Annotated in this window: 56 protein-coding genes and 4 tRNA genes (1 of these 60 running past the window's edge); 31 read left to right on the forward strand and 29 right to left on the reverse strand. The window is 67.0% G+C overall.

The window, feature by feature from the left end:
* Positions 1-484 precede the first annotated feature (484 nt).
* Positions 485-1,351, reverse strand: a complete 867-nt coding sequence (gene htpX / locus AC5P6S_RS00005; RefSeq protein WP_005410387.1) for a protease HtpX — start codon at positions 1,349-1,351, stop codon at positions 485-487.
* A 93-nt stretch (positions 1,352-1,444) separates the two neighbouring features.
* On the opposite strand from htpX, the gene gluQRS reads away from it, so the two are divergent.
* From gluQRS to phaR, 3 genes are all read left to right on the forward strand, one after another.
* Positions 1,445-2,386: a tRNA glutamyl-Q(34) synthetase GluQRS gene (gene gluQRS / locus AC5P6S_RS00010; RefSeq protein WP_065183458.1), complete on the forward strand. Its 942-nt coding sequence runs from the start codon at positions 1,445-1,447 to the stop codon at positions 2,384-2,386.
* Positions 2,383-3,123, forward strand: coding sequence for an acetoacetyl-CoA reductase (gene phbB / locus AC5P6S_RS00015; RefSeq protein ID WP_005410389.1), 741 nt, complete (start codon positions 2,383-2,385; stop codon positions 3,121-3,123). The genes gluQRS and phbB overlap by 4 nt, the downstream gene beginning before the upstream one ends.
* A 182-nt stretch (positions 3,124-3,305) precedes the next feature.
* Entirely contained in the window at positions 3,306-3,833 is a 528-nt protein-coding gene (gene phaR, locus AC5P6S_RS00020) for a polyhydroxyalkanoate synthesis repressor PhaR (protein WP_005410391.1), read from the forward strand.
* Between the two features lie 72 nt (positions 3,834-3,905).
* On the opposite strand, the gene AC5P6S_RS00025 is transcribed toward phaR, so the two are convergent.
* The 6 genes from AC5P6S_RS00025 to AC5P6S_RS00050 form a co-directional block, all read right to left on the reverse strand.
* A complete protein-coding gene (locus tag AC5P6S_RS00025) occupies positions 3,906-4,862 on the reverse strand; it encodes a TraB/GumN family protein (RefSeq protein ID WP_024958298.1) in 957 nt (318 codons plus the stop codon).
* 1 nt (position 4,863) lies between these two features.
* Positions 4,864-5,793 carry a DUF1684 domain-containing protein gene (locus AC5P6S_RS00030; protein WP_012480845.1) on the reverse strand — a complete coding sequence of 310 codons (930 nt, stop codon included), beginning with the start codon at positions 5,791-5,793 and terminating at the stop codon, positions 4,864-4,866.
* A gap of 11 nt (positions 5,794-5,804) precedes the next feature.
* On the reverse strand, positions 5,805-7,709 hold the full coding sequence (gene mutL, locus AC5P6S_RS00035; protein WP_062606511.1) for a DNA mismatch repair endonuclease MutL: 1,905 nt from the start codon (positions 7,707-7,709) through the stop codon (positions 5,805-5,807).
* A gap of 165 nt (positions 7,710-7,874) precedes the next feature.
* Positions 7,875-9,437: an N-acetylmuramoyl-L-alanine amidase gene (locus tag AC5P6S_RS00040; protein WP_495204421.1), complete on the reverse strand. Its 1,563-nt coding sequence runs from the start codon at positions 9,435-9,437 to the stop codon at positions 7,875-7,877.
* An 82-nt stretch (positions 9,438-9,519) separates the two neighbouring features.
* The gene (tsaE, locus tag AC5P6S_RS00045) at positions 9,520-10,002 is read right to left on the reverse strand and encodes a tRNA (adenosine(37)-N6)-threonylcarbamoyltransferase complex ATPase subunit type 1 TsaE (protein ID WP_495204422.1); all 483 of its coding nucleotides are present in this window, start codon (positions 10,000-10,002) and stop codon (positions 9,520-9,522) included.
* The gene (locus tag AC5P6S_RS00050; RefSeq protein ID WP_049397335.1) at positions 9,999-11,483 is read right to left on the reverse strand and encodes an NAD(P)H-hydrate dehydratase; all 1,485 of its coding nucleotides are present in this window, start codon (positions 11,481-11,483) and stop codon (positions 9,999-10,001) included. The genes tsaE and AC5P6S_RS00050 overlap by 4 nt, the downstream gene beginning before the upstream one ends.
* 23 nt (positions 11,484-11,506) lie before the next feature.
* Here AC5P6S_RS00050 and queG point away from each other — a divergent pair, with 23 nt between their 5' ends.
* Both queG and xseA read left to right on the forward strand, forming a co-directional pair.
* Positions 11,507-12,577, forward strand: coding sequence for a tRNA epoxyqueuosine(34) reductase QueG (gene queG, locus AC5P6S_RS00055; RefSeq protein WP_049417534.1), 1,071 nt, complete (start codon positions 11,507-11,509; stop codon positions 12,575-12,577).
* Between the two features lie 44 nt (positions 12,578-12,621).
* The gene (gene xseA, locus AC5P6S_RS00060) at positions 12,622-13,953 is read left to right on the forward strand and encodes an exodeoxyribonuclease VII large subunit (protein WP_005410399.1); all 1,332 of its coding nucleotides are present in this window, start codon (positions 12,622-12,624) and stop codon (positions 13,951-13,953) included.
* Positions 13,954-14,493: 540 nt separating this feature from the next.
* Here the strand turns inward: xseA and AC5P6S_RS00065 are convergent.
* Complete coding sequence (locus tag AC5P6S_RS00065; RefSeq protein ID WP_049448381.1) at positions 14,494-15,390, reverse strand: M48 family metallopeptidase; 897 nt, start codon at positions 15,388-15,390, stop codon at positions 14,494-14,496.
* 88 nt (positions 15,391-15,478) lie between these two features.
* Positions 15,479-17,371 (reverse strand): formylglycine-generating enzyme family protein, encoded by a 1,893-nt coding sequence (locus AC5P6S_RS00070; protein WP_099527712.1) that lies wholly within the window; start codon positions 17,369-17,371, stop codon positions 15,479-15,481.
* A gap of 84 nt (positions 17,372-17,455) precedes the next feature.
* Between AC5P6S_RS00070 and rnd the strand changes: the two genes are divergently transcribed.
* From rnd to AC5P6S_RS00085, 3 genes are all read left to right on the forward strand, one after another.
* Complete coding sequence (rnd, locus tag AC5P6S_RS00075) at positions 17,456-18,535, forward strand: ribonuclease D (protein WP_059034936.1); 1,080 nt, start codon at positions 17,456-17,458, stop codon at positions 18,533-18,535.
* 68 nt (positions 18,536-18,603) lie between these two features.
* Positions 18,604-18,831: a hypothetical protein gene (locus tag AC5P6S_RS00080; RefSeq protein WP_232092418.1), complete on the forward strand. Its 228-nt coding sequence runs from the start codon at positions 18,604-18,606 to the stop codon at positions 18,829-18,831.
* Between the two features lie 245 nt (positions 18,832-19,076).
* Entirely contained in the window at positions 19,077-21,149 is a 2,073-nt protein-coding gene (locus AC5P6S_RS00085; RefSeq protein WP_099527711.1) for a DUF4034 domain-containing protein, read from the forward strand.
* An 88-nt stretch (positions 21,150-21,237) separates the two neighbouring features.
* Here the strand turns inward: AC5P6S_RS00085 and AC5P6S_RS00090 are convergent, their stop codons facing one another.
* Complete coding sequence (locus AC5P6S_RS00090) at positions 21,238-23,568, reverse strand: TonB-dependent receptor (RefSeq protein ID WP_049395557.1); 2,331 nt, start codon at positions 23,566-23,568, stop codon at positions 21,238-21,240.
* Positions 23,569-23,748: 180 nt separating this feature from the next.
* Entirely contained in the window at positions 23,749-24,330 is a 582-nt protein-coding gene (locus tag AC5P6S_RS00095; RefSeq protein WP_099527710.1) for a TetR/AcrR family transcriptional regulator, read from the reverse strand.
* Between the two features lie 101 nt (positions 24,331-24,431).
* Between AC5P6S_RS00095 and AC5P6S_RS00100 the strand changes: the two genes are divergently transcribed.
* The 4 genes from AC5P6S_RS00100 (at position 24,432) to AC5P6S_RS00115 (ending at position 27,488) form a co-directional block, all read left to right on the forward strand.
* Positions 24,432-25,487 carry a sugar phosphate isomerase/epimerase family protein gene (locus tag AC5P6S_RS00100; protein ID WP_049429325.1) on the forward strand — a complete coding sequence of 352 codons (1,056 nt, stop codon included), beginning with the start codon at positions 24,432-24,434 and terminating at the stop codon, positions 25,485-25,487.
* 21 nt (positions 25,488-25,508) lie between these two features.
* Complete coding sequence (locus tag AC5P6S_RS00105; protein WP_329755486.1) at positions 25,509-26,402, forward strand: alpha/beta fold hydrolase; 894 nt, start codon at positions 25,509-25,511, stop codon at positions 26,400-26,402.
* On the forward strand, positions 26,392-27,318 hold the full coding sequence (locus tag AC5P6S_RS00110) for an alpha/beta hydrolase (protein ID WP_329754463.1): 927 nt from the start codon (positions 26,392-26,394) through the stop codon (positions 27,316-27,318). The genes AC5P6S_RS00105 and AC5P6S_RS00110 overlap by 11 nt, the downstream gene beginning before the upstream one ends.
* Before the next feature lie 94 nt (positions 27,319-27,412).
* Positions 27,413-27,488 (forward strand) — tRNA-Ala (locus AC5P6S_RS00115).
* A gap of 61 nt (positions 27,489-27,549) precedes the next feature.
* Here the strand turns inward: AC5P6S_RS00115 and AC5P6S_RS00120 are convergent.
* Both AC5P6S_RS00120 and AC5P6S_RS00125 read right to left on the reverse strand, forming a co-directional pair.
* Positions 27,550-27,723, reverse strand: coding sequence for a hypothetical protein (locus tag AC5P6S_RS00120; protein ID WP_005414043.1), 174 nt, complete (start codon positions 27,721-27,723; stop codon positions 27,550-27,552).
* A 104-nt stretch (positions 27,724-27,827) separates the two neighbouring features.
* Entirely contained in the window at positions 27,828-28,589 is a 762-nt protein-coding gene (locus tag AC5P6S_RS00125) for an SDR family oxidoreductase (RefSeq protein ID WP_049395563.1), read from the reverse strand.
* A 132-nt stretch (positions 28,590-28,721) separates the two neighbouring features.
* On the opposite strand from AC5P6S_RS00125, the gene AC5P6S_RS00130 reads away from it, so the two are divergent.
* Positions 28,722-29,564 (forward strand): bifunctional transcriptional activator/DNA repair enzyme AdaA, encoded by an 843-nt coding sequence (locus AC5P6S_RS00130; protein ID WP_065183450.1) that lies wholly within the window; start codon positions 28,722-28,724, stop codon positions 29,562-29,564.
* A 73-nt stretch (positions 29,565-29,637) separates the two neighbouring features.
* Here AC5P6S_RS00130 and curA read toward each other — a convergent pair whose 3' ends face one another.
* Positions 29,638-30,663: an NADPH-dependent curcumin/dihydrocurcumin reductase gene (gene curA / locus AC5P6S_RS00135; protein WP_495204423.1), complete on the reverse strand. Its 1,026-nt coding sequence runs from the start codon at positions 30,661-30,663 to the stop codon at positions 29,638-29,640.
* A 335-nt stretch (positions 30,664-30,998) separates the two neighbouring features.
* On the opposite strand from curA, the gene AC5P6S_RS00140 reads away from it, so the two are divergent.
* The 7 genes from AC5P6S_RS00140 (at position 30,999) to dxs (ending at position 37,692) form a co-directional block, all read left to right on the forward strand.
* Positions 30,999-31,074: transfer RNA gene (locus AC5P6S_RS00140), tRNA-Phe, on the forward strand.
* Positions 31,075-31,147: 73 nt separating this feature from the next.
* A tRNA-Phe gene (locus tag AC5P6S_RS00145) sits at positions 31,148-31,223 on the forward strand.
* A 193-nt stretch (positions 31,224-31,416) separates the two neighbouring features.
* On the forward strand, positions 31,417-31,968 hold the full coding sequence (locus tag AC5P6S_RS00150) for a lipocalin family protein (RefSeq protein ID WP_024958015.1): 552 nt from the start codon (positions 31,417-31,419) through the stop codon (positions 31,966-31,968).
* A gap of 169 nt (positions 31,969-32,137) precedes the next feature.
* On the forward strand, positions 32,138-32,614 hold the full coding sequence (locus AC5P6S_RS00155; RefSeq protein WP_049395301.1) for an LEA/WHy family protein: 477 nt from the start codon (positions 32,138-32,140) through the stop codon (positions 32,612-32,614).
* Positions 32,615-32,678: 64 nt separating this feature from the next.
* Positions 32,679-34,469, forward strand: coding sequence for an acyl-CoA dehydrogenase C-terminal domain-containing protein (locus tag AC5P6S_RS00160; RefSeq protein WP_099527709.1), 1,791 nt, complete (start codon positions 32,679-32,681; stop codon positions 34,467-34,469).
* Positions 34,470-35,013: 544 nt separating this feature from the next.
* Positions 35,014-35,679 (forward strand): HNH endonuclease, encoded by a 666-nt coding sequence (locus AC5P6S_RS00165; RefSeq protein ID WP_005410414.1) that lies wholly within the window; start codon positions 35,014-35,016, stop codon positions 35,677-35,679.
* Positions 35,680-35,784: 105 nt separating this feature from the next.
* Positions 35,785-37,692: a 1-deoxy-D-xylulose-5-phosphate synthase gene (gene dxs, locus AC5P6S_RS00170; protein WP_032964317.1), complete on the forward strand. Its 1,908-nt coding sequence runs from the start codon at positions 35,785-35,787 to the stop codon at positions 37,690-37,692.
* 80 nt (positions 37,693-37,772) lie between these two features.
* Here the strand turns inward: dxs and AC5P6S_RS00175 are convergent, their stop codons facing one another.
* The 3 genes from AC5P6S_RS00175 to AC5P6S_RS00185 form a co-directional block, all read right to left on the reverse strand.
* Entirely contained in the window at positions 37,773-37,976 is a 204-nt protein-coding gene (locus AC5P6S_RS00175) for a hypothetical protein (RefSeq protein WP_005410416.1), read from the reverse strand.
* Positions 37,977-38,144: 168 nt separating this feature from the next.
* Positions 38,145-38,705, reverse strand: coding sequence for a DUF3011 domain-containing protein (locus AC5P6S_RS00180; RefSeq protein ID WP_005410417.1), 561 nt, complete (start codon positions 38,703-38,705; stop codon positions 38,145-38,147).
* A 132-nt stretch (positions 38,706-38,837) separates the two neighbouring features.
* A complete protein-coding gene (locus AC5P6S_RS00185; RefSeq protein ID WP_005410418.1) occupies positions 38,838-39,044 on the reverse strand; it encodes a hypothetical protein in 207 nt (68 codons plus the stop codon).
* Positions 39,045-39,448: 404 nt separating this feature from the next.
* Here AC5P6S_RS00185 and AC5P6S_RS00190 point away from each other — a divergent pair, with 404 nt between their 5' ends.
* The 4 genes from AC5P6S_RS00190 to AC5P6S_RS00205 all read left to right on the forward strand — a co-directional run bounded on the left by AC5P6S_RS00190 (position 39,449) and on the right by AC5P6S_RS00205 (position 40,986).
* Positions 39,449-39,733, forward strand: coding sequence for a hypothetical protein (locus tag AC5P6S_RS00190; protein WP_005410420.1), 285 nt, complete (start codon positions 39,449-39,451; stop codon positions 39,731-39,733).
* Positions 39,734-39,745: 12 nt separating this feature from the next.
* Positions 39,746-39,979, forward strand: a complete 234-nt coding sequence (locus tag AC5P6S_RS00195; protein WP_059034964.1) for a DUF1653 domain-containing protein — start codon at positions 39,746-39,748, stop codon at positions 39,977-39,979.
* 88 nt (positions 39,980-40,067) lie between these two features.
* Positions 40,068-40,640, forward strand: coding sequence for a TetR/AcrR family transcriptional regulator (locus tag AC5P6S_RS00200; protein ID WP_012480869.1), 573 nt, complete (start codon positions 40,068-40,070; stop codon positions 40,638-40,640).
* 13 nt (positions 40,641-40,653) lie between these two features.
* Positions 40,654-40,986, forward strand: coding sequence for an SMR family transporter (locus AC5P6S_RS00205; RefSeq protein WP_005410423.1), 333 nt, complete (start codon positions 40,654-40,656; stop codon positions 40,984-40,986).
* A gap of 22 nt (positions 40,987-41,008) precedes the next feature.
* Here AC5P6S_RS00205 and AC5P6S_RS00210 read toward each other — a convergent pair whose 3' ends face one another.
* Both AC5P6S_RS00210 and AC5P6S_RS00215 read right to left on the reverse strand, forming a co-directional pair.
* On the reverse strand, positions 41,009-41,182 hold the full coding sequence (locus AC5P6S_RS00210) for a DUF1328 domain-containing protein (protein WP_005410424.1): 174 nt from the start codon (positions 41,180-41,182) through the stop codon (positions 41,009-41,011).
* A 94-nt stretch (positions 41,183-41,276) separates the two neighbouring features.
* Entirely contained in the window at positions 41,277-41,918 is a 642-nt protein-coding gene (locus AC5P6S_RS00215; RefSeq protein ID WP_185695138.1) for a LysE family translocator, read from the reverse strand.
* 156 nt (positions 41,919-42,074) lie between these two features.
* Here AC5P6S_RS00215 and AC5P6S_RS00220 point away from each other — a divergent pair, with 156 nt between their 5' ends.
* The gene (locus tag AC5P6S_RS00220; RefSeq protein WP_005410426.1) at positions 42,075-42,767 is read left to right on the forward strand and encodes an aspartate/glutamate racemase family protein; all 693 of its coding nucleotides are present in this window, start codon (positions 42,075-42,077) and stop codon (positions 42,765-42,767) included.
* Between the two features lie 24 nt (positions 42,768-42,791).
* On the opposite strand, the gene AC5P6S_RS00225 is transcribed toward AC5P6S_RS00220, so the two are convergent.
* Positions 42,792-43,187 (reverse strand): hypothetical protein, encoded by a 396-nt coding sequence (locus tag AC5P6S_RS00225; protein WP_033833235.1) that lies wholly within the window; start codon positions 43,185-43,187, stop codon positions 42,792-42,794.
* A gap of 243 nt (positions 43,188-43,430) precedes the next feature.
* On the opposite strand from AC5P6S_RS00225, the gene AC5P6S_RS00230 reads away from it, so the two are divergent.
* From AC5P6S_RS00230 to AC5P6S_RS00240, 3 genes are all read left to right on the forward strand, one after another.
* Positions 43,431-43,940, forward strand: a complete 510-nt coding sequence (locus tag AC5P6S_RS00230; RefSeq protein ID WP_065183991.1) for a DUF3011 domain-containing protein — start codon at positions 43,431-43,433, stop codon at positions 43,938-43,940.
* Positions 43,941-44,026: 86 nt separating this feature from the next.
* Complete coding sequence (locus AC5P6S_RS00235) at positions 44,027-44,380, forward strand: DUF6713 family protein (protein WP_043035591.1); 354 nt, start codon at positions 44,027-44,029, stop codon at positions 44,378-44,380.
* A complete protein-coding gene (locus AC5P6S_RS00240) occupies positions 44,377-44,817 on the forward strand; it encodes a GNAT family N-acetyltransferase (RefSeq protein ID WP_012480872.1) in 441 nt (146 codons plus the stop codon). The genes AC5P6S_RS00235 and AC5P6S_RS00240 overlap by 4 nt, the downstream gene beginning before the upstream one ends.
* Positions 44,818-44,881: 64 nt before the next feature.
* Here the strand turns inward: AC5P6S_RS00240 and AC5P6S_RS00245 are convergent.
* The 9 genes from AC5P6S_RS00245 to thrS all read right to left on the reverse strand — a co-directional run bounded on the left by AC5P6S_RS00245 (position 44,882) and on the right by thrS (position 52,707).
* Positions 44,882-44,958: transfer RNA gene (locus AC5P6S_RS00245), tRNA-Pro, on the reverse strand.
* A 68-nt stretch (positions 44,959-45,026) separates the two neighbouring features.
* A complete protein-coding gene (locus AC5P6S_RS00250; RefSeq protein WP_005410431.1) occupies positions 45,027-45,383 on the reverse strand; it encodes a MerR family transcriptional regulator in 357 nt (118 codons plus the stop codon).
* On the reverse strand, positions 45,364-45,663 hold the full coding sequence (locus AC5P6S_RS00255; RefSeq protein WP_005410432.1) for an integration host factor subunit alpha: 300 nt from the start codon (positions 45,661-45,663) through the stop codon (positions 45,364-45,366). Before AC5P6S_RS00255 ends, AC5P6S_RS00250 begins: the two co-directional genes overlap by 20 nt.
* A gap of 27 nt (positions 45,664-45,690) precedes the next feature.
* On the reverse strand, positions 45,691-48,072 hold the full coding sequence (gene pheT / locus AC5P6S_RS00260) for a phenylalanine--tRNA ligase subunit beta (protein ID WP_099497999.1): 2,382 nt from the start codon (positions 48,070-48,072) through the stop codon (positions 45,691-45,693).
* Between the two features lie 120 nt (positions 48,073-48,192).
* The gene (locus tag AC5P6S_RS00265; RefSeq protein ID WP_005410434.1) at positions 48,193-49,188 is read right to left on the reverse strand and encodes a phenylalanine--tRNA ligase subunit alpha; all 996 of its coding nucleotides are present in this window, start codon (positions 49,186-49,188) and stop codon (positions 48,193-48,195) included.
* Between the two features lie 192 nt (positions 49,189-49,380).
* The gene (gene rplT, locus AC5P6S_RS00270; RefSeq protein WP_005410435.1) at positions 49,381-49,740 is read right to left on the reverse strand and encodes a 50S ribosomal protein L20; all 360 of its coding nucleotides are present in this window, start codon (positions 49,738-49,740) and stop codon (positions 49,381-49,383) included.
* A gap of 11 nt (positions 49,741-49,751) precedes the next feature.
* Positions 49,752-49,949 (reverse strand): 50S ribosomal protein L35, encoded by a 198-nt coding sequence (rpmI, locus tag AC5P6S_RS00275; protein ID WP_005410436.1) that lies wholly within the window; start codon positions 49,947-49,949, stop codon positions 49,752-49,754.
* 265 nt (positions 49,950-50,214) lie between these two features.
* Positions 50,215-50,757, reverse strand: coding sequence for a translation initiation factor IF-3 (gene infC / locus AC5P6S_RS00280; RefSeq protein ID WP_005410437.1), 543 nt, complete (start codon positions 50,755-50,757; stop codon positions 50,215-50,217).
* Between the two features lie 48 nt (positions 50,758-50,805).
* Entirely contained in the window at positions 50,806-52,707 is a 1,902-nt protein-coding gene (thrS, locus tag AC5P6S_RS00285; RefSeq protein WP_005410438.1) for a threonine--tRNA ligase, read from the reverse strand.
* A 429-nt stretch (positions 52,708-53,136) separates the two neighbouring features.
* On the opposite strand from thrS, the gene AC5P6S_RS00290 reads away from it, so the two are divergent.
* The 3 genes in view from AC5P6S_RS00290 to AC5P6S_RS00300 are tightly spaced (at most 10 nt apart) and all read left to right on the forward strand, a layout consistent with a single transcriptional unit that may run on beyond the window.
* Positions 53,137-53,433, forward strand: a complete 297-nt coding sequence (locus AC5P6S_RS00290; RefSeq protein ID WP_099527107.1) for a hypothetical protein — start codon at positions 53,137-53,139, stop codon at positions 53,431-53,433.
* A complete protein-coding gene (locus AC5P6S_RS00295) occupies positions 53,433-53,696 on the forward strand; it encodes a hypothetical protein (protein ID WP_033835141.1) in 264 nt (87 codons plus the stop codon). The genes AC5P6S_RS00290 and AC5P6S_RS00295 overlap by 1 nt, the downstream gene beginning before the upstream one ends.
* Positions 53,697-53,706: 10 nt before the next feature.
* Positions 53,707-54,857 carry the 5' portion of a PepSY-associated TM helix domain-containing protein gene (locus AC5P6S_RS00300; RefSeq protein ID WP_005414066.1) on the forward strand. 409 nt of this gene lie beyond the right edge of the window, so the window shows 1,151 of its 1,560 coding nt (coding positions 1-1,151); it begins with the start codon at positions 53,707-53,709; its stop codon lies off the right edge, out of view.

Consider the following 54,857-nt stretch of genomic DNA (forward strand, 5'->3'; position numbering starts at 1 on the left):
AACCAACTGTTCGGGCGGTTCAGGGAGAATCCGGCGTGGGGACCCAAGCTACTTCTCGGTCGCAAGACCTGGATCCACACGGTCGCCCACGCCGGGCTCTCGGCACCCAAGGTGCCAGATTGGCAAGAGATAAGATCCACGTCACGCGTGGATGCTTTTGCCGTTGAACTTGACTTCCAGTCCGCCTTGAGCGAGCCGAGCATCGCAGGGGAATCAGGGGCGGAGAGGCGCCGGTGTTTGAGCGCAGCGAGTTCGGCGCCGCCCCCTGATTCACCGAGAAGCGCAGGGTACCGGCGCGTAGCGACGGCTCGCGACCGGCGGAGCGTTTCTTTGGTTACTTTCTTTGCGCGCAAAGAAAGTGACACCCCTCCGCGGTCGCGGAAATGATCCTAGGCATCGCCTGGCGCCACCAATGCGTGCGCGCGCAAAACAAAAACGCCCGGCGCGAGGCCAGGCGTTCCTGCACTGCTTTACAAGTGAAAGCTCACGCCACCGTAGACGCCCGCAGCGCGGCGATGCGCTCTTCCAGCGGCGGATGGCTCATGAACAGCTTCTTCGCCGTCGAACCGGCAATACCGAAAGCGGCAATCTGGGTCGGCAGCGTGCTCTGGCCGTGGTTCAGCTGCAGCCGCTCCAACGCGGCGATCATCTTCTGGCGGCCGGCCAGCGAGGCACCGCCGGCGTCGGCGCGGAACTCGCGGTGGCGCGAGAACCACATCGAGATCATGGTGGCGAACAGGCCGAACACCATCTCCAGCACGAACACGATGATGTAATAGGCGAAGCCACGGCCGCCGCCTTCGCGGTTGCCCGACAGCGCGCTGTCGATGATGCCGCCGACCACGCGGGCCAGCACGATCACGAAGGTGTTCAGCACGCCCTGCAGCAGCGCCATGGTGATCATGTCACCGTTGGCGACGTGGGCGATCTCGTGGCCCAGCACCGCTTCGGCCTCGTCTTCGCTCATGTTGTGCAGCAGGCCGGTGGACACCGCCACCAGCGCGTTGTTGCGGTTGGCGCCAGTGGCGAAGGCGTTGATCTCCGGGCCTTCGTACACCGCTACTTCGGGCATGCCGATACCGGCCGCCTTGGCCTGGCGCTCGACGGTGGCCAGCAGCCAGCGCTCGGTCTGGTTGCGCGGCTCGGTGATCACCACCGCACCGGTGGAGCGCTTGGCCATCCACTTGGAGAGCAGCAGCGAGATGAAGGAGCCACCGAAGCCGAAGATCGCGGCCATGACCAGCAGGCCGCTCATCTGGCTTGGATTGACCCCGAGCAACGACATCACGATGCTGGCGAGAATCAGGACCGCGAAGTTGGTCGCCAGGAACAGGGCAATGCGGGTAAACATGGGAAAATCCGGCTCGGAAGGGGTCGATACCGGTCAATTTGCGGTGTGGTCAGCTTGAATTCAAGCGCCAACCTGACCGACGATTCAGCCAGCATGACCTCCCCTATTCCCTGCGGTCGTTTCGCGCCCTCGCCGACCGGCCTGCTCCATCCCGGATCCCTGCTCGCCGCCTTCGGCAGCTGGCTGCTCGCGCGACATAACGGCGGCCTGTGGCGGCTGCGCATCGAAGACGTCGATCCACCACGCACCGTGCCCGGCGCCGCCGAGTCACAGCTGCGGGCGCTGGCCGCGTTCGGCCTGGTCCACGATGGCCCGATCCTCTGGCAGAGCACCCGCGGCGAGGCCTACCAGGCCGCGCTGGACGTGCTGCTGGCCAGCGACCAGGCCTTTGTCTGCCACTGCAGCCGCAGCGACCTGGCCGCCAACGGCGGCATCCACCATCGTTGCGTCGCCCGGCAACTTCGACCGGACCCTGCCGTCCGCTTCCGCGTGCCACCGGGCAGCATCGTGCACTTCGACGATGGCCTGCGCGGCCCGCAGCAGCAGGACGTGCACGCCGAAGTCGGCGACTTCGTGCTGCGCCGCGCCGATGGCTGCTGGGCCTACCAGTTGGCGGTGGTGGTCGATGACGCCGCGCAAGGAGTGACCGAAGTGGTGCGCGGCGCCGACCTGCTCGACTCCACGGCGCGGCAGATCCTGCTGCAGCAGGCATTGGGGCTGGCGGTGCCGCGCTACTGGCACCTGCCGCTGCTGCTGGATGCGCCGGGCCACAAACTGTCCAAGTCGCTGGCGGCGCTGCCGGTGGACAGTTCGCACCCGCTGCCCGTGCTGCGCCAGCTCTGGAAGCTGCTCGGCCAGGCACCTGGGGCGCTGGAACCTGCGCACGACCTGGATACGCTGCTGGCCACCGCTCGGCAGGCCTTCGACCCGGCACGACTGCCGCGGACCGACATCCTGTTGCCAGCCGGCGCACTTTCCGCGCCGATGTTGCAGAATCCCCCTTCCCCCACCCGACACCCGGACAACACTCCATGACATCTCGCGTCGCACTGGTCACCGGCGGAACCGGCGGCATCGGCACCGCCATCTGCCAACGCCTGGCCGACCAGGGCCACCGGGTCGCCACCAACTACCGCGACGAGGCCAAGGCCCGCGCCTGGCAGCAGGCAATGACCGAACGCGGCTACAGCGTGTCGATCTTCCCGGGCGATGTCTCCGATCCAGGCAGCGCCGAAGCGCTGGTGCGCGCCGTCGAGGCCGAGCTGGGCCCGGTCGAGATCCTGGTCAACAACGCGGGCATCACCCGCGACACCACGTTCCATCGCATGCGCGCGGACCAGTGGCACGATGTGATCAACACCAACCTCAATTCGGTGTTCAACGTCACCCGCCCGGTCATCGAGGGCATGCGCCGCCGCGGCTGGGGCCGGGTCATCCAGATCAGTTCGATCAACGGCCTGAAGGGCCAGTACGGCCAGGCCAACTACGCGGCGGCCAAGGCCGGCATGCACGGCTTCACCATCTCGCTGGCACGCGAGAACGCCGGCTTCGGCATTACCGTCAACACCATTTCGCCCGGCTACGTCGCGACCGACATGGTGATGGCGGTGCCGGAAGAAGTGCGCGCCAAGATCGTCGCCGACATTCCCACCGGGCGCCTCGGCAAGCCGGAGGAAATCGCTTACGGGGTGTCCTTCCTGGTGGCGGAGGAAGCCTCGTGGATCACCGGCAGCAACCTGGACATCAATGGCGGCCACCATATGGGTTGGTAAGCCGCGCCGGCCTCGGCGGCGCACACCCGCCGCCCCTGCCGATGGTCATGCTGCGCAGCACGCAAACCCTTGTTGCGCAACATGATCCCCTGTGAAAGCCAAGCCTGGCGGGGGCTGAGGCGGTTGCAACGGCTGCTGCACTGCGCCATGCTTCGCATCTACTGTGACGAGTGACCGCTTCAATGGCTGCGACCCGCATCATCAAGAAGTATCCGAACCGCCGTCTCTACGACACCGAGATCTCCAGCTACATCACCATCGAGGACGTGCGCCAGCTGATCCTGGACGGTGAAGACTTCGAAGTCCGTGACGCCAAGAGCGGCGACGACCTCACCCGTTCGGTCCTGCTGCAGATCATCGCCGACCAGGAACAGGACGGCGAACCGATGCTGTCCACCCAGCTGCTGAGCCAGCTGATCCGCTTCTACGGCGATTCCCTGCAGGGCTTCATGGGCAACTACCTGGAGCGCAGCATGCAGGTCTTCCTCGACCAGCAGCAGCAGTTCCGCCAGCAGATGGGCAACCTGCTGGGCCAGACCCCGTGGGCGATGATGAACCAGCTGACCGAGCGCAACCTGGAGCTGTGGCAGGAATTCCAGCGCAGCATGGGCACCGGTTTCGGTGGTCCGCGACCGGGTGGCACCGGTACCGGCACCGGCAACAAGCCCAACGAACCCGGTACCGGCACCGGCGGCAAGACCCGCCGCTGAGCCGATGTACCGGCGGATACGAAAACGGCGCGCCCAATGGCGCGCCGCTTTGTTTTGTGCCCCGGGGGAGCATCAACGTTTCGCTTTGCACCCCGTGCATACGCGTTCGACCTTGTAGCCCTTCGCCTTCAGCTTCTCGACCACGCCGTCACCGCCCAGAAGGTGCAGCGTACCGACCACCACCAGCGTGCCACCCTGCCCGGCCTGCAGGTACGGCAGCAGCTTCGGTACCCACGCGTCGTTGCGCCCGGTGTTGATGCGCTGGTAAAGCTGTGGATACTGCTGGCGCATTTCCGCGGCCATCTTCGTCCACAACACGCGCTCATCGCCTCGCCGCCAGGCATCATGCAGCTGGCGCGCCTGCTCATCGCCCTTGCCCGCCTGATCCAGCGCCTCGGACAGCATCTGTCGCTGCTCCTGCACGGTCATGCCGTCGAGCATGCCGATCTGGGTATCGATGTCTTCCAACCCAGCGGTCCTGCGGCCGGTCTTCTGCGCGCGCTCCATGAAATGACGGTCCAGGCCCAACGCCGGGTCCAGGCCCATCTTCTGCATCTGCCCGACCGAAATGCTCAGGCCGACGAACCAGGGCTTCATGCCCTGCATCTGTGCCAACGGAAGCTTGTTCTCGGATGCGAACGCCTGCAGCTTCTGCCAGGTGGCCGCGTCGAGATCGCGCTTGAGCTCGCTGCCATCGGTGCGCACGGCAGCCTGCACCATGCGGCTGGCCAGCTGCGGCGACTGCATGTCCTCCGGTGACAGTTCGAACACGACCCGCTGCGAGGCCTCGAAGGCCTGCTCGACATCGGGCGACAGCGGGTAGTCCTGCGGTTTCAACAGGTGGAATGATCCAAGCAGGTATACGCGTGAATCACCCGGGCCGGTCACCTTCCACAGCAGCGGCACCGGCGGCTTGGCCGCCGCCGTGGCAGCGGCGTCGGTGGCCGGTGCATTGCGCGCCGGTGCCAGCGGTGCGATTGCAAACGCTGCCATCAGCAGCGTTGCACGGAACAGTCCCTTCAACGGCATCTCAGCCCTCTCCTTCAGACAGGTGGTAGGCCTTCTCGCCCGCTTCCATGCGCAGGTCCAGCCGGTTTTCCGGCGGCGCCAGCGGGCACGTGGCATAGGCGGTGAATGCACACGGGGGGTTGTAGGCATGATTGAAATCGATGCGTAGCGTGCCGTCGGCTGCCGGCGCATCGGTATCCAGGTAGCGCCCGGCCGGATAACTGCCGCGGCCACTGGTGCGGTCGGCAAAGATCAGGAACAGCGGCTGCCCGGTGGCTCCGATCGCCTCCAGCCGCCATGTGCGGCCGTCGCGTTCGAATTCGACCGCGCCCGCATTGGGCATCTCGGTGGTCAGGCCGGTGATGTCGACAATGGGCAGGGTCTTGCCCACCGGATGCGGGATGAAGCGTGCCTGCACCTGCCAGTCCGGGCCACCCGGCCAGTACTCCAGGCCGGCGAAATCACGGCGCGCCGGCGCATCGGCATGCTTGACCCGCAGCGCATCGCGCGGCCCGCGCCGGATGATGCTGAGCTGGCCCTTGCCACCGTCGAAGGCCAACAGGGTTGGCTGCGGATCCTTGTCGGTGTCGATGCGGATGCGGCCGCGCACCGGCTGGCCATCATGGCTGACATCCACACCGGCTTCGGGCGTGAACCACCACTGGCTGCCCTCGCGACGCAGCAGGCCCAGCTTGTCCGGGCCAACCGTCAGGCGGATGCCGTTGGTGGCACCACTGCCGACGAAGTGTGATTTGTTCTGCAGCCAGTGCAGGCCGACCAGGGCCGTCCAGCCATCGGGCCGGGTCAGGTCCTGGTAGCGGGCCACCCGCCATTGCTGCTGCGCGGCCGCATAGGCCGGATCTTCGGTAACCTTCGGCGCCGGCGGTGTTGCCGGACTGCACGCGGCCAACAGCAAGGCGGCCAGCAGGCCGCCCATTCCCCGATAACGCATCGATGCTCCCCTCAACGTCCGCGCAGGAACCAGCGGTCGATCTCCGCCAGCGAAAAACGGGCCCAGGTCGGCCGGCCGTGGTTGCACTGGCCAGACCGTTCGGTGATTTCCATGTCGCGCAGCAGCGCGTTCATTTCCGGCACGGTCAGGCGCCGGTTGGCACGCACCGCACCGTGACAGGCCATTGTCGACAGCAGTTCGTCACGTGCGCTGGCCACGCGGCGGCTCTGGCCGTGCTCGCGCAGGTCGGTCAGCACATCGCGCAGCAGCCCCTCCGGTTCGGCATGCGCCAACAGCGCTGGAATACTGCGCACGTGCAGCGATCCGGGACCGGCACGGGTCACCTCGAAGCCGAGCGCCGCCAACGTTTCGGCTTCACTTTCGGCGGTGTCGGCTTCGCGCTCGCCCACGGCGAGTGTGATCGGCACCAGCAGCGGCTGCGACTGCAGGCCGATACCATCGTGCGCGTTCTTCAGGCGCTCGTAGCCGATGCGCTCGTGCGCGGCATGCATGTCGACCACGATCAGGCCTTCTGCGTTCTCGGCCAGGATGTAGATGCCGTGCAGCTGCGCGATCGCGTAGCCCAGCGGCGGTACGCCGGCGTCGGCACTGGTCACCGGCAGTCCGTTCTCGGCCGGCATCGGCGGCAGCGCAGCACCGCGTTCGGCACCGGCCGGTGCGGCATACAGCGCGGCATAGGCCGCCGGTGCATCGGCCACCTGCAGTCCAAGGGGCTGCTGCGGGCGCCAGCCGGAAAAACCACCACCACCGCCACCCGAGCCGGCACCGGGCGCAGGTCCACGCGCCAGCCCGAAACCCGATGCGCCCGCGCTCGATGTCATCGGTGCAGCAGCGGCGTCCACCGGATGCACCGGACCCGCACCGATCTCCTGCGCCGACATGCCGGCGCGGGTATCAGCCAGCGCGTCCTTCAGCGTGCGGTAGACGAAATCGTGCACCAGCCGCGAATCACGGAAGCGAACCTCGTGCTTGGCCGGGTGCACGTTGACGTCAACGCGGGTCGGGTCGAGCTCGAGGAACAGCACATAGGCTGGCTGGCGGCCGTGGTACAGCACATCGCCGTAAGCCATCTTCACCGCATGGGCGACGCTGCGGTCGCGCACCGAACGGCCGTTGACGTACAGGTACTGCTGGTCGGCGCTGGCGCGCGAATAATGCGGCTGCGCGATCCAGCCGTGCAGGCGCAGGCCGGCACCACTGTGGTCGACGCGCACGGCCTGGTTGGCGAAATCCTCGCCCAGCGTTTCGGCCAGGCGCGCATCGGAATACAGATCGCCCGGCTTGTAGCGGCGCGAGGCCTTGCCGTTGTGCGACACCCGCAGCTCGACATCCGGCCGCGCCAGCGCCAGCGAACGCAACCATTCTTCGATATGGCCCAGCTCGGTGCGCTCGGCGCGCAGGAACTTGCGCCGCGCCGGTACGTTGTAGAACAGCTCGCGCACTTCCACCGTAGTGCCCGGCGCGTGCGCGCGCGGCGTCACTTCGCCGATCTTGCCGCCTTCGATCTGCAGCGCCGAACCGTGTTCGTCATGTGCGCGACGCGAGGACAGGGTGAAACGGCTGACCGAGGCGATCGACGGTAATGCTTCGCCACGGAAACCGAGCGTAGCCACCGATTCAAGATCGTCCAGATCGGCGATCTTGCTGGTGGCATGGCGCGAGACCGCCAGCGGCAGCTGTTCCGGCGCGATGCCACTGCCGTTGTCGCGGATGCGGATGAGGCGGACACCGCCCTCTTCAAGATCGATATCAACGCGGCTGGCACCGGCATCGATCGCGTTCTCGACCAGCTCCTTGACCACTGACGCAGGACGTTCGACCACTTCGCCGGCGGCGATCTGGTTGATCAGGATTTCCGGCAACGGCCGGATCGGGCGCGGTCCGGGCGCGCTCATGGGAGAGGATGGGCAGCAGACTTCATGGGTTGATGATAGCGGAGCCGCCCCGTGTAGAGTCGACTGTCAGTCGACTGCCCTCCGCCGGGCGGCGAAAACCCCGCGCTGCGCGCGTAGTCGACTGACAGTCGACGCTACAGAAAGCAGTAACCTGCCTTCGGCGGGTTACTTGCTGCCGCCGGCCATGGTCCCGGCAGCGTCGATCTCGGCCTGGGCACGGGCTGCGTACAGCGTGCCCGGCGGTGGCTGGCGGCTGAAGAAGGTGTGCACGCCATCGAGCACGGCGCCGGCGATCTTGCGCTGGTAGGCCGGGTCGATCAGACGGCGCTCTTCGTCCGGGTTGGAGATGAACGCGGTTTCCACCAGCATCGCCGGCATGTCCGAGGTGCGCAGCACGGCGAAGTTCGCACGTTCGATGTTCGGCTTGTGGTTGTTGCCGATCCGCTTCAGGCCGCCCAGCACGTGGCCGGCGGCATCTTCAGACGCCTTCATGTAACCGCTCTGGGCAAGGTCCAGCAGCACGTTGGCAAGCGTGCCTTCGGTCTGCTGCAGGCGCACGCCACCCACCAGGTCGGCCGCGTTTTCCTTGTCCGCCAGCCAGCGGGCGCGCTGCGAAGAGGCGCCCTTGGTCGACAGCACGTATACCGACGAACCAGTGGCCGAACGGTTTTCGGCCGCGTCGGCATGGATCGAAATGAAGATGTCGGCCTTGTTTGCACGTGCCTTCTGCGCACGCATCGGCAGCGGGATGAACACGTCGCTGTCGCGGGTCAGATAGGCCTTCAGGCCCGGCGTCGCGTTGACCTGGCGGGCCAGCTCACGCGCCACCGCCAGGGTGACATCCTTTTCGCGCTTGCCGGTCGGGCCGATCGCGCCGGGATCCTGGCCACCATGGCCGGGATCGATGGCGACCACCAGATGACGCATGCCGGCCTGCATGCGGATGCGCGAGGCATCGCTGGGCATGGCCGGGCGCGGCGGTTCCACCGGCGTCGGCGCCGGTGCAGGCACGGTAGCCGGCGGCGTGGTCACCACTGCGGCGGTGCGCTGGCCGGCCAGGATCGCGGCCGGCGAGGAAGAAGGTGAGCTGCTGGCCACGGTACCGGCCGCCGCAACCTGGGCCGGGGCGGTGGACGGCGCCGGGGTCGGCGTGGCCGGTGCGGCGGCAGTGGCACTGGCCTGCTGCCGCACCTGCGCGGTCAGCAGTGCGGTCGCACGTGCGGCATCGGAACGCGACTGTGCGCTTTCAGCCGGGGTCGGCGCGGGCGTGGCCACCGGTGCCTGCGGCTGCACCGCCGGCGTTACTGCAGGACGGCTGGCGGCCACGGCCGGGCCATCGCCCGGCCATTCGATCACCAGCTTTGATTCATTGCCCTCGCGCTGCATCTGCGGGCGGAACGGCGCCACCGATTCAGCGAGGTCGAAAACGACACGGAAGGTGCCCGGCACCGGCTGTCCGGTACGCACCGCCGTGACCACGCCCTGCGCAGCCGGCATCTTCAGGTTGCGTATGGCGCTGGAGTCAGGGAAGTCGACCACCAGACGGTTCGGACCGGCCAGAGAAAGCGTCTTGTAGCCGCCACTGCCGACCAGCGAGATCTCGGCACGGGTGCCGGTGGCGCCGGTATTCAGCAGGACCTGGCGGACTTCACCGGCCCACGCGCTGACGCTCGCCAGACCCAGTCCGACGGCGGCACAGATAGCGATGAGACGGTTCCCCAGGCGCATGGCTCAGGATTCAATCACCGCGCTGAACGGAATGCAACACCTTTTTCCTTAATAATCCGTAACCTGCCGGTCTTTGTTCTCGTCAGCCGACAGAAATGGCCTGCAAGTCGCCCCCTTGCGGAAGCCGCTTCAGCCACTCATGTCCGACGTCGCTGGCTCCGGTGAGACGGGCGCGACGCCCCTGCCCCTCGATCTCCAACGCCACCATCAGGTCGGTCGGCGGCAGCGCGCCAGCGCCGCGTTCCGGCCATTCCACCAGCCACAACACCGCGCTGCCCTCGTCCAGGCCCAGGAAATCGAGTTCGCCGGCCTGGCCGATCCGGTACAGGTCCAGGTGCCAGGCCTCGCCACCGCTGGCCAGCGGATAGCGCTCGACCAGGGTGTAAGTGGGGCTGCGGATCGCGCCCTGCACGCCCAGCGCGCGCAGCAGTGCGCGTGCGGTGGTGGATTTGCCGGCGCCCAGGTCGCCGCGCAGTTCGATCAGCGCCTGCGGCGGTCGGGTCGCCGCCAGCCATTGCCCGAGCAGTTCGGTGGCATCGCTGTCGGCAAGGAAGAATTCAGTCATGAAGAGCGTTCCGGGTTGGCCAGTTGCCGGAGCGGCACCAGCAGATCAGTGGGAAGCATGCCGCGCGCGCCGTCGGCGGCCGCAGCGTCGCCGGCGAGCGCGTGCAGCAGTGCGCCAGCGGCGGCAGCGTCGAAGGCGGCCAGGCCCTGCGCGCGCAGGCTGGCAATGATGCCGGTGAGCAGGTCGCCCATGCCCCCCACGGCCATGCCGGGGTTGCCTGCAGCAATCAGCCGTGGCACCTGCCCGGGCGCCGTCACGACGCTGCCCGCGCCCTTCAGCACCACCACGGCGTGGAATCGCTCGGCCAACGCCTGCGCACAGCGGTAGCGATCGGCCTGGATGTCAGTGGTACTGCAGTCGAGCAGACGCGCGGCCTCGCCCGGATGTGGCGTAAGGATCGCCTCCGGCAGCGCGCGCGGATCCTGCGCCAGCAGATTCAGTGCATCGGCATCAACCACCAGCGGTTTGTCGCTGTCCAGCACCTGCGCAAACATTGCGCGTGCCCATTCGTCCTGGCCCAGGCCGGGGCCGATCGCCACCACCCTGGCCTTGTCCAGCAACGCCGGCAGCACATCGCCATCTTCAAGCGCATGGGTCATCGCCTCGGGAAGCCGAGCCAGCAACGGGCCGACGTGATCGCGCCGGGTGGCCAGGCTCAACAGTCCCGCGCCGGCACGCAGTGCCGCTTCGGCCGCCATCGCGATGGCCCCGCCGCTGCCATGGTTGCCGCCGACGCACAGCACATGCCCGGATTCGCCCTTGTGGGTATTAGCACGACGCGGCGGCAGCAGTGCCGGCAAGCGAGCCTGGGTCCAGTGCTCTGCGGCGGGTGACACGCCCTGCCATGCGGCCGTGGGTAGCTGCAGCGGCGCCAACGCCTTCCGCCCGCAATGATCCAGCGCATCGCCGGTATACAGCCCGCGATGCGGCACGATGAACTGCAGGGTCAAAGCAGCCTTCACCGCCTCGCCCGGTACGGCGCCCTGGTCGGCATCGACGCCACTGGGGACGTCCAGCGCCAGAACCGGTGCCGTCTGCGCGTTGAGGGCGGCGATCAGCGCCTGCGCCGCGCCTTCCGGCGCGCGATCGAAGCCCAGACCGAACAGGGCATCAACCCAGATATCGGCCTCGGGCAGCGCGCCGTCGAAATCAGTGATGGTGCCGCCGTCGGACGTGAATTCCGATGCTGCACGCTGTGCCAGCGACGTCGCCGGTGGCTTGCCCGGCAAGGCGATCACCGCCACCGCGCGCCCGGCCTTCCGTGCGTGGCGGGCCAGCACCAGGCCGTCGCCGCCGTTGTTGCCTGCTCCGACCACCACGCCGATACGCTGCGCCTGCGGCCAATGCTGCAGCAGGCACTGCCAGGCGGCCTGGCCGGCCTGCGCCATCAGGCCCCAACCGCCCTCGGCGGCCAGCGCCGAGGCCTGCGCATCAAGCGCACGCGCGGCAGCGGAATCGAACAGATCGGCAAGGTTGGCCATGCGGGGATTTTATACTGGTGCACATGTCCCCCGTCCCCGCCCCTGTCGATCCGGCCCAGGCCGTGCAGCGCATCCGCGAACTGGCCCGTGCGCATGGCTTCCAGCGCTGCGGCATCGCCGGCATCGAGCTGGGCGAGGATGAGGCGCACCTGGCCGACTGGCTGGGCCAGGGCCTGTACGGCACGATGGACTGGATGGCGCGCCACGGCACCCTGCGCGCGCGCCCGGCCGAGCTGCTGCCCGGCACCGTACGGGTGATCTCGGTGGGCATGGACTACAGCCACAAGGACGACACCGAAGCCTGGGCAACCCTGGCCGACCCGGGCCGCGCCTACGTGGCCCGTTACGCCTTGGGCCGCGACTACCACAAGCTGATGCGCAACCGCCTGCAGAAGCTGGCCACGCAGATCAACGATGAAGTGGCACCGCTGGGTTACCGCGTGTTCGTCGATTCGGCCCCCGTGCTGGAACGCGCACTGGCGCGTAACGCCGGGCTCGGCTGGATCGGCAAGCACACCTGCCTGATCGACCGCCATGGCGGCTCCTGGTTCTTCATCGGCGAGATCTACATCGACATCCCGCTGCCGATCGATGCACCGGCCACAGCACACTGCGGCACCTGCACGCGCTGCATCGATATCTGCCCGACCCAGGCCATCACCGGCCCGCAGCGGCTGGACGCGCGGCGCTGTATTTCCTACCTGACCATCGAGCACGACGGTGCCATCCCCGAAGACATGCGGCCGTTGATCGGCAACCGCATCTACGGCTGTGACGACTGCCAGCTGGTCTGCCCCTGGAACAAGTTCGCCAAGCGTACCGACGAAGCCGATTTCCGCGCGCGCAACAACCTCGACACTGCCCGTCTGGACCAGCTGTTTGCCTGGGACGAAGCTGAATTCCTGCGCCGTACCGAAGGCAGCCCGATCCGGCGCAGCGGCCATGAACGCTGGCTGCGCAACATCGCCGTGGCACTGGGCAATGCACCGTCCTCGGCCGAAGCGTTGGCCGCGTTGCATACCCGCGTCGATGATCCCTCGCCGCTGGTGCGTGAACACGTGCAGTGGGCGCTGGGCCAGCACACGGTGCGCTGACGTGCGATCCTGAGCCCCCGTTCCGCCCGCAGCACGCCGTTCCCATGCAGCCACGCAACAACGACATCCTCACCCCCAGCCAGCTCAACACCCTGGCCCGCGACCTGCTGGAAGGCAGCTTCCCGGCGATCTGGGTCGAGGCCGAACTGGGCAGCGTGGCGCGTCCCGCCTCCGGGCATCTGTATTTCACCCTGAAGGATGCGCGTGCGCAGCTGCGCGCGGCAATGTTCCGGATGAAGGCGCAGTACCTGAAGTTCGTGCCGCGCGAAGGCATGCGCGTGCTGGTGCGCGGCAAGGTGACCCTGTACGACGCCCGTGGCGAGTACCAGATGGTGCTGGACCACATGGAGGAAGCCGGCGAAGGCGCGCTGCGCCGCGCGTTCGAAGAGCTGAAGGCACGCCTGGAGGCCGAAGGCCTGTTCGACCCGGCACGCAAACGGCCGCTGCCGGCGCACGTGCAGCGCCTGGCGGTGATCACCTCGCCCACCGGCGCCGCCGTGCGCGACGTGCTGAGCGTGCTCGGCCGCCGCTTCCCGCTGCTGGAGGTCGACCTGCTGCCGACCCTGGTGCAGGGCAGCAGCGCCGCTGCACAGATCACCCGGCTGTTGCAGGCTGCCGACGCCAGTGGCCGCTATGACGTGATCCTGTTGACCCGCGGCGGCGGCTCGCTGGAAGACCTGTGGGCGTTCAATGACGAAGCCCTGGCCCGTGCGATCGCCGCCAGCCGCACGCCGGTGGTATCGGCGGTGGGCCATGAAACCGACTTCAGCCTCAGCGACTTCGCCGCCGACCTGCGCGCACCGACGCCATCGGTGGCGGCCGAACTGCTGGTCCCGGACCAGCGCGAACTGGCCCTGCGCCTGCGCCGTACGGCCGCGCGCATGGTGCAGCTGCAACGGCATGCGATGCAGCAGGCGATGCAGCGTGCCGACCGCGCCCTGCTGCGCCTGAACGCACAGAGCCCGCAGGCGCGGCTGGACCTGTTGCGCCGCCGCCAGCTCGATCTGGGCCGGCGCCTGCATGCGGTCTTCAACCAGCAGCAGGAGCGCCGTGCCGCACGCCTGCGCCATGCGGCCGCGGTACTGCGCGGGCACCATCCGCAACGCCAGCTCGACGCGATGCAGCGCCGCCTCGCCGCCCTGCGCGGGCGGCCGCAGGCAGCGATGCAGCGTCTGCTGGAGCGCGATGCACTGCGACTGCGCGGACTGGCGCGTTCACTGGAAGCGGTCAGCCCGTTGGCCACCGTGGCCCGTGGCTACAGCATCCTGACCCGCACTGACGATGGCACGCTGGTACGAAAGGTCGACCAGGTGCAGCCAGGTGACGCGCTGCAGGCCCGCGTTGGCGACGGCGTGATCGACGTGCAGGTCAAGTAAAGGGGGGGGCGGCAGGGCTGCGCCCTGCACCTGCAGAGGCTTCAAGCAACGGCCGAAGCAACAGCCAAAGCGGCTCTGGATTGCTGATGGTTTGGCGGGGCGGTGTGGCTGTGCAGGACACGCCGTAAACCCATCCCTGGGGGCTCGATGGCGCCATCCATGGCGCCAACGGTCCTGCACAGCCACACCGCCCCACCCTCGACAGTTTCCCGATGACGGTCGGTAGATCCACGCCATGCGTGGATGAATCTCTGTCAGATATCGAATCAATTCGGGGTCAGATCCGTTTTCCGTAGGAAAACGGATCTGACCCCACGCCATTCCGACAGATCGCGAGAATCTGTCGAAGGCGGGGTGGGTCCGGTTGCGGGAGTGTCCGCGGCATGGATGCCGCGGCCAAGCCTACACGGACGTACTTGCGGCGCCTCCCGCAACCGGACCCACCCCGCCATCCCACGGAATGCACGCTGTTGCTGTTGCTGCTGCCGGCCAGCGGCCGGCACTACCGCGGGTGCAGGGCTGCAAGCCCTGCCGCCCCCCTTACTTTGCCTGCTCGCAGAATTTCTGCCGGTACTCGAGCGCCTTCGGCATCAGCGCCTGCAGGTTCTGGATGCGGGTGCCCGGGTTCGGGTGGGTGGAGGCAAACTCCGGTGGCGACTGGCCGCCGCTGGCCTGGCCCATGCGCTGCCACAGCGGCACCGCCTCGCGGGGATCGAAGCACGCCGCTGCGGCCAGCATCAGCCCCACTTCATCCGCCTGTGTCTCGTGGCTGCGCGCATACGGCAGCAGATACCCATAGCCCATCGCCGACATCATCATCTGTTGCTGCTGCGCATCCATGCCGCTGGCGGCGCCGGCCACCTGCCCGATCTGGGTCAGCTTCTGCTGGGCCATGCGCTGTGCACCATGGCGCAGCAGCGCATGGGCGATCTCATGCCCCATCACCACCGCCATCGCATCGCGGGTGCGTGCTACCGGCACCAACCCGGTGTAGACCGCCATCTTGCCGCCCGGCAGGCAGAACGCATTGGCCTGGTCGGACGGAATCACATTCACTTCCCACTGGAAATCCCGCGCGAAATGCGCCGGCTGCACGCCGTGCTCCTGGGCCAGCGCGGTCTCCACCACATCGACCTTGGCAATCAGGCGCTGGGCGATATCGCGCACGTCGCGCGCGATCGGTGCATTGGGGTCCATCGGCCGTTCCTGCGACAGGATCTGCTGGTAGGCCTGCAGCCCCAGCGCGGTTTCCTGGCGCGCGTCCAGGCTGCTGTCGATCATCACCTTCTCGCCGGTGTACGGATCGACCGTGCGGTTGGAGAACCAGTAGAACAGCGCATAGCCGGCGGCCAGCAGCAGCACCCACCAGCGGATGTTGCCGAACAGGCCACGCCGCTGTGGGCCTTGCGACGAGCGGGAGAAGGGATCGTTGCGCATCGGGGGACTTCCTGCTGGCCCCGCCGGCTGGCGGGCACGGCGCAATCTTAGTGCGCCGCTGCCCGCAGCGGGTGAAGCCGGGTGCCGCTCAGATGCCGCGCACCAGGCGGAAGCCGATGCGGGCGTTGGTGGTATCCGAATCCTGGGATTGCCGCCAGGCCGCGCGGGTCTGCTCGGGGGCATTGGCCCAGTTGCCACCGCGGATCACCCGCGACCGGCAGCCCGGGTTGAACCAGGCGACGCCATCGGACGGTGCGCGGCGGTAGCTGGCATGCCAGCAGTCGGCCACCCATTCGCTGAGGTTGCCGCCCATGTCGTGCAGACCGAAGGCATTGGCCTGGAAGCTGGCCACCGGCGCCGGCCCCCACCAGCCATCGCCGTACCCGATAAACGCGTTGTGCCAGTGCCGTCCCGAAGGCGAAACGTCCTTGCTGCCGGTGAAGTTGCCGCTGCCTGGCGGCGGCACGCCGGCATCGCCCCACGGATAGCGGCCACTGCTGCCAGCGCGCAGCGCGTACTCGAACTCGGCTTCGCTGGGCAGCCGGTAGCTGCGGCCAGTCTGCTCGGACAGCCACGCTGCATAATTCTCGGCATCACGCACACTGACGTGCATCACCGGCGAGTTGCCCAGCGCGCGACCGCCGTCGTAGTCGGAACGCCAGTCCACGCCGCTGCGGCGGATGAAATTGCCGCTGCGTTCGTCGTAGACCACCGAATGGCCACGCCGGGTCGCGCGCGGGCGCGCATTGGAGGCTTTCACGTAGCGCTCGAAATCGCTGACGGTGATCTCGGTGATCGCCATGGCAAAGCCGCGATCGAAGCGCACGTAGTGCGACGGACGCTCGGCATCACTCGAGCCCGGCTCGGCATCGCCTGCACCCATCTGGAAGCCACCGTGGGGCACCACCACCATCTGCGGTCCGCGCCCCCCATCGCGCATCGCATCACTGAACACCTGTCCCGGCCGGAAGCTCCCGTAATGGGTGGCCAGGTCGATGCGCTCGCGAAGCTGTCCCACCACTGCATCACCCGGCAGAGCGATGCGAAGCGCCTCGGCCAGCTTCTCGCGCGCCGGCTTCAGGCCTTGTGGCGTGGCAAGGTCACGCAGTCCGTCATCACGCAGCTGCAGCAGCGTGGCGGCGCGGATCTGCTCGATGCGTTCGAAGGCATCGGCGATCGTCGGTGACGAATCGCGCACTTTGCTGGCTTCGGCCAGCCAGGTACCCGCACTGGCAAAATCGCGCGCCCGAGCAGCCTGTTCGGCACGGCGGATCAACCCGCTCTCGGCTGCGGCCAGGCCCTGCCGTGCGCGGCTGTTGTCTTCATCCAGCGCCAGCGCTTCACGGAAGTTGCCGATGGCACCGTCGCCATCCTCACCGATACGGTCCGAGCGCAGGTCCTCCTCGCCAGCACGGTTGTAGGCCACCACCCGTTGCGCCAGCTCCGCCCGCGCCTGCAGCGCACGCACCTGCTCGTCCTTCGGCGACAGGGTCAGCAACACCAGTGCCTGGCGGCTGGCCTCGGCCAGCGCCTCGCGCTGCTTCAGCGGCCGCACCAGCAGGGCATCGGCCAGCTGCTGCAGTCGCTGGCGGGCACGCTGCAGGCCCAGCCGGGCCTGGCGGTCATCCGGGTCTTCTTCCTGCACCGCCAGCCACAGCGGAATGGCGGCATCCGCATCTTCATAGAGCCGGCCTTCAGCGAACGCCTGCTCGGCGGCGCGCCGCAACTGGGCAAGGCTGCGGCCCTGGCGGTCCACCCGTGGCGGCGTCCACTGCTGTACGTCCTCGGCGGCATCTTCACCGGCGATGGTCACGCTGCCCTGCCCGGCCTGCGAACTGGCATTGGCGCCGGTGTCGGCGCCCTCGGCCGCGCGCGCCTCTTCGCTGGCGGCCCGTTCCGCCGGCGCGGACGGCGACGGCGTGCAGCCGGCCAGGGCCACGGCCAGGGCGGTGCACAACACGGGCGACAACGGAAAACGCAAGCAGAGCCTCCTTCGGCACAGACGCGGACCGACGTTAGGCTATTCTCCCCTGCCTGAGCAAACCCGAGTAGTAGGCCCTGACCCGTGGCAACCTGGATCACCACCCCCGCCGAGCTGGATGCGTACTTCCAGCAGCGCCCGACCCGCATCGGCCTGGACACCGAATTCATCCGTGAACGCACCTTCTGGCCGCAGCTGGCCCTGGTGCAGATGGCGGTCGGGCAGGACATCCTGCTCATCGACCCGCTGATTCCCGGCATGACCGAGGCGCTTGCGCATTGGCTGGCCGATGAATCCATCACCAAGGTAATGCACAGCGCCAGCGAAGACCTGGTTGCCTTCAAGTGGGCCTGCGGCGTGCTGCCGCGACCGCTGTTCGACACCCAGATCGGGGCGTCGCTGGCCGGCATCGGCGGCGGCATGGGCTACCAGAAGCTGGTGGCGGAGATCACCGGAGTGGCGCTGGCCAAGGGCGAGACCCGCTCGGACTGGATGCGCCGCCCGCTGTCCGAGTCGCAGCTGCAGTACGCCGCCGACGATGTCGAGCACCTGTTCGCACTGCACGACGCCATTGATGCCAGGCTGCAGGCGCTGGGCCGCCAGCAGTGGTTGCACGACGATGGCGAGCGCCTGCTGGCCAGCGTCGCCAACGATGAAGATCGCTGGCCGCACCTGGCGATGCGCTCGGCACAGTTCCTCGATGCCTCCGCGCAGCACCGCCTGTTGCGCCTGCTGCGCTGGCGTGATGTGCAGGCACGCAGCAGCGACCGCCCGCGAAGCTGGATCCTGGACAACGAACTGGCCGCCACTCTGGCGCGCACGCCTCCGGCCGACGAGGCAGCGCTGGGCAAGCTGTTCGAGCAATTCCCAAAGGCACCGCGCAAACTGGCCGGCGCCGTGTGGCAGGCGCTGTCCACGCCGCTGGCCGACGAAGCCGACGCGCCGCTGGCGCTGCCGGCCAACGACAGCAACAAGCAGGCGCTGAAGAAACTGCAGGATGCCGTGGCCGAACGCAGCCGCGAACTGGGACTGCCAGATGGCATCCTTGCCTCGCGCAAGCACCTGGAAAGCTATCTGGAACGTCGCCAGTGGCCCGCCGCACTGGCCGGCTGGCGCCAGCAGGAACTGGAGTCGCGCCTGCAGGCGCTGCTGCCGGGGAACTAGCAACCCGCATCGGCCGCCTCACGGGGCGGCCCTGCCAATGCTCGACAAGGACATTGCTGCGTGCCTGCATGGCCCTCTTCCTGCATGTCACGATGGATGATCGGCTCGCTGCTGCTGGCCAGCAGCACCCCTGCATGGATCGCAGCAGCCAGCTCAACGCCTACGCGGCATTGACGGGCGGGCTGGATCTGGCCCGTTCGGTTCACTACCTCGCGCTTTCGGCACGCCTGATCGAACAGGCCCCCGCTGCCAGCGAGCAGGACAAGCTCGAACCCTGGCTGCATCCGCACGCCTGATGCACGGCTATTTCCCGGAATCGAGGCGTAGAGACAGGGCCAGGGCACACTCGCCTACCGGCCCGAGCTGCTGCTTGCCTTTCCGCTGCACATGGACGATCCCAACGCGAACGCCTGTTCCGGGTGACGGGATTCACCTTCAAGCCTCCTGCTGAATGCCACCGGCACGGCAGCCGCATGTCCTACTTGCCGCCTCTAACGACCGCGCTTCTAATGTCCAGCCTCGTACTCGCCGGATTGCAGCAATGACAAACGGATTTGCAAAAGACGGGCTTTCCCCCGAAGACCTTGCCTGGCGCGTGCAGGCGCGCACTGCGCTGCAGGAACGGCGCTATGCCGAACTGGATGCGTTGCTTGCTCCACATGAGCTGGCCTGGCTGCAGGGAGAGAATGCGCTGCCCGGCATCCGCTGGCGGCTGCGCAACCTGCACGACGCTACGGTGACGCTGGAAGCCCGCCTGCAACAGGCCCAGCAGTGGGCCTCGGCCGCCCCCGGCAGCTACTACGCCTGGCTTTGCCTGGGCGCCTGCTGGCAGGACGCTGCCGGCGAACTGCGCAGCGCCGATGTTGCCGCACTGGTCGAAGACAGCCAGTGGCTGGCGGCGCAGCTGGCCCGCGACCATGCCGTGCACGCCTACCTGCAGGCGATGCCGCTGTCGCCACGACCTGCGTTGGCGCTGGATGGCATCAAGCGCATCACCAGCTACCTGCGCGAACCGAACTGGCTGCGTGCGCTGCAGGCCGGGGAACCCGCCGCATCCGATGACGCCACGCTGGCCGAGCACTACCCTCAAGCCTGGCCAAAGGCATTGCAGCTGCTGTCGCGCTTCGGCACGCCGTTGCAGACGCTGCCGGATACGCTGCCCCCGTTGCTGCGCGAGCGCAGCCAGGACGATTTCGACGCACCACTGGCGTACTGGATGCGCCTGGTGCTGGAGCAGCGCCCGGACGATCTGGCCACGCTGGAAGACACCCTGTACTTCCTGTACCCGCGCTGGGGCGGCAGCCATGAGGCGATGGAGAACTTCATCGAGGGTGGCTGGTGCCGTGGCCTGGAACTGGCGCAGAGCAACGCGCTGCGGTGGCACAAGGAGCAGGACTGGATGGGCGATCTGCCCCACCGTGAGGATGCTGAGGCCGTGGCCGCGCACGAGCGCGCCTACACGCAGATCCTCGACTGGCACCTGGACCGCCACCTGCGCGCGCAGGTGCTGGCCCAGCGCGCCGGGCTGCGCTACCGGCTTGGCCGCGTTGAAGACAGCGAAGGCGTCGTGCAGTGGGATCCGGACCACATGCAGGCGGTGCTTGAAGATCTGCAGCAGGCATGGACCTTGGACCGCGATGTGGTCCTGCATGAGGGGCTCAGCAACCTGGAGGCCTGCACCTGGTTCGCCCATGTCGACGGTGCCGAAGCACTGTTCGCACAGGTGGTGGACTATGCCGCGCGCGAAGGCGATTCGGCGATCGGCCTGCTCTGGGCCGCCACCGCCATCGAGCATGGCCTGCTCGGCCAGGCCAGCGACCCGACACGCGCCAGTGTCCTGCTGCAGCGCGCGTTGAAGCTTGCGCAGCAGGACGACACCTCGGCGGTGACGTTCGCCGCCAATCTGTTCTGTGATGTTTCGCAAGCCGCAGGCCTGTCGCTGCTGCAGCGCATGGCGGACGATGGCGACGCCGGCGCGATGTCGGCGCTGTGCGACCTGTACAAGGGCCGCCTCGGTGGCCGCGACCAACCGCAGTTCGCCGATGTGGAAAAGGCCGCCTACTGGCAGGAGCGTGCGGTGGAAGGCGGCGACCTGATCGCCACCTACAACCTGGCCGTACGCCTCGTCGCCGCAGGCGGCGCGGAGAATGAAGCGCGTGCGCGCGAGCTGTACCTGCGCTGCCTGGATGAGGCCGAGGCCGGCGAGCGCGTGTGGGGCCCAACCTGCCGCAACCTGGCCTGCCTGGCATTCGATGGCCGGAACGACGCGCACAAGCGCGAAGCGGTCGAACGCGCCTTGATTCCACTGTGGTGGCGCGGCGACGACGACGACAAGCTGTGGGCTGCCGGCTATCTGGCCGACATCTACCACTTCGGTAACGGCGTCCCGGCCAATGCATTCCTCGCTCTGACCTGGCTGCAGCGTGCCAGCGAGATCGATCCGGAGTATGTGGACGTGGTACGCATGGCACCGCTGATCAACGGCGAAGGCCGCTGGTTCGGTGCCAGCCGCGCACGCAAGCAGCAGGAACAGGACCGGCAGCAGGTGGACAGCGCCACTTGGGCCCTGACCTTCGGCCAGCGCAGCCAGGACAGCAACCTCACTGCAGTCTGAAGCAACGAAAAGGGCGGCCCGGATCACCGGGCCGCCCTTTGCATTCCAGCAGTGCGATGGCGGGATGCCCCGCCATCGCGACAGCGCATTACCAGTTCATGTTCAGCGAGACACCGACGGTACGCGGTTCGTTGTAGACCGCGGCCATGTAGTTCTCGATCACGCCCTTGAGGTTCTTCTCATTGGTGATGTTGCGCGCGAACAGCGCCACTTCGTAGGCACCGTAGTTGCCCGAGTAGCCGATCTTCAGGCCACCCTCGAAGTCACCCTTGGAGTTGAACTCCTTGCTGTCGTACAGCACGAAGCTGGTGTAACCCTGCTTGTTCCAGTCGGTGGACACGAACATGGTGCCCGCGTCGCTGACCGGGAAGTCGTAGCGGGCGGCTAGGTTGACGTTGTACTTCGGCGCGTTCGGCAGCGGGTTGCCGTCGATCTGGGCGAAGGTGTTGGCACCGACCTTGATGGTCGGGTCACCGACGGTGCAGACCACCTGGCCGTTGAGGCCGCAGACCTGCGCATACACGCGCTTGTCCTTGATCTCGCTGTGCAGCAGGCTCAGGCCGGCGCTCAGGGTCAGGTTCGGGATCGGGCGCAGCTCCATGTCCGCTTCGAAACCGTAGGCCTTGGCCTTGTCGGCATTGAACAGCACGCCATTGCCGTCCGAATCGTTGCCGTTGAGCTGGATGTCGTTGACGGTGTAGGTGAACGCGGTAGCGTTCAGGCGCAGGCGGTTGTCCCACAGGCTGCTCTTCACACCCGCTTCCCAGGACAGGATGGTCTCGGAATCGGCGGTGGTGAAATCGGCGTTGAACACCGCCGAACGCCCCTGGATGGTCGGGCCGCGGAAGCCACGCGCGACCTTGGCGTAGACGCTCACGTCCGGCGTGATCTGATACATCGCGCTCAGATCCCAGCTCGGGGTGGTGTCGGACATCCTGACGTCGGTGCGGCCCTTGTAGGTGACCACGCCAGCGGCAGTGTCAGCGGTCTTCAGCAGGCGGGTGTGCTTTTCGTCCTTGGTCTGGCGCAGGCCGGCGGTGACAGTGAACTTGTCGGTGAAGGCGTAGCTCAGCTGGCCGAAACCGGCCCACGAGGTGTTCTTGTTGCGCAGGCGCACCCAGTTGTTCGGATTGCGGGCCGCGCCCTGCAGGAACCACGCGCGCTGGTAGAAGTCGGTGGTGTCGCTGCCGTTGAAGTAGAACGCACCGGCCTGCCACTGCAGGGCGCTGTCATCATGGCTGGCCAGGCGGAATTCCTGGGTCCACTGGTCCAGGTCACGGATGCGGCCCATCGACTGGCCGTAGCCGTTCGGCACGCCGTTGACCGGGAAGTTCACCGCGGCGCCGCCGTCGGTGTCGCCGCGGCTGTAGCCGGAGGTGGTTTCGTAGGCGGTGATCGAGGTGAAGTCGATCGCGCCGAAGTCATAACGCGCCTTCACCGAACCGCCGTAGGTCTTGTAGGCCTGCGGGTTGTTGTCGGCTTCGTCGTAGGCGACCTTGTCACGCGGCACGTCGGTCTTGTTCGAGCCCTTGGTCAGCGCACCGCGCAGGAACAGGGTCGAGGTGCCCTCGTAATCACGGGCGTGGGCCGAGGCCAGGATCGAGAACTGGTCGCTCGGGGTCAGCAGCAGCTGCGCGCGTACGTTGCGGTCATCGAAGCCGCCCATGGCGTTCTTCTTTGGGCTGACCGTGCCGTCGGCGCTCGGGCCGCGGTAGGTGTTGTCGACGTAGTCGTCGCGGTGCTGGTACAGGGCCGACACGCGGAACGAGGCGATGTCGTTGATCGGGCCGCCGAAGCCGCCGTCGATCGACACGCTGTTATAGGTCGCATAGCTGGCACTGACGCGGCCGGTGTAATCCTGGGTCGGCTTCAGGGTGTCGAACTTGACGATGCCGGCGGTGGTGTTGCGGCCGAACAGCGAACCCTGCGGGCCGCGCAGCACTTCCACCTGGTCGACGTCATAGACCGGGTTGGACTTCAGCACCACGTGCTCCAGCACCACGTCGTCCTGGATGATCGACACCGGCTGCGAGGCACCCAGGTAGAAGTCGATGTTGCCCAGGCCACGGATGTAGAAGCGCGGGAAGATGCGGCCGGTGGTGGTTTCCGCATACAGGCTCGGCACGCGGCCGGACAGCGCCAGCAGGGTGTCATCGCCGCCGGCGGTGAAGTCGCGCATGCGCTCGCCCTGCACCACGCCCACCGAGACCGGCACTTCCTGCAGGTTCTGCTCGCGGTGTTCGGCGGTCACGGTGATCGTGTCCAGCCCGGTCGGGGTCGGCGCGCTGTCCTGCGCGGCGGCACCGAAGCTGCCGACCAGAGCCAGGCCGGCACAGGCCAGGGCCAGCGGATGGCGGCGGAAGGAAACGAAGGAAGACGACATACCCGACAGGCGGCGGGAATCGGAATGGGAGGGCATGAAATGCTCTGAGGAGGCGTCCGTGCGGCCTGCGCGAGCCGGGCGGCAAAAGGGAGGAGAACTGCGCAAGCCGCCATTATCCCCCAAATTGTTACGATTTCGTTGCGCGACCTCCAAGCCCGGCGAAACCAGCGGTTTCGGCACAGTCGCCGGGCATTCCGCACGCCCTGAAGGCTTGACTCAGGGCAGCGGCCCCAACGCCACATCGACCATCGCCAGCAGTCGCTCGCGGCTGATGCCGTCACGCGCCTGCACCGAGATGCCATGCAGCACCGTGGCGAAGTGGTCACCCAGCGCCTGCACCGCCGCGTCGTCGGCCAGCTCACCCTCGGCCTGCGCCTGCTGCAGCCGCGCGATGATCGCCGCCGTGCGCTGGCGACGATGGCTGGCCAGCCAGTCCCGCACGCCCTCGCCATCAGGCGAAACGCTGCTGGCCGAGGACACCACCAGGCAGCCATGCGGACGCCCACGGCGGGTGTAGGTCAGCACCGCCTCGCGCAGCATGGACCCGATCGCCTCGCGCAGCGTGGCCTGCTCCAGCGCGCGCGGCGCGAAACCACCCTCGCCCTCTTCGTACAGCGCAACGGCTTCGCGGAACAGCTGCTCCTTGCTGCCGAACGCGGCGTAGATGCGTGCAGAGGCAATGCCCAGCGTTTCGACCAGTGCCGACATCGACGTGCCTTCGTAGCCGTGCTGCCAGAACAGCAGCATCGCCTTGCGCAACGCCTGGTCCCTGTCGAATTCGCGCGGTCGCCCTGCCATCTGCCTGCCTGCTCCAGTGAGGCGCGCAGTGTAACGCGGGTGTTGACCATCGCGAGGGTCGCGCCTATTCTTTGTCGACCGACAAATAATTGGAGCAACACATGCAGACCCTCAAGGGCCCCAGCCTGCACCTGGCGCAGTTCGCCGGCGACCAGGCCCCGTTCAACTCACTTGCCAGCATTGCCGAGTGGGCCGCTGGCCACGGTTTCAAGGCACTGCAGATCCCGGCCTGGGATGCACGCCTGTTCGACCTGGCCACCGCTGCCGACAGCCAGGACTACTGCGACGACATCCGCGGCACCCTGGCTGAGCACGGCCTGCAGGTCAGCGAGCTCACCACCCACATCCTCGGCCAGCTGGTGGCCGTGCATCCGGCCTACGATGAACTCTGCGATGGCTTCGCGCCGGAAGCACTGCGCGGCAACCCGAAGGCGCGCAGCGAATGGGCGCAGCAGCAACTGCACCTGGCCGCCCGTGCCTCCCGCCGGCTGGGCCTGCAGGACATGGGCACCTTCTCCGGCTCCTTCGCCTGGCCGTATCTGTTCCCGTTCCCGCAGCGCCCGCCGGGCCTGATCGATGCCGCCTTCGACGAACTCGCGCGCCGCTGGCGGCCGATCCTCGATACCTGCGAGGACAACGGCATCAACCTCTGTTACGAGATCCATCCCAGCGAAGACCTGCATGACGGCACCAGCTTCGAGCGATTCTTCGAGCGAGTCGGCCAGCACCAGCGCTGCCGCATCCTGTTCGATCCCAGCCACTTCGTGCTGCAGCAGCTGGACTACCTGGAGTACCTGGACATCTATCACCCGCTGATCCGCATGTTCCATGTCAAGGATGCGGAGTTCCGTCCCAGCGGCCGCCAGGGCATCTATGGCGGCTACGCCGACTGGACCGAACGGGCCGGTCGCTTCCGCTCGCTGGGCGATGGCCAGGTCGACTTCAAGTCGATCTTCTCCAAGCTGGCCCAGTACGACTACCAGGGGTGGGCGACGCTGGAGTGGGAGTGCTGCCTGAAGGACCAGGAAGCCGGTGCACGCGAAGGCGCTGCATTCATCCGCGACCACATCATTCCGGTCACCGACAAGATCTTCGACGACTTCGCCGGTGCTCCGATCAGCACCGCGCAGATGCAGCACATGCTCGGCATCGCCTGAGCCCCCACGGAGCACTCCCCCATGACCCCTTCCCTTCCCGCTGGCGCTGCCGGCGACGACGCCCTGCGCCACCACTACCTGCGCATCGATGGCCAGCGCGTGCATTGCGTCTCCGCCGGCCACGGCGAACCGGTGCTGTTGATTCCCGGCTGGCCGCAGACCTGGTATGCCTGGCGCCATGTGCTGCACGCCCTGGCCCAGGCCGGTTTCGAAGCCATCGCGGTTGATCCGCCGGGCATCGGCGAATCTGACCGCCCTGCCCACGGCTACGACACCGGCAGTGCCGCCGCCGTCCTGCACCAGACCATGCGGGCGCTGGGCCACGAGCGCTACCAGGTGGTCGGCCATGACATCGGCATGTGGATCGCCTATGCACTGGCCAGCGACCAGCCGCAGGCGGTGCGCCAACTGGCGGTCACCGAAGCGGTGATTCCCGGCCTGGCGCCGGAACCGGGCATCTTCGCCGCACCGGCCGACAACATCTTCCTCTGGCATTTCATGTTCAACCAGGTGGCCGACCTGCCCGAGGCACTCATCAGCGGTCGCGAGCGCGCCTACCTGGAATTCATGTTCGACCGCTGGTCGTACCGCCGCGACGCGGTGGCTGCCGATACCTACATCGCCGCCTACAGCCGCCCCGGCGCACTGCGGGCCGGCTTCGCCTGGTACCGCGCGATTCCGGAAACCATCCGCCAGAACAAGGAACGTGCGCAGCGCCGGCTGGCGATGCCGGTGCTGGCCATCGGCGCCGAGCACGCCACCGCCGATGCGCCGATGCTCACCCTGCAGCCACATGCCGATGACGTGCGCGGCAGCATCGTGCCGGGCTGCGGCCACTTCATCATGGAAGAAGCACCGCAGGCGTTCCTGGCGCAGTTGCTGCCCTTCCTGCTGGAGGCACGCCATGCTGCTTGAACCGGCGCTGCAGGAGTTCGTCGACGCCGTCGCCGCCCATGCGCTGCCGGAAGACCTGCGCGAACTGCGGGTGATCAGCGAGAGCGCGCTGCCACAGTTGCAGGGAGCACCACAGGCCGTCGCACACGTGATCGAGCACACGGTAATCGCGCGCGACGGGCATGCGTTGGAGCTGCGTTTCTACACGCCGGAAGGGCTGCCCGATGGACCGGTACCGGCTCTGCTGTTCGCCCACGGTGGCGGCTGGTTCCAGTGCTCGCTGGCGGTCTATGACGGCCCCTGCCGGGCATTGGCCAATGCCAGCGGCTGCGTGATCGCCGCGGTCGGCTACCGGCTGGCGCCGGAGCACCCGTTCCCGGTTCCACTACATGACGTCGCCGACGCTTGGCGATGGTTGCAGGCCAATGCGGATCGCCTCGGCCTGGACCCACAGCGCCTGGCAATCGGTGGCGACAGCGCCGGTGGCAATCTCGCCGCCGCCTGCTGCCTGCTGCTGCGCGAACGGGGCCTGCCGCAACCGTGCCACCAGCTGCTGCTGTACCCGGCGCTGGATGCTGGCATGGGCAGCGATTCCTATCGGGACTACGCCACGGGCTATTACCTCAGCGCTAAACTGATGCAGCGCTGCTGGCAGGCCTATCTGGGTGGTCTGGCCCAACCGTCGGCGCTGGCCTCGCCCGCCCACGCAACCGACCTGCAGGGGCTGGCACCAGCCACCATCCTCAGCTGCGAGCACGACCCGCTGCGCGACGAGGCCGAGCAGTACGCGCATCGCCTGCAGGCTGCGGGCGTCGATTGCACGCAGGAGCGGCTGCTGGGGATGATCCACGCCTGCATCCACCTGCAGGCGGTCAGCACCGCCACTGCAGTGGCGGCACAGCGCGCGGGAGATCTGCTGCGCCAGGCCCTGTCCTGAACCGGCTGGGGACGGCGTCAGATCCACGCCTGCCGCCGTCCCGGGCCAACGCTTGGCAAGCCCGGCAGGCAGCGCTACACTGAAAGCCTGCCGTGGGGCCATAGCTCAGCTGGGAGAGCGCGTCGTTCGCAATGACGAGGTCAGGAGTTCGATCCTCCTTGGCTCCACCACTTTTCAGAAGAACCCGCAGATCCTCGCGATCTGCGGGTTTTTTCTTTTCCGGGTGCTGGCTCAGGCAGGCTCCTGGCCGCCATCCTTGCGCTGCGGGCTGCGCGAATGCGTATCGCGCACCTCTTGATCGCGCTGCCCCGGCCGCTGCCTGGCCACATCGTCCTGCTTCCTGTCCTGGCGGCTTTCCTGCACGCCCTGCTTCGGATCGTTCTGGCGGTTGCTGCGCACGTTCATCGAACACTCCCTCGCCGGCGGAAAGCCCGCGCTGGCCTCCACGCTAGAGACTGCCGGGTAAGCCGCAGGTCAACCTGCCGCCAACGCCGCGTGCAGCCGCGCACTCAGGTCCGCGTGATCGACACCCCGCCCTCCACGCGCATCGCGGTGCCGGTAACGAAACTGCTTTCGTCGCTGGCCAGGAACAGCGCCGCGTTGGCGATCTCCTCCGGCTCGGCCATGCGCTTCAGTGCGTGCAGCGAGCGCACGAAGTCGCGCGCATCGCCGGTCGGTGCCGCCTGCCGGCCCATCTCGGTATCGGTGCCACCGGGCAGCAGCACGTTGCTGCGCACGCCGCGCGCACCGTATTCGGCGGCGATCACCTGGCTCAGGCCGATCAACCCGGCCTTGCTCGACGCATAGGCCGCCATGCCGGGGAAGCCCACGGTGTGGCCGACAAAAGTGCCAACAAACACCAGCGAGCCGCCGCCGCGCGCCAGCAGTGCCGGCAACTGCGCACGTGCGGCATGGAACGCGGCATCCAGATTGGTCGCCATCACCTCGCGCCAGGCGTCCACCGGGAACTCCGCTGCCGGCACGCCCGGCCCGAGCATGCCGGCATTGTTGAGCGCGATGTCCAGGCCACCAAATGACTGCCGGGCCAGATCGACCAGTGCCGGGGCCGTGGCCGGATCCGCCACGTCGGCGGCATGCACCACCACCTCGCCACCGGCGGCGCGAATCTGCTCGGCCAGCGCCTGCAGCGGCTCCGGCCGCCGAGCGTTGAGCACCAGCTTCGCCCCTTCGGCGGCGAAGCGCAGCGCGCTGGCGCGGCCGATGCCGGCGCTGGCTCCGGTGATGAGGGCGATCTTGTTGTTCAGGCGCATGGTGGCAGTACCGGTTGTGAAGTGGCCGCCACGATGCCGCGCATCTCCCCTGCCGACACTCCGTTTCCGGGCCTGGCCCGTCGGTGCAGGAAACGGAGTTTCCGCAGCACCGGCACGTGCCAGAATCCGGCCATGGACAGTACCGCCACCACCGCCTTCGATGCCCGCGTCGAACGGGTCTGCCGCCATCTGCAGGCCAGCCTCGACGAACCCTCGCTGCAGGAACTGGCCGACATCGCAGGCTGCAGCCCGACCCGCCTGCATCGCCTGTTCAAGGAGGCAACCGGGCTGACCCCGAAGCAGTACGCTGCGGCACTGCGCGCCGACCGCCTGCGCACTGGGCTGCAACAGCAGGAACGCATCACCGATGCCTTCCACGATGCCGGCTTCGGTTCCAGTGGGCGCTTCTACGAGAACGCACCGAAATTGCTGGGCATGACTCCCAAGCAATGGCGCGCAGGTGGTCGCGGCGAAGTCATCCACTTCGCGCTTGCCGAAAGCTCACTGGGCAGCGTGCTGGTGGCCAGCAGTGCCACCGGCGTGGTTGCGATCCTGCTCGGCGACGATCCGGAGACACTGCTGCAGTCATTGCAGCAACGCTTCCGCCAGGCCGAACTGGTCGGTGCCGACCAGGGCTATGAGCAACTGGTGGCACAGGTGGTGGGCCTGGTCGAGGATCCTTCGCGCGGCGCCACGCTGCCGCTGGATATCCGCGGCACCGCGTTCCAGCAACGGGTGTGGCAGGCACTGCAGCAGATTCCGCGCGGGCAGACCGCGTCATATGCGGATGTCGCCGCGCGCATCGGCGCCCCGCGCTCGAGCCGCGCGGTGGCCCGCGCATGCGCGAGCAACCCGCTGGCGGTGGCGGTGCCCTGCCACCGCGTGGTGCGCCGCGATGGGGACCTGTCCGGCTATGCGTGGGGCGTAGCGCGCAAGCGCGAACTGCTGCGCCGGGAAAAGGCCTCGACTGCCTGAAGCAGGTACCGACCTTGATCGGCACGCTCAGCTTCCGGTAGGTGCCGACCTTGGTCGGCACGCCGCCAAGCCCTCAATCCAGCTTCACCACCAGCTTGCCGAAGTTCTGCCCCTTCAGCAGCCCGAAGAACGCCTCCGGCGCATTCTCCAGCCCTTCCACCACATCCTCGCGGTACTGGATGCGGCCCTCGCGCAGCCACTGCGGCATCTCGCGCTCGAAGTCCGGCCACAGGTGGTTGAAGTCGTGCACGATGAAACCGCGCACGGTCAGGCGCTGGCGCAGGATCTGGCTGAACAGTGCCGGCAGCCGATCCGGGCCAGGCTGCTCGACACCACGATCGTTGTAGGTGGCGATGGTGCCGCACACCGGGATGCGGGCGAAGTCATTGAGCAGCGGCAGCACCGCATCCAGCACGTGCCCGCCCACGTTCTCGAAATACACGTCGATGCCGGCAGGCACTGCCGCGCGCAGTTGATCGGCAAAATCAGCCGCGCGATGATCCAGCGCCACGTCCACGCCCAGCGTCTGCAGGTAGGCACGCTTGGCTTCACCACCGGCGATGGCGACCACGCGCGCGCCCTGCAGCTTGGCCAGCTGGGCGACGGTCGCGCCCACCGGCCCGGTCGCGGCAGCCACCACCAGCGTCTCACCCGGCTTCAAACGGGCGATTTCGTGCAGGCTGGAATAGGCGGTGAAGCCGGGCATGCCATATACCCCCAGCGCCGTACTCAGCGGCAGTCCGGCCGGGTCCAGGCGGCGCCCCAATGCCTTGGCCGGCAGCACCGCATGGGTCTGCCAGCCGCCCGGCGCCAGCAGCAGCTCACCTGTGGTTACGCCCTCGGCGTGCGACTGCAGCACCTCGGCCACGGTCTGCCCTTCCATCACCGCGCCCACCGCCACCGGCGCGGCATACGAGGGGCCCTCGTCCATGCGTCCACGCATGTACGGGTCCAGCGACAGGTAGCGGTTGCGCAGCAGCACTTCGCCATCCCCCAATGCCGGCAGCGCAGCCTGTTCCAGGCGGAAGTTGGCCGCGCTTGGTGCGCCCTGCGGACGCGAGGCCAGCACGATACGGGAGGTAGCGAGGGAATCGGACATGGTGACCGGCTCTGCTGTTGCCAGCATCAGGAAAGGAATGCCGACACTACGCCGCGACGATCGCCGGCAACGGCCATGAAAACAGCGTTCCATGGACCGGCGCGGCGCGGGTCCGGCGCACCCCTTGCCCTTGCAGCTTTGGCGATTGCGGCGACCTGCTGATTTCCACCGCAGACGATGATCGATTGGCCACGCCCCGCCCCACAACGGAGGATCAAGCACTTGCGAGCCCGCAGACGGCAATGTGAAGAAATCTTGGCAAAACGCTTGCCGAAGGCAGCCGACCTCCGTAATATACGCGTCCTTGGCAGCGACCTCGCTGCAACGAAACATGTGGCCGAGTAGCTCAGTTGGTAGAGCAGGGGATTGAAAATCCCCGTGTCGGCGGTTCGATTCCGTCTTCGGCCACCACTTTCGAAGGCCTGCAGAAATGCGGGTCTTTTTTTTCCGGAAACCGGGTTTGATCACGGTTGCCACACAATTTGGCCGAGTAGCTCAGTTGGTAGAGCAGGGGATTGAAAATCCCCGTGTCGGCGGTTCGATTCCGTCTTCGGCCACCATCTTCAGAGACCTGCAGAAATGCAGGTCTTTTTTTTGCGTGCGGCCTGCCATCCACGCATGGCGTGGATCTACCTGGCGCTGGCCCCTTCCATGGCCTCGATCCATGCCGGGCCACCGCCGTCTGGTTGACGAAACATTTACACCGGTACCCGCCGCGGCACCTACGCTGCAGATTCCTGCCGGAGCCTGCCGATGCAATTGCGCCCCACCCTGCTCGCCTGCCTGCTGCTGGCCGCCGCCCCGGTGATCGCCGCCGAACCGGTGCGTGCAGTCGACACGCTGGACATCGACCGCTATGCAGGCCAATGGCACGAGATCGCTCACCTGCCGGTGTCATTCCAGAAGCAGTGCGTCGGCGAGATCACCGCCAACTACGGGCTGCGCCGCGATGGCCGCATCAGTGTCACCAATGCCTGCCGCAAAGCCGACGGAGAACGCGTGATCGCCGAAGGCGTTGCACGCCCGGTGGCTGGCCATCCCGGCCAACTGCAGGTGCGCTTCGTTCCGGACTGGCTGAGCTGGGTGCCACTGGTCTGGGCCGACTACTGGGTGCTGGCGCTGGACCCGGACTACCAGTGGGCCCTGGTTGGTGAACCGGACCGGAAATACCTGTGGATCCTCTCGCGCCTGCCGGAAATGGACCGCGCCCGGTTCGAGCAGTTGAAGGAAAAAGCCGAAGCCATGGGCTACGACCTGCGCCCGCTGCGCCTGATGGCCCCGCTTCGCGATACGCCCGCCGATTGAGCCGCAGTTCAATCCGTACGCGCACCGTGCGCCCGAAGATCCAGCGCTGCGCACGCCCCGCCGCCATCTTCACGCGCTACCCTCTGCGACGGCTCGCCACAGGCGATCCAAACGACCATACGCCGTAGTATGCTTATTCCAACGCACCGCCTCCAGAGGACCTGCGCCCATGCTCCACCGTTTCCGTATCGCCTTGATCGTCCTGAGCACCCTCGCCCTTGCCGCCTGCGGCAACGGCATCGTCAAGCGTGTTTCGGAACCGGCGGCCAGCCTGCAGCAGCTGACCGTACGCGCCGACGGCAACTGGACCGTGGCCCTGCGCCTGCAGAACTACAGCTCCATGCCGATGACCTTCGATGACGTCTCGCTGGCACTGACCGTCGGCGACAGCGACGCCGGCACCCTGCAGGCCAAGCCCGGTATCTCCATCGGCGGCACCTCCGCGGATGTCATCAATGTCGACCTGGTGCCCAGTTCGGCCGCACGCCTGGTGGTGGCCGATGCACTGGCCGGCAACCGCACCCTGGCCTATGGCCTGAAGGGAACGGTCGCGGCCACGCCGCAGGAAAAGAAGCAGCGCAGCTTCGATATCAGCAGCCGCAGCACCCTCAACCAGGCCCCGGGCCTGCCGGGCGTGCTGCGCTGATTTCCACCTCCGTCGCGGCGCCTGGCGCCGCTCTCCCCTGCCCTGATCAAATCGAGACGTACCGATGAGCAGCTACACCGCCCCGCTTTCCGACCTCCGTTTCGCCCTGCACGACGTGCTCAAGGTCGAACCCCTGTTCGCCCGCCTGGGCTTCACCGACGCCACCGCCGACGTGGTCGATGCCGTGCTGGAAGAAGCTGGCCGCTTCAGCGCAACCGTGCTGGCCCCGCTCAACAGCGTTGGCGACGAGATCGGTTGCGTGCTCGACCAGGCAACCGGTGAAGTGACCACCCCGCCCGGCTTCAAGCAGGCCTACGACCAGTTCGTCAATGGCGGCTGGACCGGCCTGACCGCCTCGCCGGAACTGGGGGGCCAGGGCCTGCCGCACACCCTTGGCGTGCCGCTCAACGAAATGATCAACGCCGCCAACCTGGCGTGGGGCAACTTCCCGCTGCTCTCGCACGGCGCCATCGAAGCGCTGAAGCAGCACGGCGAGGCCTGGCAGCACGAGGCCTTCCTCAAGCCGCTGATCGAGGGCCGCTGGACCGGCACCATGTGCCTGACCGAGCCGCACTGCGGTACCGACCTGGGCCTGCTGAAGACCAAGGCCGAGCCGAACGCCGATGGCAGCTACTCGATCACCGGCACCAAGATCTTCATCACCGCCGGCGAGCACGACCTGACCGAAAACATCGTGCACTTGGTGCTGGCCAAGCTGCCCGACGCCCCTCCGGGCGCCAAGGGCATCTCGCTGTTCGTCACGCCCAAGTTCAAGGTCGACCGCGATGGCAATGTCGGCGAGCGCAACGCACTGCGCTGCGGCTCGATCGAGCACAAGATGGGTATCAAGGGTTCGGTCACCTGCGTGATGAACTTCGACGGTGCGCAGGGTTACCTGGTCGGCCAGCCGCACAAGGGCCTGCAGGCCATGTTCACCATGATGAACACCGCGCGCCTGGGCGTCGGCCTTCAGGGCATCGGCCTGTCCGAGCGCGCTTACCAGAACGCACTGAAGTACAGCCGTGAACGCCTGCAGTCGCGCGCCCTGAGCGGTGCGAAATTCCCGGACAAGCCGGCCGACCCGATCCTGGTGCACCCGGATGTGCGCCGCATGCTGCTGACGGTGAAGTCGCTGGTCGAGGGCAGCCGCCTGCTGGCCCTGCACGCCGCCACCCTGATCGACATCGCCCACCATGCCGAGGATGCCGCCGAGCGCGAGCGCGCCGACACCCTGGTGAGCTTCCTGACCCCGATCTCCAAGGCCTGCCAGACCGAATGGGGCATCGAGAACACCTACAACGCCCTGCAGTGCTTCGGTGGCCACGGCTACATCCGCGAACACGGCATGGAACAGCTGGCCCGCGACGCTCGCATCACCACCCTGTATGAAGGCACCACCGGCATCCAGGCGCTGGACCTGATCGGCCGCAAGACCGCGTCCAGCCAGGGCGCCGGCCTGAAGCTGATGCTGGCCGAGATCGAAGCCTTCGCCAAGGAACACGAGGGCAACGAAGCGCTGGCCGAGTTCATCGGCCCGCTGCGCGCCAAGTCCGCCGAATGGGGCAAGCTGACCCTGGACGTGCTGCAGCGCGCGGCCGGCAATCCGGACGAACTGGGCGCAGCCAGCTACGACTACCTGTTCTATTCGGGCTACGTGGTACTGGCCTACTGGTGGGCCCGCAGCGTGGCCGCCGCCGACGCCAGCGCGCACGGCGCCGCCTTCGCCAAGGGCAAGCGCGAAACCGCTCGCTTCTACTTCGCCCGTGTGCTGCCGCGCACCCTCAGCCACGCCGCCGCGATCCAGGCCGGCGCCGCCCCGCTGATGGCGATGGACGACGAGCGCTTCGGCGCCTGAGCCGGGCTGCCGCCCGGCACCCGCGGTAGTGCCGGCCGCTGGCCGGCAACCGCAATAGCTGGCTTCCTGCGGGATGGCGAGGTGGGTCCAATTGCGGGGGACGGCGCAAATACGTTCCTTTAGCCTCGATCGCGCCATCCATGGCGCTCACGCCCCCGCAACCGGACCCACCCCGCCTTCGACAGATTTCCGCTGCTGCAGATCCACGCCACGCGTGGATGAGAACCCCCTAAATCCCTCTGGAGAAGAGCCCCCTTTTGTTAAAGGGGGCGCGCCGACAGGCGCGGGGATTAGGAAGAATGCGCGGGCAACCCAGCGCGCCAACGGCGGGCTGGGTTGCTAAAGGGGGCGCACCGACAGGTGCGGGGGATTAGGAAGAATGCGCGGGCAACCCAGCGCGCCAACGGCGGGCTGGGTTGCTAAAGGGGGCGCACCGACAGGTGCGGGGGATAGGAGGAATGCGCGGACCTGAATCGTTGCGATTTGCGTATCGCCGACAGGCGATACACAAATCGTCAACATTCAGGTATAAGCTGTTCTCCCGATGGAGACAGACACTACACGCTTGGGTCTGATCGAAGCCGGAGCTCCGTTTTCTGCTCCGGGCGCCGAAGCATCGCCCAACGCCACGACGCTGCATCGCCCCGGTTCGGTCCGGCTGCTCTCGCTTGATGCCCACGGACGCGTACTGGACTGGATCACCTGGCAGGATGCGGCGTGCCTCTACGCCCGCGAAGCGGTGGCCTGGACGCTGGGCGATCCCTGCCTGCACATCCACGGCGGCACCAATCGCTTCAGCGGCCTGCAGAGCGGCATGGACCTGCACCCGATCATCGCCGCGCGCGGCCATGCCCGCTCCCGCGCGATCGACCCCACGCCGAACCTGACCAACCCGGCCCTGTTCGCCCGCGACGCCCACCTGTGCATGTACTGCGGCCAGCAGTTCAACCGCCCCACGCTCACCCGCGACCACGTCGTGCCACTGTCCAAGGGCGGCCTGGACTGCTGGGAAAACGTGGTCACCGCCTGTTTCCACTGCAACTCGCGCAAGAGCGACCGCACCCCGCAGCAGGCCGGAATGCCGCTGCTGGCCGTGCCCTACCGGCCCAGCTGGATCGAGCACCTGATCCTGTCCAACCGCAACATCCTGGCCGACCAGATGGCCTTCCTGAAGGCGCAATTGCCCAAGCGGTCGAAACTGAGCACCTGAACGCCTGAAAATGCAACCCTCACCGTCCTGTCACGGACGGCGGCGTTTGCTTGCCCCACCCCCGTTTGAGGGCGAAAATGGGCATTCAGAAAAAGTGCGAACATGATGATCGACTCTGCCCGCTATCCCCGCCTCGCGCGCATCCAGACGCCGGATGACCTGCGCACGTTCGACGAATCCGAACTGAGGGCGGTTGCCGACGAACTGCGCGCCTACCTCATCGAATCGGTGGGCAAGAGCGGTGGCCACTTCGCCGCCGGCCTGGGCGTGATCGAACTCACCGTAGCCCTGCACTACCTGTACCAGACTCCGGTCGACCAGCTGGTCTGGGACGTCGGTCACCAGACCTACCCGCACAAGATCCTGACCGGGCGCCGCGACCAGATCCACACCGTCAAGCAGAAGGACGGCGTCGCGCCATTCCCGAAGCGCGAGGAGAGCGAATACGACACCTTTGGCGTCGGCCACTCCTCCACCTCGATCTCGGCGGCACTCGGCATGGCCATTGCCCGCCAGTCCGAAGGCGACGACCGCAAGATCGTGGCGGTGATCGGTGACGGTGCGATGACCGCCGGCATGGCCTTCGAAGCGCTGATGCACGCCGGCGGCATGGACCCGGAACCGAACCTGCTGGTGATCCTCAACGACAACAACATGTCGATCTCCGAGGCGGTCGGCGGCCTGACCAAGATGCTCGGCCGTGCCACCGGCAGCCGGACGCTCAATGCGCTGCGCGAAGGCGGCAAGAAGATCCTCGGTGACAAGAAGAACAACCCGGCGCGTTTCGTGAAGCGCTGGGAAGAACACTGGAAGGGCATGTTCGTGCCGTCCACGATGTTCGAGGAGATGGGCTTCCACTACACCGGCCCGATCGACGGCCACGACATGCCCGCCCTGCTGTCCACGCTGAAGACGCTGCGCGCCTCCAAGGGCCCGAAGCTGCTGCACGTGATGACCACCAAGGGCAAGGGCTACGAGCCGGCCGAAGGCGACCAGATCGGTTACCACGCCGTGGGCCCGTTCGATCCGGACAAGGGCCTGGTGGCCAAGGCCGGTGCCAAGAAGCCGACCTATACCGATGTGTTCAGCGACTGGCTGTGCGATGCCGCCGCCGCCGAGCCCCGCCTGTACGGCATCACCCCGGCGATGCGCGAAGGCTCCGGCCTGGTGCGTTTCAGCAAGGAATACCCGCAGCGCTATTTCGACGTGGCGATTGCCGAACAGCATGCGGTCACCCTCGCCGCCGGCATGGCCACCCAGGGTGGCAAGCCGGTGGTGGCGATCTACTCGACCTTCCTGCAGCGCGCGTACGACCAGCTGGTACATGACGTGGCGATCCAGGACCTGGACGTGCTGTTCGCGATCGATCGCGCCGGCGTGGTCGGCCCGGACGGTGCGACCCATGCCGGCAACCTCGACCTGAGCTTCCTGCGCTGCGTGCCCAACCTGGTGGTGATGGCACCGTCCAACGAAGCCGAGTGCCGGCAGATGCTCAGCACCGGCCTGCAGCACCCGGGCCCGGCCGCCGTGCGCTACCCGCGCGGCACCGGCACCGGCGTTGCAGCCGGCACCGACCTGTCCACCCTGCCGATCGGCAAGGGCGAACTGCGCCTGCAGGGCAGCCGCATTGCCCTGCTCGCCTTCGGCAGCACCGTGGCCGCCGCCGAGCAGGTCGGCCGCGAACTCGGCCTGAGCGTGGTCAACATGCGTTTCATCAAGCCGCTGGACCGCGAGCTGGTGCTGGCTGTCGCCGCCCAGCACGAGGGCCTGGTGACGATCGAAGACAACGTGGTGGCCGGTGGCGCCGGTTCAGGCGTCGGCGAGCTGCTCAATGCCGAAGGCGTGCTGCGCCCGATCCTGCACCTGGGCCTGCCCGACAGCTACCAGCACCATGCCAGCCGCGAGGACCTGCTGGCCGAAGCAGGTATCGACGCCGCGGGCATCCGTGCGGCCGTGCTCAAGCGTTGGCCGCAGCTGGCCACAGGTACCCCGCCGCTGAGCGCGGCGGGCTGAGACCGATTGCCACCCAGTGGATCCGCGCATGGCGTGGATAGCGGGGCCCGGAAACAGGACCTGGCCGGAAACCCCCGCCCTCAGCCGTAGCTGACCGCTTCCACGAAGGCGCCGCTGGCTTCCACGCGCACGGCAGCGCGCTGCCCGGTATCGACAAAGTGCAGGCGCGCCAGGGTTTCAGCGAAGTCGAAGGCGCGGGCACCGTCGCGGAAATCGATCGGCTCCGGCCGGTCCGGATGCAGCACGCGCCATTGGCGCTGTTCGCATTGCAGGCGGATCAACATGCGGCTCACTCCTTGAGGCAGCGTATCGACGGTAGCGGGACATTCCTGCCGATCACGGCAGGCATCGTCGCAACAGATCAGGGACACACAGAGATGCCCTGATCGCAGAAGATACGGCAATTCAAAATGTGAGCTGTATCAGATTTTTCTGATTTTAGAGGGGCACGCTCAGTTCACCTGGAACTGTGCCCGGCAGCCGTCGCTGACCCAGATGCCACGACGATCCCAGCCCCAGGTCTGGCCCTCGATGCAGGCACTGCGCGAATCCTGGCGAACCAGGCGCACGCCGCGGCGGATGCGGGCGTCGCAGTACTCCTGGCGATGCCCATTGGAATGACAGGTGATCACCTCACCGCCGCCCCAACCGTTGCCGTTGCCGTTGCCCCAGCCACCCCCATTGCCCCAGCCGCCACCACGACGGTACTCGCCGACGAACTCGGCGCGGCAGCCCTGGGTCACCCAGACGCCATAGCGCGACTGGCCCCAGGTCTCACCTTCCACGCACGGCGAGCCGGACAACTGGCGGATCATCCGCGCGCGGCCCTCCAGACGGCACTCGTTGCTACGGTTCTTGATCGACTCGCAGCGCACGATGCCGCTGCCTTCGCGGCCACCGTAGCGGTCGTCGTCATAGCCGTAGCCATAGCTCTGCGCCTGGGCGCCACCCGCCGCCGCCAGCATCGGCAGCAGGGTGCAGGCCAGGGTACGCCAGGTGAGTGCCTTGCCCATCGAGATCTCCAGATGAATACGATGGCGCAAGCATCCGGGATTCGCGGCACGGCGCACAGGGGGGGCGCGTGACGCCGGTTTTTCCCCATTCAAGCAACGCAACCGTAGCTGACTGCACCGCAACGACCGGCGTCAGTCTCCTACATGCAGGGCATCCACCGCGCTGCCGAGCGCCTCGACCCGCACCGTGCTGCGCTGGCCGGTGCGACGGTGGTGCTCGAGGGCCCGCGCCGCGGCGACATCGAAAGCCTCGGCGCCCCGCGCATATCGGGTTGCGTCATGCACCTGCGGATCCAGCACGGACCAGTGCCGGGCGTTGCGTTGAACGGTAATGACCATGAGGGGCTCCTGCGGATGGAAGGATGCGACGGCAGGCGGACGGTCCACGTGCCGGTACACCTTCAGGCTAGCGATCACCTCAGGGGTGGCCCATCAGATTTGTACGAAAATGCCGCGCCCTCCGGTCAGCCCTTTGCCTGCCCTCACATCCCTGAGTCCATTTAGCCTGTTCATTCCGTGATTCTTGTCACGGAGTCAGCCGGGCTTCACACTACCGTCATCAACAGGGGCCCCTTCCACATGCGCACCTTCTTCTCGCAGCAGCGTTGGACGCTGCTGAAGTTCTATTTCGTGGCCAGCTACCTCGTGCTGATCGAGGAACTGATCCGCGCCGCCATGCACTGAGCGCTTGCTGCAGGGCTATTTGCGACAGACACTGTCGCTTTAGGCACGGAGCCCGCCCGATGAAAGCGCTTCTTCTGATTCCAGCCCTGCTGGTGCTCTCCGCCTGTGCCAACCAGCATCAGGCCGCTGCGCGTGCCGATACGGCGGCCACTTCACCCGCCACGCCGAAGGTCGGTGGCGACCGCGATGCCCACGGTTGCATCGGTTCGGCCGGCTACCAGTGGTGCGAGCACAGCCAGCGTTGCGAACGTCCGTGGGAACTGGCGCAGGCACAGGGCCTGGCCAACACCGCCGAAGCCATCGATGCCTACTGCGCGAAGCCGGCCAGCCCGGCGCGCAAGTGAGTCGCGCCGCCCATGGCTGAGCTGAGTCCGCTCCCCACCCTGGCCACAGGCCGCTACCGCCACTTCAAGGGTGGCGAGTACGAAGTGCTCGACATCGTCCGCAGCAGCGAGACCCTGCAGCCGATGGTGCTGTACCGCGCGCTGTATGGCGAAGGTGGCCTGTGGGTACGCCCGTACGCCATGTTCGTCGAGCAGGTGCCCGGCGAGCACGGACCGCAACCGCGTTTCGCCCGCGTCGACGCATGAGGGTTCCGCTGCCGGCCATGGCCGGCAGCGCGCGGTAACGCGGCGGGCCTGCGTTACAATCGTACCGTCCAGTCGGTTTCTTCCCGCCATGTCCGCATCCCCCTCCCGTTCGCGCCGCAAGGCGCCCGACAGCGTGCGCCAGTCACTGCTGCAGGCCACCATTGAAGTGATCGGCCGTAACGGCCTGGCCGCGCTGACCGTGCAGGACGTCGCGCAGGCCGCCGGTGTCAGCAAGGGTGCGTTGTTCCATCATTTCAGCAGCAAGCAGGTGCTGGTGGATGAAGCCATCGGAGCGCTGATTGGAGAATTCGAAGCGCGCGTGCGCGCCCTGCTGCAGGAAAACCCCGAAGGCCATGGCCGTTTCAGCCGCGCCTATGTGCAGGCCAACTTCGAGCATCTGCTGCAGCAGGAGCAGGACAACGACATCGGCCTGACCTTGGGCAACCTGATGGAACCGGGCCTGCTTGCGCACTGGCGCAACTGGAAGCGCGCGATGCTGGCCGAGTTCCCTGGCGAAGCCGGCGACCCACGGCTGTACGCGGCGCGCTGCGCTGCCGATGGCTACTGGGCCACGGCCTATGGGCGTCCGCTGGACGAGGAAGAACGTGCCAATGCATTGGCCATGGCCGAACAGGCCCTGAAACTGTGCGACCCGCAGTGAGCTGGAGCGCTCGATGAATCCCTACCTCTACCTTGCCGCTGCCATCGTGCTGGAAGTGATTGCCACATCACTGCTGAAGGCATCCGACGGCATGAGCCGGCTGGCGCCGACACTGGGCGCACTGGTCGGCTACGGGCTGTGCTTCTACCTGCTGTCGATGACCATGAAGTCGATCCCGACCGGCATCGCCTACGCAATCTGGTCCGGCGTCGGCATCGTGCTGATCTCACTGATCGGGCTGGTGGTGTTCAAGCAGCGCCTGGATGCACCGGCGTTGATCGGCATCGGCCTGATCTGCGCCGGCGTACTGGTGATCAACCTGTTCTCGCGCAGCAGCGCGCACTGAGCACGCTGCTGCGCGATCAACGCTAGCTGACCTTCTTCGCTACGGTCATGCCGAGCAGGAACAGCACCACGGCGATGATGATGCCGGCCCAGAACAGGAACTTGGCGATACCGACCGCGGCACCGGCAATGCCACCGAAGCCGAGCACGCCTGCGATCACACCGATGACGGCGAAGATGATGGCCCACTTGATCATGTCAAACCTTTCCCTGCGGGGACTGCGTACTGGATGATCAGGCTAGGCCGTGGCCGATGCGGCAATCGTGAACAGGCCGCGTGCGCGGCGTGAATCAGCGCGGACGGAAGCGCAGCAGCGCGACGGCAAACGCCAGGAACACGCTGCCCACCAGGCGCTCGAACCAGCGTCGCGCAAACGGCTTGGCCAACCAGCGGCGAAGGCCATGGCCACCGACCGCATACATCACGTACCAGAACAGTTCGCACGCGGCGAAGGTGGCCACCAGCACGCTGTACTGCAGCGCCTGGCCGCGTGATGGGTCGACGAACTGCGGCAGGAACGCCGCCGCGAACAGCAGCAGCTTGGGATTGCTCAGGCCCACCAGAAGGCCACCACGGAACACCTTCCACGCGCCCAGCGAGGCCGCAACCGGCGGCGTAGCATCGACCGTCACCGGCGGTGCCGGCCGGCAACTGTCTCGCCATGCCTTCAGGCCCAGCCAGGCCAGATAGGCCACGCCCAGATAGCGCAGCACCTCGAACAGCATCGGCGAGGAATGCAGCAGCGCACTCAGGCCTGCTGCGGAGGCCGCCAGCACCAGCAGCATCGCCAGCAGGCAGCCGGCCATCGCCGGCACACTGCCACGGAACCCCAGTCCGACGCTGCGACCGAGGATATGCAGCATGTTCGGCCCCGGCGTACCACACAGAACGAACACCGTGGCGAGGAACCACCACCAGGTATGCAGGGCCATAGCGCACATCCACTTCAGAAGATCCAACCAGCATAGAGTGCGCCGGGCCTGGCGCGGCACACACAGCGCAGCACGGATGTGGTGGTTACAGATCGCCGCCATCGGCAACCGGGCACCATCTGTGCTGCAATGAGGGCTCCTGGCACGGAGCGGCGCATGAAGACCCTTGGCCTGATCGGTGGCATGAGCTGGGAAAGCTCGGCCCAGTACTACCGGCTCATCAACGAGGAGGTACGGCGGCGGCTCGGCGGTGCGCACTCGGCACAGCTGCTGCTGTGGTCGGTGGATTTCGCCGGCATCAAGCAGCTGCAGCACGAGGGCGACTGGGACACCCTGGGTGACCACATGGTCGATGGCGCGCGGCGCCTGCAGGCGGGCGGCGCCGACCTGCTGCTGATCTGCACCAATACCATGCACAAGCTGACCGATCGCATCGAGGCGGCCTGCACGCTACCGCTGCTGCATATCGCCGACCCCACCGCCCAGGCCATCGTGCAGGCAGGCGCACGCAAGGTGGGCCTGCTCGGCACCGCCTTCACCATGGAACAGGACTTCTACCGCGGCCGGCTGCAGGATCGCTTCGGGCTGGAGGTGCTGGTACCCGAAGCCGATGATCGTCGCAGCGTGCACGACATCATCTACCAGGAGTTGATCGCTGGTGTGGTCAGCGAGCACTCACGGCAGGTCTATGCCGGCGTGATCGCGCGACTGGTGGCGCGCGGTGCCGAAGCAATCATTCTTGGCTGCACCGAGATCATGCTGCTGGTACGCCCGGAGGACAGTGCAGTGCCGCTGTTCGATACCACCGCCCTGCATGCGCGGGCCGCCGTGGACACGGCCCTGGCTTGAATCAATGCGCGCAGGAGCGCGGAATCAGTCCGCGCCCTGCACCTCCAGCGCGGTGATCAGCCACTCGACCACCGCCGGTGAATCGCACAGGAAGAAGATGGCGTCACCGGAGCGTGCTTCGGTAAGCAGCCGATAGATCGTGATCGCCACCGCCGACTGGTTGGCGATGAACACTTCCGGGCTGCGCGGCCCTTCACTATGCCCGGCAACAGCATGCAATGCCTTGCGCGCAGCCACAGTGGCAGCCGGGTCCGCGCTGCGGGTCAGTTCCGGCCCGCGCAGCCCCCAGGCAACGAACACATGCTTGCCCTTGAACGTAGTGTCCAGGACCCGCACCTCGGCGCCACCTGCGTCGGCCGAGCGATGAATGACGGTACTGCTGATCAACGCAACCCCCTGTGGTCGTCGTGGTCCGCGCATCCTCCCCCGCAGGCCGCCCGCACACCAGTGACGGCAGCCACAGGCTGCGCCGACAGGCGTGGAAGACATGTAAGAAGGTGTAAACCGATGCGATCGGATGTGCAGCGATGATACGGGATGTAAGCCTCTGCATGGGCTGGTGCGCACTACTAAATCCCTCCTGAGCCGCTTCCGGAACGATGCGTTCCGACGGCCCCGTGCTGGGTCATTCTTGCCGCCCGAATACCCGCCCGAGGCTCCCCCATGACCCTTCGCCCGCTGCTGCCGATCACCGGCGCCGCCCTTGCCCTGCTGCTGACCGCCACCGCCGTGGCCGCCCAGGACTACGACACTGATCACATTCCAGCGCTGCGCTGCGAATCCCAGTTCAACAAGACCGAGCAATGCCCCATCGAGGGACCGATGCGCCTGGCCAGGCAGCTGTCGGTGACCCGTTGCGTGGAAGACCAGAACTGGGGCCAGAGCCGGCGCATGCTGTGGGTGACCGACGGCTGCCGCGCCGAGTTCGTCGCCGACGAACACGGCCGCTGGCCGGGACGTGGCCGCAGCCGTGATCGCGACAACGAGGGCGAACGCCTGGTCTGCGAGTCCTACGAGAACAAGGACAAGGAGTGCCGGATTCGCGTGCGCCATGAGGTACGGCTGGTCAGGCAGAAATCGGTGACAGCCTGCATCGAGGACCGCAACTGGGGCTGGGACCGCCGTGGGGTGTGGGTCAGCGACGGCTGCCGTGCCGAGTTTCGTGTGTATTGACTGCCGGCCGCGCGCTGGCTGCATCGAGCAGGCGTGCGTGCCAGGCGGAGTCGATAGACTATGGCCTGCACGGCAGGGAGCACGACATGGAACGATGGTATCTGGCGACGCTGCTGGCGTTGATCCTGCATCAGATCGACGCTGCGTTCTGGCAGGAATGGGCCATGTTCCATGTCCCCGGTGGCATCCAGGGCTTCCTGCTGTTCAACCTGTTCGCAGTCGGCGCCGTGCTTTGGGGTTATCGCCAGATCGTGCTGGGCACATCCACGGCGCGCAGCTATGCACTGGCTTGCGGGGGACTCGGCATTGGCACGGCACTGATCCATCTGGCCTTTGCCCTGTTCGGTCGCAGTGAATTCCACCTGCCGCTGTCGATTGCCGTCCTGCTCGCCTGCTTTGTGTCGGGTGGCGGCCTGTTGCTGAAGCTGCGCCCGCGATGAACCGGGCGTCCTCTTCTCCGCACCTGCGCGACGGCATTCCGCAGGACGCAGATGCCTTGATCGCGCTCGACAGCGTGGCAGCCACTGATCCACGGCGGATCATGCAGATTGCCGACTGGCTGGCGCACGGCGTCGTGCAGGTCGCCGAGCAGGACGGCAAGATCGTCGGCTACCTGGTCATCCATCACCACTTCTTTGGCGAAGCCTTCATTGAAATGTTGATGGTGGCGCGCGAACAGCGCAGCCAGGGCATCGGCGCCATCCTGCTGCGGCACGCGATCAGGTGGCGCGGTGGCGGCAAGCTGTTCACTTCGACCAATGCCTCCAACACGGGCATGCAACGCCTGCTCGCTGCCGCCGGCTTCGTGGGCAGCGGCATCGTGCATGGCCTGGATGAAGGCGATCCGGAACTCATCTACCGCTTCGCGGAAAACTGATCAGATCTGCAGAACGCACAAAAAAGCCCGCGCATTGCTGCGCAGGCTCCTTGATTCATCACAGTGGTCGGGACGGCCGGATTCGAACCGACGACCCTCTGCCCCCCAGGCAGATGCGCTACCAGGCTGCGCTACGCCCCGACTGATGCTGCGATGTGCCCGCCAGTGCGGCGGGCCGTGAAGTATAGCGGATTACGATGGAAATGGGATCAGCGGCGCAACAACTGCAGCACTTCTTCCAGCTCCATGCGCACCTGCTTGATGATCTGGTTGCTCAGCGCCGATTCCTCGCGGGCATCGGGGCCATCCAGGCGCAGGCGGGCACCACCGATGGTGTAGCCCTGTTCGTACAGCAGGCTGCGGATCTGCCGCACCATCAGCACGTCATGGCGCTGGTAGTAGCGGCGGTTGCCTCGGCGCTTGGCCGGCTCAAGGCTGGGAAACTCGGTTTCCCAGTAGCGCAGGACGTGCGGCTTGACGTCGCACAGCTCGCTGACCTCACCAATGGTGAAGTAGCGCTTGGCCGGGATCGGCGGTAGTTCGCGGTTACTGCCCGGATCCAGCATAAGCCTCCACCCTCTCCTTGAGCTTCTGGCCCGGACGGAAGGTGACCACCGTACGGGCGGAAATCGGAATTTCCTCGCCGGTCTTGGGGTTGCGACCCGGGCGCTGGTTCTTGCGCCGCAGATCGAAATTACCGAAGCCCGACAGCTTCACCTGACGTCCCTGTTCCAATGCTTCACGCAGCACATCGAAAAACGCGTCGACGAATTCCTTGGCTTCACGCTTGTTCAGACCGACTTCGTCGAACAGCTTTTCCGCCATCTCCGCCTTGGTCAATGCCATTGCCTGCTACCCCCGAGTGCTGCCCGCTCAGCCGCGGATCCGGGCGTGGTGTTCACGCTCGATGGCAGTGACCGCCTCGGCCACCACCGCATCCACGTCGCGGTCCGTCAGAGTGCGCGACTTGTCCTGCAAAATCAAGCCCATAGCGAGACTCTTGAAGCCCGGCTCGACGCCCTGGCCAACATAGCGGTCGAACAGGTTCAGGTCGCGCAGCAGCGGGCCGGCGGCCTGGCGGACGGTCGCCGCCAGGTCGGCCCAGGCCACCTGCTCAGGCACCAGGAACGCCAGGTCGCGGCGCACCGCCGGGAAGCGCGACAGCTCGCCGGCACGCGGCAGGCGACGGGCGGTCAGCGGCTCCAGGTCCAGCTCGAAGGCGTACACGTCGGCCTCGATCTCCATCGCCCGCGCCAGGCGCGGATGGATCTGGCCGATCCAGCCGATGGCCACGCCATCGCGGAACACCTCGGCCGAACGCGCCGGGTGGCCGTAGGCGCGGGCCGACGGACGGAACTCCAGCTGCGCGCCACTGGCAGCCGCCAGTGATTCCAGGTCGCCCTTCAGGTCATGGAAATCGACCTTGCGGGTCGGCAGGCCCCACTGCACCGCCTGCGCCTCACCGCAGACCGCAGCGGCCACGCGCGGGGTTTCCAGCGGCGCCGGTTGGCCGTCTCCGCCCTGCTGGGCAAACACACGGCCGATCTCGAACAGGCGCACGCGGCCCAGCTGGCGCGCGGCATTGCGGCCAAGCGTGGCGACCAGGCCCGGCAGCAGCGACGGACGCATCACCGCCAGTTCCGCCGACAGCGGGTTGGCCAGCGGCACCAGACCGTCGCGCAGCTGCCACTGGGTCAGCAGCGCGTCGTCGACGAAGGCGAAGTTGACGGTTTCCTGCTGGTCACGGGCGATCAGCTGGCGGCGCACGCTCAGCGCGTCCAGCTGGGTCTCGCTCGGCATCGCCACGCGCGAGGCACCGCCCGGCAGCGTGGTCGGGATCTGCTCGTAACCGTGGATGCGGGCCAGCTCTTCGATCAGGTCTTCTTCGATGGCGATGTCGAAGCGGCGGCTCGGCGCCGTGACCTGCCAGCCCTCGGCGGTAGCAACCACGTCCATGCCAAGCGCGCGCAGGATGCGCTCGACTTCGGCATCGTCGATGCTGATGCCGAGCACGCGGGTGATGCGGGCGCGGCGCAGCACGATGGTCGCCGGCTGCGGCAGATCGGCTTCACGCACGGCCTCGGTGACCGGTGCCGGGGTACCGCCGGCCAGGTCCAGCACCAGGCGGGTGGCGTACTCGATCGCGGTGCGCGGCAGCGCCGGATCGACGCCGCGCTCGAAGCGATGGCCGGCATCGGTGTGCAGGCCCAGCTTGCGGCCACGGCCCATGATCGCGGCCGGCGCGAAGTGCGCGGCTTCCAGGAACACGGCGGTGGTCGCGTCGGTGACGCGGGTGTCGAAGCCGCCCATCAGGCCGGCCAGGCCGACCGCACGGTCAGCATCGGTGACCACCAGGAAGCTGTCGTCCAGCGCAGCATCGCGGCCGTCCAGCAGCTTCAGCGTCTCGCCCGCGCGCGAACGGCGCACGGCGATGCTGCCCTGCAGGGTGCCCAGGTCGTACGCGTGCATCGGCTGGCCCAGCTCCAGCATCACGTACTGGGTGATGTCGACCAGCAGCGAGACCGGACGCACACCACTGCGGCGCAGGCGCTCGGCCATCCACAGCGGGGTCCTGGCGGCAGCATTGACGCCTTCGATGACACGGCCCAGGTAACGCGGCGCTTCGGCGCCGGCGTCGAGCTGGATCGACAGTTCGCGGTTGCCAACCGGCACGATGGCATCGGCGGCGAAGTCCAGCACTTCACTGCGGGTGGCGGCGGCGACGTCGTAGGCGATGCCGCGCAGGCTGAAGCAGTCGGCGCGGTTCGGGGTCAGCTTGATCTCGATGCTGGCGTCCGGCAGGCCCAGGTACTCGACCAGGGTCTGGCCGATCGGGGCATCGTCCGGCAGTTCCAGCAGGCCGGACGCATCGCTGTCCAGGCCCAGCTCCTTGGCCGAGCACAGCATGCCGTTGGACTCGACGCCACGCAGCTTGGCCGGTTTGATCTTCAGCTCGCCGATCTGCGCACCAACCATCGCCAGCGGCGCGACCAGGCCCGGGCGTGCGTTCGGTGCGCCACACACGATCTGCAGCAGTTCGCCCTGCCCGGCATCGACCCTGCACACCTGCAGGCGGTCGGCTTCCGGATGGCGCACGGCTTCAACGATGCGTGCCACGACCACGTGATCGAGGCCTTCGCCAAGCGCGGTTACTTCTTCCACTTCCAGGCCGATGGCGGTCAGCACCGCGCTCAGCTCATCGCGCGAGGCGGAGGTCGGGACGTGGCTGCGCAGCCAGTTTTCGGAGAATTTCATGGTGTCACCCTGGTGGGAGGCGTGCCTCCCGTTGCGGTTTTTGGGGTCGCCCAGCGCATGCGCAAGCAGGCGTCCATCCAGAAAGCAGCCGAGCAGGGCTCGGCTCTACACGGTTGCGGCTTACGCGAACTGCTTCAGGAACCGCACATCGTTCTCGAAGAACGCGCGCAGGTCGTTGACGCCGTAGCGCAGCATCGCGAAACGCTCCACGCCCATGCCGAAGGCGAAGCCGGTGTAGCGCTCCGGATCGATGCCGACATTGCGCAGCACGTTCGGATGGACCATGCCGCAACCGAGCACTTCCAGCCAGCGGGTGCTGCCATCGGGCTGCTGCCAGGCGATGTCCACTTCCGCACCCGGTTCAACGAACGGGAAGTAGCTGGGGCGGAAGCGCATCTCGAAGTCGCGCTCGAAGAACGCACGCACGAACTCGGCCAGCGTGCCCTTCAGGTCGGCGAAGGTCGAATGCTCGTCCACCAGCAGGCCTTCCACCTGATGGAACATCGGCGAGTGGGTCTGGTCGCTGTCGCTGCGGTACACCTTGCCGGCGGCGATCATGCGCAGCGGCGGCGCGTGGTCGCCCATGTAGCGCACCTGCACACCGGAGGTATGCGTACGCAGCAGGCGGCCGTCGCCGAAGTAGAAGGTGTCATGCATGGCGCGCGCCGGGTGGTGCGGCGGGAAGTTCAGCGCCTCGAAGTTGTGCCAGTCGTCCTCGATCTCCGGCCCTTCCGACAGCTCGTAGCCCAGCCGGCCGAAGATGCCGGTGATGCGCTCCAGGGTGCGGGTGATCGGGTGCAGGCCGGCACGGTCGCCATTGCGGCCCGGCAGGGTGATGTCGATGGCTTCGGCGGCCAGGCGCGCATCCAGTGCCGCGTCTTCCAGCAGCGCCTTGCGCTCGCCCAGCGCGCGGGTCAGCACGTCGCGGGCCTGGTTGATCGCTTCACCGGCGGCCTTGCGCTCGTCGGCCGGCAGGGCACCGAGCTGCTTGAGCTGCGAGGTGATGCTGCCGCTCTTGCCAAGCAGGGCCACGCGCAGCTGCTCCAGCACGTCGGGGCTCTGTGCGGCGGCCACATCGGCCAGCGCCTGGGTGGTGAGGGATTGGATGTCGCTCATGGGGGGCTGGAACTCCAGTCGATCTGCCATCGCGATGCGCGAAGGGCCGACCCCTGTCGCCACCGCCGTCCCCGCGCTGCCGTCGTGGCCTCGCCGGGACCCAAAAAAGAATGGGGAAGGACTTGCGCCCTTCCCCATGCATTGCCTTGACCTGACACCGTCCGAGTGAACGGTTACGGCATCGGGAAGGACTTATGCCGCCAGCGCGCCCTTGGCCTTTTCGGCCAGCGCAGCAAAACCGGCTGCGTCGTGCACGGCGATGTCAGCCAGGACCTTGCGATCCAGGGTGATGCCGGCCTTCAGCAGACCGTTCATGAAGCGGCTGTAGCTCAGGCCGTTGATGCGGGCAGCCGCATTGATACGGGTGATCCACAGCGAACGGAAGTTGCGCTTCTTCTGCTTACGGCCGATGTAGGCGTACTGCTGTGCCTTGATGACCGCCTGCTTGGCGACGCGGAAGACCTTGCGGCGGGCGTTGTAATAGCCCTTGGCGAGATCCAGGATTTTCTTGTGGCGGCGACGCGCCTGTACGCCACGCTTAACTCGTGCCATTTTTCAGTTCCTCAGAGGTAAGGGAGCATGCGGTCCAGACGGCCTGCGTCTTCTGCACGGACATGGCCCGTCTGACGCAGATTACGCTTACGCTTGGTCGCTTTCTTCGTGAGGATGTGGCTACGGTTGGCGTGGCCGCACTTGTACTTGCCCGAGGCGGTCTTGCGGAAACGCTTGGCCGCTGCCCGGTTGGTCTTGATCTTGGGCATTGCAATGTCCTTGATGGGATATGACCCTGGTTTCTGACTGATCTGGCGGCGGCCTGGGCCGCTCTTTCCGTCCTGCCATGATCGGCGTACGACCCGTCCTGGGTGGGTCGAGCCGGGCATGATACAGGCAAAACCGCCCTGCCACCAGCCCCTGCAACCCTTTACCGGCGATTCACCGGCGTCCTGCAAAAGCAAAGGGACGCCAGCGGCGTCCCCTTACCCTGAACCCTTCAGCCAGGCGCCCCGGAAGGCGGCCCGTCAGGCCTCAGGTCTTCTTCTTCGGCGCGATCATCATGACCATCTGACGCCCTTCCAGGCGCGGACGGGATTCAATGACGATGTCCTCGCCCAGATCGGTCTCGATCCGGTTGGCCATTTCGCGGCCCAGTTCCTGGTGGCTCATTTCACGGCCACGGAAACGGATGTTGACCTTGATCTTGTCACCATCTTCGAGGAACCCGCGCATCTTGCGCAGCTTGATCTGGTAGTCGCCCTCGTCCGTGACCGGACGGAACTTCACTTCCTTGATCTCGACCTGCTTGGTCTTCTTCTTGGCCTCGCTGGCCTTCTTCTGCGCTTCGAACTTGAACTTGCCGAAGTCCATGATCTTGCAGACCGGCGGATCGGCCTGCGGCTGGATCTCGACCAGGTCCAGGCCTTCATCTTCGGCCATGGACAGCGCTTCGTCGCGCGACAACACGCCGATCATTTCTCCGTCACTGCCGATCACGCGGACGCGCGGCACACGGATTTCCTGATTCTTGCGGTTCTGTTTGTTGTCAGGGGTGCTGATATTACGTTCTCCCAAGGGTATCGAACCGGTCCGGGTGCCTGTGCGCCCGGACCGGACCTTTGCTTACGCGCCCTCGGCGTGGAGCCGCTCGATGAAGGCCTGCAGGCTCATGCTGCCCAGGTCTTCGCCAGAACGCGTACGCACCGCCACAGCCCCATTTTCCTTCTCGCGGTCACCGATGACCAGCAGGTAGGGCACGCGCTGCAACGTATGCTCGCGGATTTTATAGCCGATCTTCTCGTTACGCAAATCCGAGCTGACGCGGAAGCCTTGCTCCGCAAGGGTTTTGGTCACGCCCGAGACGTAGTCGGCCTGGGCGTCGGTGATGTTGGCCACCACCACCTGGGTCGGCGCCAGCCAAGCCGGGAACTGGCCGGCATGGTGCTCGATCAGGATGCCCAGGAAGCGCTCCATCGAGCCGACGATGGCGCGGTGCAGCATGACCGGGTGCTTCTTCTGGCTGTTCTCGTCCACGTACTCGGCGCCCAGGCGGCCCGGCATCATGAAGTCCACCTGCATGGTGCCCAGCTGCCAGGTACGGCCGATGGCATCCTTCAGGTGGTACTCGATCTTCGGGCCGTAGAAGGCGCCCTCGCCCGGCAGCTCCTGCCATTCCACGCCACAGGCGGTCAGCGCCGAGCGCAGCGCGCCTTCGGCCTTGTCCCAAGTGGCGTCGTCACCCAGGCGCGATTCCGGGCGCAGCGCGATCTTGATCTGGATCTCGTCGAAACCGAAGTGCTGGTAGACCGCCAGCGCCTGCTGGTGGAAGGCCGTCACTTCCGACTCGATCTGGTTTTCCGTGCAGAACACGTGGCCGTCGTCCTGGGTGAAGCCACGCACGCGCAGGATGCCGTGCAGCGCGCCGGACGGCTCGTTGCGATGGCACGAACCGAACTCACCATAGCGGATCGGCAGGTCGCGGTAGCTGTGCAGGCCCTGGTTGAACACCTGGATGTGGCCCGGGCAGTTCATCGGCTTGACCGCGTACGTGCGCTTCTCCGATTCGGTGAAGAACATGTTGTCCTGGTAGTTGTCCCAGTGACCGGACTTCTTCCACAGGCTCACGTCCAGGATCTGCGGGCAGCGCACTTCGCCATAGCCGCTGTTGCGGTAGACCTTGCGCATGTACTGCTCGACCACCTGCCACAGCGCCCAGCCCTTCGGGTGCCAGAACACCAGGCCCGGTGCTTCTTCCTGCAGGTGGAACAGGTCCTGCTGCTTGCCGATGCGGCGGTGGTCGCGCATTTCAGCTTCTTCGATGCGCTTGATGTACGCCTCGAGCTGCTTCTTGTCGGCCCAGGCGGTGCCGTAGATGCGCTGCAGCTGCTCGTTCTGCGCGTCGCCGCGCCAGTAGGCGCCGGAGATGCGGGTCAGCTTGAAGGCCTTCAGGAAGCGCGTGTTCGGCACGTGCGGGCCACGGCACATGTCCACGTATTCCTGGTGGTAGTACATGCCCATCGCCTGGATGTCGTCGGACATGTCCTCGATCAGGCGCAGCTTGTAGTCCTCGCCACGGGCCTTGAAGATCTCGATCACTTCGGCGCGCGGGGTCATCTTCTTGATGACGTCGTAGTCCTGGGCGATCAGCTCGCCCATGCGCTTCTCGATCGCGGCCATGTCGTCCGGGGTGAACGGGCGCTCGGAGTAGATGTCGTAATAGAAGCCTTCGGCGATCACCGGGCCGATCACCATCTTCACGTCCGGGTAGAGCTGCTTGACGGCGTGGCCGACCAGGTGGGCGCAGGAGTGGCGGATGATCTCCACGCCCTCCTCGTCCTTGGCGGTGATGATGCGCAGGCTGGCATCGTGGTCGATGACGTCGCTGGCATCGACCAGCACGCCATCCACGGCACCGGCGATGGTGGCCTTGGCCAGGCCGGCGCCAATCGACTGGGCGACCTCCATGACGCTGACGGGGTTTTCAAATTCGCGGCGGCTGCCGTCGGGAAGAGTAATGTTGATCATCGCAGTGGCTTCGTGCGGGGCCCGCTGGGCGGGCTGGAAAGCGTTCCCGGGGCGGCGCCCGGGCAATAAAAAAGCGCCGCGAGGGCGCCTGGAACACAGGGCCTTCGGGGGCAGGTCAACAGTGGGCGGTGGTAGTGCTCATGTCGCACGCTCGGCCGGCGCTGGACGCGGGCCACCTTGTTCCAGTCAGGGTTCTACGATGATCTTAAACCAGCGCACCGGAAAGCCCAAGGACTACCGTACGGTCGGCTGAATGTGCCTCGCTGGCGGCGTGAAATTGCAATGATTACCATGTCGGCGCAGGCCGCTCCGTGCCAGCCTGCCCGCTTTCCCCCAGGACCCCGTGATGCGCCACCCGCTCCGACCGGCTTCCGCCGGCCCCGCCCGTGCCCCGCGTTCGCCGGCCCGCTGCCGCGCCGGCCGCCCGCAATGATCACCGTCGGCCTTTCCACGCTCGGCTTCTGCAGCCTGGGCATGCTGGCAGCGATGTTCTCGGCGCTGGCCTTCTATGCCACTTCGCCGCATTGCCGCTGGCCGCGCCTGCGCCGCGCCGGCCGCCTGGGCCGCCAGATCGGCCTGGTCGCCGCTGCCGCCGCGCTGTGGCTGTGGATGGCCGAGCTCGGCTTTGCCGCCGGCCTGGTGGCGATGTTGTGCACCTGGATGCTGGCCGCGATGCTGTTGCCGGCGCTGGCCGCCTGGCACCGTCCCGGCACGGAGTCGCCCTGATGTGGCCGCGCGCCTTCGCTGGCGTCGTGGCCGGCTTCTTCCTGGCCGCAGCCGCGACCGGCCTGCTGGCATGGGTACCGCCCGGCCCCTGGCAGCGGGCGCTGGTGCCGACCCTGATCGCTTTCATCCCGCTGTGGATGCTGGCCGCCCTGTGGGCGTTCAGTTTCCGCAGCGCGCTGCGCGCCTGGCTGGTGCTGGGTGGCAGCGCCGCTGCCGGCTTCGCCATGCTCGGGCTGCTGCGCCTGACCGGCGCGGTGCAATGAGACCTCTCCCATGAAGTTCAGTTCGCAGACCCTGCGCACGTTCACCACCCTGCATACCTGGGTCGGCCTGGTGGCCGGCTTCGGCCTGTTCGTGGCCTTCTACGCAGGTGCGCTGACCCTGTTCCATCACGACCTGCCACTGTGGCAGACCCCGGGAGCCGCCACCGCACTGCCCGCCGGGCTGGACGATGCGCAGTACCTGCTGGAAGACGTGCTGGCTGCGCATCCGGAGGCACGCCGCCACGTCGGCATGACCTTCCCCGGCGCCGAACACCCGCAGCCGCTTGCGTACTGGCAGGCCGATGACGGCAGCTGGCGCTATGCCTGGCCCGGCCAGATCGCCGGCAGCCCCACACCACCGCAGACCGGACTGGCCGAACTGGTCAACGAGCTCCATTACAGCCTCGGCCTGCCCGTGGCCGGGATCTACGTGATGGGCATTGTCAGCCTGCTGTACGGCATGGCACTGCTCAGCGGCCTGGTGATCCATCTGCCGAAGCTGCTCGGCGACCTGTTCGCGCTGCGTCCGGGCCGCAACCTGAAGCAGCTGTGGCAGGACGCGCACAACGTGATCGGCGTGCTCAGCCTGCCTTTCCACCTGATGTTCGCGGTGACCGGTGCCCTGCTCTGCCTGGTGTTCGTGCAGATGGCCCTGCTCAACCCGTTGATCTACGACGGCAAGGCGCTGCAGGCGGTGCCGACGGCGATGGACACCGCGCCCGTGCGCGATGCCAGTGGCATTCCGGCACCGCCGGGCAGCCTGCGCGTGCTGCATGCGCGCGCGCTTGAAGTCGCCCGCGCACAGGGCGTGGCCAACTTCGAACCGGCCTACCTGAAGCTGGCCAATGCCGGCGATGCCAATGCCACCATCGAGATCACCGGCGAATCCACCGGCACGCTCGGCCCGCTTGGCGCGGTGGCGCTGGACGTGGCCACCGGCGACGTTCTGGCCTCGCAGCTGCCGGGCCAGCGCGACGCCAACCACGCCACGCTCAGCGCCGCCTACGCGCTGCACTTCGGCGAATTCGGCAACGGCGTGGTGGTCTGGCTGTACTTCCTGCTCGGCCTTGGCGGTGCGTTCCTGTTCTATTCGGGCAACCTGCTGTGGATCGAGTCGCGGCGCAAGCGTCGCCAGCCGCAGCAGCCGCGCGCCGGGGTGAA

The sequence above is a fragment of the Stenotrophomonas sp. YJH_SMC_119 genome (genome assembly GCF_059368315.1).

Bases quoted from the DNA above. Each gene is read 5' to 3' on its own strand.
- pheT (WP_099497999.1), bottom strand. From the start codon at position 48,072: ATGAAATTCTCCGAAAACTGGCTGCGCAGCCACGTCCCGACCTCCGCC.
- rplT (WP_005410435.1), bottom strand. From the start codon at position 49,740: ATGGCACGAGTTAAGCGTGGCGTACAGGCGCGTCGCCGCCACAAGAAA.
- AC5P6S_RS00095 (WP_099527710.1), bottom strand. From the start codon at position 24,330: ATGGCAGGGCGACCGCGCGAATTCGACAGGGACCAGGCGTTGCGCAAG.
- htpX (WP_005410387.1), bottom strand. From the start codon at position 1,351: ATGTTTACCCGCATTGCCCTGTTCCTGGCGACCAACTTCGCGGTCCTG.
- AC5P6S_RS00265 (WP_005410434.1), bottom strand. From the start codon at position 49,188: ATGAGCGACATCCAATCCCTCACCACCCAGGCGCTGGCCGATGTGGCC.
- AC5P6S_RS00210 (WP_005410424.1), bottom strand. From the start codon at position 41,182: ATGATCAAGTGGGCCATCATCTTCGCCGTCATCGGTGTGATCGCAGGC.
- AC5P6S_RS00120 (WP_005414043.1), bottom strand. From the start codon at position 27,723: ATGAACGTGCGCAGCAACCGCCAGAACGATCCGAAGCAGGGCGTGCAG.
- phbB (WP_005410389.1), top strand. From the start codon at position 2,383: ATGACATCTCGCGTCGCACTGGTCACCGGCGGAACCGGCGGCATCGGC.
- AC5P6S_RS00025 (WP_024958298.1), bottom strand. From the start codon at position 4,862: ATGCCGTTGAAGGGACTGTTCCGTGCAACGCTGCTGATGGCAGCGTTT.
- AC5P6S_RS00250 (WP_005410431.1), bottom strand. From the start codon at position 45,383: ATGCTGGATCCGGGCAGTAACCGCGAACTACCGCCGATCCCGGCCAAG.
- AC5P6S_RS00110 (WP_329754463.1), top strand. From the start codon at position 26,392: ATGCTGCTTGAACCGGCGCTGCAGGAGTTCGTCGACGCCGTCGCCGCC.
- AC5P6S_RS00150 (WP_024958015.1), top strand. From the start codon at position 31,417: ATGCAATTGCGCCCCACCCTGCTCGCCTGCCTGCTGCTGGCCGCCGCC.
- AC5P6S_RS00225 (WP_033833235.1), bottom strand. From the start codon at position 43,187: ATGCGCGGACCACGACGACCACAGGGGGTTGCGTTGATCAGCAGTACC.
- queG (WP_049417534.1), top strand. From the start codon at position 11,507: ATGTCCCCCGTCCCCGCCCCTGTCGATCCGGCCCAGGCCGTGCAGCGC.
- dxs (WP_032964317.1), top strand. From the start codon at position 35,785: ATGATCGACTCTGCCCGCTATCCCCGCCTCGCGCGCATCCAGACGCCG.
- AC5P6S_RS00155 (WP_049395301.1), top strand. From the start codon at position 32,138: ATGCTCCACCGTTTCCGTATCGCCTTGATCGTCCTGAGCACCCTCGCC.
- AC5P6S_RS00240 (WP_012480872.1), top strand. From the start codon at position 44,377: ATGAACCGGGCGTCCTCTTCTCCGCACCTGCGCGACGGCATTCCGCAG.
- AC5P6S_RS00255 (WP_005410432.1), bottom strand. From the start codon at position 45,663: ATGGCATTGACCAAGGCGGAGATGGCGGAAAAGCTGTTCGACGAAGTC.
- AC5P6S_RS00195 (WP_059034964.1), top strand. From the start codon at position 39,746: ATGGCTGAGCTGAGTCCGCTCCCCACCCTGGCCACAGGCCGCTACCGC.
- AC5P6S_RS00080 (WP_232092418.1), top strand. From the start codon at position 18,604: ATGGCCCTCTTCCTGCATGTCACGATGGATGATCGGCTCGCTGCTGCT.
- AC5P6S_RS00050 (WP_049397335.1), bottom strand. From the start codon at position 11,483: ATGGCCAACCTTGCCGATCTGTTCGATTCCGCTGCCGCGCGTGCGCTT.
- phaR (WP_005410391.1), top strand. From the start codon at position 3,306: ATGGCTGCGACCCGCATCATCAAGAAGTATCCGAACCGCCGTCTCTAC.
- AC5P6S_RS00125 (WP_049395563.1), bottom strand. From the start codon at position 28,589: ATGCGCCTGAACAACAAGATCGCCCTCATCACCGGAGCCAGCGCCGGC.
- AC5P6S_RS00205 (WP_005410423.1), top strand. From the start codon at position 40,654: ATGAATCCCTACCTCTACCTTGCCGCTGCCATCGTGCTGGAAGTGATT.
- mutL (WP_062606511.1), bottom strand. From the start codon at position 7,709: ATGAGCGCGCCCGGACCGCGCCCGATCCGGCCGTTGCCGGAAATCCTG.
- AC5P6S_RS00215 (WP_185695138.1), bottom strand. From the start codon at position 41,918: ATGGCCCTGCATACCTGGTGGTGGTTCCTCGCCACGGTGTTCGTTCTG.
- AC5P6S_RS00100 (WP_049429325.1), top strand. From the start codon at position 24,432: ATGCAGACCCTCAAGGGCCCCAGCCTGCACCTGGCGCAGTTCGCCGGC.
- thrS (WP_005410438.1), bottom strand. From the start codon at position 52,707: ATGATCAACATTACTCTTCCCGACGGCAGCCGCCGCGAATTTGAAAAC.
- AC5P6S_RS00230 (WP_065183991.1), top strand. From the start codon at position 43,431: ATGACCCTTCGCCCGCTGCTGCCGATCACCGGCGCCGCCCTTGCCCTG.
- curA (WP_495204423.1), bottom strand. From the start codon at position 30,663: ATGTCCGATTCCCTCGCTACCTCCCGTATCGTGCTGGCCTCGCGTCCG.
- AC5P6S_RS00175 (WP_005410416.1), bottom strand. From the start codon at position 37,976: ATGTTGATCCGCCTGCAATGCGAACAGCGCCAATGGCGCGTGCTGCAT.
- tsaE (WP_495204422.1), bottom strand. From the start codon at position 10,002: ATGACTGAATTCTTCCTTGCCGACAGCGATGCCACCGAACTGCTCGGG.
- gluQRS (WP_065183458.1), top strand. From the start codon at position 1,445: ATGACCTCCCCTATTCCCTGCGGTCGTTTCGCGCCCTCGCCGACCGGC.
- AC5P6S_RS00085 (WP_099527711.1), top strand. From the start codon at position 19,077: ATGACAAACGGATTTGCAAAAGACGGGCTTTCCCCCGAAGACCTTGCC.
- xseA (WP_005410399.1), top strand. From the start codon at position 12,622: ATGCAGCCACGCAACAACGACATCCTCACCCCCAGCCAGCTCAACACC.
- AC5P6S_RS00180 (WP_005410417.1), bottom strand. From the start codon at position 38,705: ATGGGCAAGGCACTCACCTGGCGTACCCTGGCCTGCACCCTGCTGCCG.
- AC5P6S_RS00040 (WP_495204421.1), bottom strand. From the start codon at position 9,437: ATGCGCCTGGGGAACCGTCTCATCGCTATCTGTGCCGCCGTCGGACTG.
- AC5P6S_RS00090 (WP_049395557.1), bottom strand. From the start codon at position 23,568: ATGCCCTCCCATTCCGATTCCCGCCGCCTGTCGGGTATGTCGTCTTCC.
- AC5P6S_RS00190 (WP_005410420.1), top strand. From the start codon at position 39,449: ATGAAAGCGCTTCTTCTGATTCCAGCCCTGCTGGTGCTCTCCGCCTGT.
- AC5P6S_RS00065 (WP_049448381.1), bottom strand. From the start codon at position 15,390: ATGCGCAACGATCCCTTCTCCCGCTCGTCGCAAGGCCCACAGCGGCGT.
- AC5P6S_RS00290 (WP_099527107.1), top strand. From the start codon at position 53,137: ATGATCACCGTCGGCCTTTCCACGCTCGGCTTCTGCAGCCTGGGCATG.
- AC5P6S_RS00105 (WP_329755486.1), top strand. From the start codon at position 25,509: ATGACCCCTTCCCTTCCCGCTGGCGCTGCCGGCGACGACGCCCTGCGC.
- AC5P6S_RS00030 (WP_012480845.1), bottom strand. From the start codon at position 5,793: ATGCGTTATCGGGGAATGGGCGGCCTGCTGGCCGCCTTGCTGTTGGCC.
- AC5P6S_RS00220 (WP_005410426.1), top strand. From the start codon at position 42,075: ATGAAGACCCTTGGCCTGATCGGTGGCATGAGCTGGGAAAGCTCGGCC.
- rpmI (WP_005410436.1), bottom strand. From the start codon at position 49,949: ATGCCCAAGATCAAGACCAACCGGGCAGCGGCCAAGCGTTTCCGCAAG.
- AC5P6S_RS00235 (WP_043035591.1), top strand. From the start codon at position 44,027: ATGGAACGATGGTATCTGGCGACGCTGCTGGCGTTGATCCTGCATCAG.
- AC5P6S_RS00165 (WP_005410414.1), top strand. From the start codon at position 35,014: ATGGAGACAGACACTACACGCTTGGGTCTGATCGAAGCCGGAGCTCCG.
- AC5P6S_RS00200 (WP_012480869.1), top strand. From the start codon at position 40,068: ATGTCCGCATCCCCCTCCCGTTCGCGCCGCAAGGCGCCCGACAGCGTG.
- AC5P6S_RS00160 (WP_099527709.1), top strand. From the start codon at position 32,679: ATGAGCAGCTACACCGCCCCGCTTTCCGACCTCCGTTTCGCCCTGCAC.
- AC5P6S_RS00130 (WP_065183450.1), top strand. From the start codon at position 28,722: ATGGACAGTACCGCCACCACCGCCTTCGATGCCCGCGTCGAACGGGTC.
- AC5P6S_RS00295 (WP_033835141.1), top strand. From the start codon at position 53,433: ATGTGGCCGCGCGCCTTCGCTGGCGTCGTGGCCGGCTTCTTCCTGGCC.
- AC5P6S_RS00185 (WP_005410418.1), bottom strand. From the start codon at position 39,044: ATGGTCATTACCGTTCAACGCAACGCCCGGCACTGGTCCGTGCTGGAT.